The following is a 57,671-nucleotide window of genomic DNA, read 5'->3' on the forward strand; positions in this document are numbered from 1 at the left end:
TGTGGATTATGAACGGTCAGTAAAAGTATCGGAAGCGATGATTCAACTGGCCATGATTCGCATTATGATCCGACGATTTTAATTTTAGACAGTCTCTTAGATAGTGCATAAATAATCCCTGGCGCTATGTACGCTACGTACGGCACCCTCACGAATCGATTGATTAAGCTCCTAAAATGAGGTGAAAACATACCTGCCCGTTCTATCGCAACGTAACGTCAGGTCCTACTCCCACTACTAACTTTTGTTCGACTGGGACGGGTTACACTTGGCTGGGTAACGTAATCGTGACTGAGGTTCCCTGGTCTATGTTGGAGGTAATTTGCAGGCTCCCCTGGTGCAACTCAATAATCTTCTGCGTAACGGCCAGCCCGATGCCGTAGCCCGGCACCCCTTCTACGTTTTTTCCCCGGTACAGGGGTGTAAAAATGTGAGCGGTATCGTTCTCAGCGATACCGCGCCCCTGGTCGGTTACCGTAACGGTGATCTGTTCGTCTTTGGCTTGCAGTTGCACCGAAACGGCTCCGCTGGAGTATTTGCAAGCATTATCGAGCACATTCAGGAAGGCCGTTGTGAGCAGACTCGCGTTGCCCTTTACGGTGAACGATTCTTCCTCAGTCGTCATAAATTGAAGCGGTAAGCTCCGGCCGGGGTATTTGGTCTGCGCCTGACCAATGGCCGTGAGCAGGCAATCGTCTACCTGAACGGCCGTCAGGGCAACGGTTCCATCAGTAACCTTAGCTAAGCCAAGCAGGCCGTTGGTAAGGGCAATCACTTTTTTTAACTCGTCGACGGCCACTTCCATGCTCTCGCGCCAGTCGGCCGGATTTTGGTCGTACCGTAGCGAAGTTTCCAGCGTCCCCAGGGTGTTGGTGAGCGGGGTGCGTAGTTCGTGGGAGGCATGGGCGACGAAGCTACGTTGGGACACAAACGCATCTTCCAGCCGAAACAGCATCTGGTTGAACGTCATGGCGAGCTGCGCAATTTCGTCCCGTCGATTGCCTTCGTGTACCCGCTTGTGCAGGTGCGTAGCTGTGATCTGCTCAACTTCGTCGACAATCTGGGAAATGGGTTTCAGGACCCGCCCGGAGAAATACCAGCCCGCCAGCACAATCAAGGCAAACCCCAGCAGGTTAGCCAGCATCAGAATTTGCTGAAGCGCACTCATTTTGGAAAAGCCAATCCGGTCGTAACCCGAAGCGAAAATGTAAAACAATTGCCCCCGGTCCTGGTACGGCATCACGATGGACTCCAGGTGGCCACTTCTGAATTCCATTAGCGAGTTTGACGTAACCAGCGGTATCTTTTCTTTATAATACTCGGATTCTTTCAAGGTCCGGTTGGTAAAAACGAGATTACGCCGGTTGTCGTAAATACTGATTTGCTCTTCCACGATGGTGAGCAGATCGGTACGTACCATATTTTTAAAGAAATCATCGTGCAAATGCCGCCGGGAAATCAGCACCCGCCCGGCCACACGGGCTTTCGACTCCAGCCGACTGTAAAACTCCTCCTGTCGGTACAGCGAATAGAAATACCACACCAGCAGCGACAGCATAATCTGGATGGCAGTCGCCAGCAGGGTGAAAATGATCGTCAGGCGATTGCGAATGAGCATGAATCTAGTTGGTGTAAATAGTCATTGGGCGTCTAGACGTGGCCGTTCGTTGTTCAATAATGAAAAGCCACGAATGACGACTCATCTAATCTTCGCGGAGAACATAGCCCATGCCGACAATGGTATGCAGTAATTTAGGCGAAAAACCCTTGTCAATCTTTTTGCGCAGGTAACTGATGTATACATCAATAACGTTGGTCGCGCTATCAAAATTCAGACTCCAGACCCGTTCGCTGATGTCGACCCGCGAAATGATTTTTCCTTTATTGAGCATCAGGTATTCCATCAGCGCGTATTCTCGGGTGGTCAGGTCAATGCGTTTGCCGGCGCGGGTAACGGTCTTGGTATCGAGGTTCAGTTCCAGATCGGCCAGCCGAAGAATCTGCTTGGGTTTGGAGCCGTTCCGGCGTGTTAACGCGCGAATACGTAACAGCAACTCCTGAAACTCGAACGGTTTGGCCAGATAGTCGTCGGCCCCGGCGTTGAAACCATCCGACTTATCGGCCAGACTATCCAGCGCAGTTAGCATCAGCACGGGTACGGACTCATTCTCCGACCGGATCAGCCGGCACAACTCAAAGCCGTTCATCTGCGGCAGATTGACGTCCAGGATGATAATATCATATTCATCCTTACGAAAGAAGGACAGGCCGGTACGTCCATCGTACGCCACTTCAACCTCGTAGCCCTCGGCCGACATGCCTTTGCGGATAAAAGAAGCCAACCGCTCTTCGTCTTCAACTAACAGGATTTTCATGCTAACGCTATGAATTCATCACGGCTTTACGCGGGCACTGGCTTGCCGTAATATCGTTACCACCAGCGTTGACACCGCAGACTACTCAAACAAAGATACGCAAGATCAATTGTCCGGACGGTGTTCAGAACAGACGGCAATCGACCTTAATGCGCACCTACCGCCGATACTACGCCGGAGGGGAGTCGCTGGGGGCTGGTAGTAGGTCCCGAAACGCTTATCCGCCCGTTTTTAACCTGCATACGATCGATAAAAACAACCCGTTCGTCGCCGGTTTTAGCGGTTCGTCCGTGGTAGACACAAAACATTTCTTTGCCATCCGGCGAATACGTAATGCTGTTGTGCCCCGTGCCCGACACCAGACCGCCCCTCTCCGTATTCTTCTGCAATACCGGATTGTTATCTGCTTTCTTAAACGGCCCCAACGGAGAACTTGACGTAGCATACCCGATGGCATAGTAGCGACCGCCGAAGTGATTGGCCGAGTACATGATGTAATAGGTCTTGTCTTTTTTGAACGTAACGGAGCCTTCTGTCCAACGGCGGTTTACTTCGCGGGCCATCACCGATTGGCTTTCCCAGCCAGCTTGTTTGTCGTTGAGCCGAACGGGGGGCCGCAGCAATAAAACCGGCTGACCGATCACACCCGAAAAATCGGGTTTCAGTTCGATACCATACACCCAACTCTCTTCGATCTCCTTGAACCAACCTTTTTTACGTGCCAGATCGGCCACCTCGCTGTCGACGGGATGTTTATAGCAGCAGCGGGAATAGTATAAATAGGTTTTGCCGTTAGCGTCCACAAACACATTGGCGTCAATGATCGGGTAGCCGGGGTCGAAAATAGGCTTATTCGTGAGGTCAATAAATGGCCCGGTTGGTTTGTCGGCTATGGCCACCCCAATGCGAAAGTTTTCTTTCTCGCGGGTCGGGTTTACTTTCCACTGGGCACTGTAGAACAGGTAATATTTTCCTTTTACCTCATACACTTCCGGGGCCCAGTACGCACCATCCCAGGCAGAGTTTGGGTCACTCCAGCCGTTTTTGTTATTATGAAAATACACCTGCCCTTCCCGTTTCCAGTTGACCATATCTTTCGACGAGTAGGCGGCAAAGCCTTTGTCGGCACCTCCGCCCGTGCCGTACATGTAATACGTGCCTTTGGTAAACAAAACGTACGGATCACCGAACTGAACGGGTAGTGGGTTCGAGAACGTAACGGTGTCGGCGGTAACAGACTGAGCGGTGTTTACCGACGGAAAATTGAGACACAGTGTTGAGAGAACGAAAAGCAGGAGCGCTAAAAATTTCATTATGACAATCGACTCGTTTTAAAATAAAGGTAGGCAAATTGTCGGTAGTGAACCAACTTAACATGTGTCCTGACCGGATTCTCCGCTCAAAAGGTCACTCCAAAGTAAATACTGCGAACTACCTATGCACCCTCCTCAGACTGTACCCCTCCCGGCCTCCCCTCGAAGGGGAGGAGCAGAACTTGTCGGTTAAAACTCCTCCCCTTCGAGGGGAGGCCGGGAGGGGTACTACTAACGCGAAAAGCTCCCGCTGGGGAGCTTTTCGCGTTTATATAGAGTCGTGCGTATTACGCTTTCGAGTTATGTTCAGTCATCTGCTCTGTTTGCGCGTAGGCCGAAGGCATTGGAGGACCTAACTGCGGTTCACCAGCCATTGGATGCGCTTTTATCTCCTGGAACGTGCCTTTACCATCCATTGACGAGCCGTGCGACCACCGGCGATTCTGACCAATCGATGGCGAATCCGGGTCAATGTTCGTGTTGACGAACGTATAGTTTACCTCCTGATTCTCATTTGCCTGCGGAAAACTGTTTGGGATCGGATGCACCTTGCGCAGGTCACCATGACCCAGTTCTTCCAGTACGGCCAGCCATTGGTTCTGGTGCATAGTATCGCGCGCAATCAGGAAGGAAAGCATATCTTTCATGCCCGGATCATCCGTGATTTCGTAAAGACGCGTAGCGAGCACACGCCCCGTTGACTCCGCCATTACGTTCGCGTACATATCGGCGGCTATGTTTCCTGAGCTAACGACCCAGGAGCCGTTAAACGGAACCCCATTCGCATCAGCCGCCATGGCCCCTAACCCACCCGATAGGTAATGACGAGGGTCCATGCCGCCCATAATGGCCGCTACGATGGGATCTTTCCCAACAATTGTGTCTACTAAATCGCCCGACGCCCCTTCCAGATTAAGTGCCACCGCTGTAGCCAGCATTTCGATGTGCGCCATTTCCTCAGTTCCTGTATCTAACAGCATGTCCCGGTACCGAACTGGACCACGGGAGTTCCAGGCCTGGAAAAGATACTGAAGGCAAACACGAATTTCGCCTTCAATGCCACCAATAGCTTGCTGAAGAGCACGGGCAAACTGCGGATTGGGTTTCTCTACGCGTACTTTGTACTGGAGTTTTTTGTCGTGATAAAACATAGTTGTTGAGGATTTATTGGTGATAACTGCCTTCCCAACCGTCTTTTTTTCTGATTGTTGGCCCAGTCGCACCATTTCTCTACAAAATCTATGTATTAATGAGCGAACGTTCCCCTTCTGTCTATAGCCGGGTCCGAAAACTCTTTGAAGTCTCTACGGTTGTACTGCCGATAGCCTCAGGAATCAGAATGAGGATTTTTACAACTACCATTCGCATGAAGTTTTCTACCCAATTTATTCCCACTGCCGATCTGGTTGGCCTGCTTCCCATGCTAACCTATTTCTTTATAACCGCAACGACCTACGCCTTTTTGGCCTGTTTCATCTTCTCGCTGGCCACCCGGACGAGTGTGGCACCCGAACACCGCCTATCCCAAACCTTAACCGCCTGCATCGTTGCCGTTGCCGGGATTTCGTACGTCCTGATCACCTTCTTTTTCCACGATTACCTCGAAGAACTGGCCAACGTGAGCGATCCTGACGACCGGCTAACTCTAACTCGACAAGCCTATAATGCCATTGGTCAATACCGCTACATGGACTGGGCGATAACCACTCCGTTGCTGTTGATCAAGATGGTGTCCATGCTACGTATCCGCTACCGCGATGCCCCGAAGCAGTACGCGACGCTACTGGCTGCCGATTTTTTCATGATTGTTACCGGATACGTTGGAGAGCAGCAACTGACCGACGGAGCCCAGGTTTTAGTCACCTCAAAACTGATCTGGGGAGCCGTATCCACCCTTGGCTACGTCCTGATTCCGCTCACCCTGTACCGGATCTGGCAGCAATTCAATACTCAGGTCGAATCCGAAGAGCGCCTGGCTTTTCGCACCATTGCCTTAACAACCGTTACGTTCTGGGGTGTTTATCCAATTGGGTATATCCTCACCTGCATCCCCAGTTTTGATCCGAACTGGATTCACCTGGCCTTTTCAATTGCCGATGTAATCAATAAAGTAGGTGTTGGAATTATTACGTACCTGACCGCTAAAGAACTGATGGACAAGCGGGTTCCCGAAAGCGCTAGTGCTTCGGCATACGGAATCAGCTAGATCTGTGCAGGGTTTTACGTAATGCCGTGGCCATTGTGCCGACCACGGCATTTCTAAGCTATTTCTAAGACAAAATTAAGCCTCTTCTTATAAGCTGGCTGTAGCTTGCGAACAGTTTAGAAGATCGTCTTCTGACGAATTGGCTGCTGTTGTTGGGTTGCTCCAAGCAATACGAATTATTCATAGTTGAACAAACATTAAAACGCTATCGAAGCCTGATCTTCGATAGCGTTTTTGTTTTGGGTGTACTCGCTATAAAAGCCTTTCAACTATTTATCACCAAGCAACGGCATTTATTTACCCATCCACTTCTTAAACTCTGTGGCGCGTTCCCGGCTCACCAGCACTTCATCGTCGGGGGTGGGCTTAAGCGTTAGTTTTAGCTTGTTGTTGAAATACGGATGAATTTGCTGCACGGCGTTAACCTCAACAATAAACTGGCGGTTGGCGCGGAAAAACTGCGCCGGGTCGAGCATCGCTTCCAGATCGTCGAGGGTATAGTCAATAGAAAACTTTTGGTTCGTGTTCGTGCGGAACAAGCTCACGCCGTCTTCTGAATAAAAATAGGCAATATCACCAACCTCAATGGGCATCCACTGCGACAAGTGCTTAACCAGAAAGCGTTTGCGGTATTCGGCGGGCTGAATCTGCTGACGAAGCTGCTGTACGAGGGCATCAATGGCCACCCGCCCCTGGGTTCCGCCATTGGGTTGATCCATCAGCCGTTTGTACTTTGTCAGACTGGCCTCCAGTTCGTGGCGTTTGATGGGCTTCAGCAGGTAATCGATGCTGTTCACTTTAAACGCCTTTAACGCATATTCATCGTAGGAGGTAGTGAAAATGACCGGTGACGATACGGAGGTCTGCTCGAAAATCTCGAAGCTTTGCCCGTCGGCCAGTTCTATATCCATCAAAATAAGGTCGGGATAGTCAGGCTTGCCCGGCCCGTTTGTCTCCAGGTAATTCACCGATGCGCGTACGCTGGCCGTTGTGCCTACAACATGAAGAGTGGGATCTACCTCTCCTAACAATTTGGTCAGTTTACGGACAGCTAACTCCTCATCTTCGATAATCAATACGTTCATGGCACGGCTGTTTAGGAATTTTTATTCGTTACGACTCTAAACTAGTTGATTTAAGAGCCTATTGGCAATTTTCTTGTCGACAGAACCGACAAAGTAAGCGATGAAATGCGCCAAACGGACGGTGAAATGCCCCACTCTTTGGCGTCAAACTTGCTTCAACGTTCTGGCAAAGATAGCGGCTCGGCTGATTTTACGTACGTAGAGTCTGACCGGATGCTACGTCCCGTAACACCAGCCAGACTCTACGTATTGATGATTCAGATTGGTTATTTCGCTGCGACTTCTGGCTTAGCGGATACCCGCGCCGTAAACGTCTCTACTTTGTGACGGATCGGTTTCAGCGTCCGCAGGTAAGTGTAAATGGCGCGCAGATCGGTTTCGGTCATGCCGCCGTACATCATCCAGGGCATTAGCGTTTGTTTCTCACCCGGCTTAACCGCTGGAGGAACGTAGCCTCTGGCAGGGTCATGGGCTTTAAAGCGGGCGACAAACGCTTCTTTTGTCCAGTGGCCAATACCAGTCTCGTTATCCGGCGTAATGTTTGCCGACCGGATCATTGCGTCCGGCATCCCGAACTCCATCCCTCCCGCAAACTCCATACCTTCAATCGGTGCGCCTTTTTCTTTTTTCGTATGGCAATCGACGCAGGAAGCTGCGTTCGTCAGATATTTTCCGTAGGCCAGTACGTCCGTAGAGTCGGGGCGTTTCTGAAAGTCCGGTTTCTGCGGAATCGTGTTCAAAATAAAGTTCATCGGGAACTCGGCTTCCGAAGCCGGTACGGCATTGTCGATAGGTGCCAGGGTACGCAGATAGGCGATAATCGCCTGTACGTCTTCCGAGTCCATGCGGCCAAAAGCGGGGTGCGGCATCACGGGGAAGAGCGCTTTTCCGGTACGGTCAACTCCGGAGGTAATGGCCCGAAACAGTTCGCCATCGGTCCAACTGCTTACGCCCGCCGGTGTAATGTTACGTGCGTAGAACGTACCAGGAAAGCCCATTTCGGGTCCGAACCGATCGCCCCCTTTTCCCAGCGTACCCGCCACCGGAGGTCCGGTGTACAGACTCCAGTCACGTGTACTGTGGCAATCCATACAAACGTTTACGTTATTGGCCAGATAGCGGCCCCGCTCAATCTGAGCTGCGGTGGACTTCACGCGCAGCTCCGGTGCTGGCCCTACGTCAGGTAGACCCAGTTTTACGTAGGCTAACAGACCAACAAAGCCTACCGCGATGACGGCCAGGCCGACACCTACGTAACGAAAAGCTTTTTTCATACAAGGGTTTAGAAATGGTATTGGCGTATTGTAACTCAAGGCTATACCTTTCGGCATAGTTGCGTTAAAAGTACTATAAATATAGACGCGAGCTCTGTAGCAATCGGCTAAAAATCAACCGTTTAATAAATCCTGTTCATTCAACAGACGAATAACCGATGGGGAGCCTGTTGATTTCGTAACTGTGCAGCGTATGCACCTGACCCGTTGGTTCGTTCAGGAATACGACCCGGCAATAATTCAACTGGGCTTCGACCGACGAGAAAAGCCATTTCCGACCGATACGGGACAAGATAAACAAGCCGTCGTCGTTGCCGACCGCATTAAAATCCAGCTTTGGTGCCGACTTGCTGAACTGCTCAATGCCGAACTGTGCCGCCAGTTGACAGGTGGTCAGCGTTACGTCTTCGGTGGCAATACCGATTTCGCTCACTCCCTGAAACAGATCATTGATAGTCAGGTTGGGATCATCGAGCGGAAGATCGGCCCGGCCAATAAACTCGAGCAGGTTCCCGGCATTGTCGTAGAAATAAGCAGCCCGGGCGTTCCAGTTGGGGAACTCCGCCACAGTTTGTCCACGGGCCTGCGTATCGAGGTACTCGAAGTCAAAATAATACATGCATACTTCCAGGGCTCCGCGTGGTACGTTGATGGCCAGGTGATAAGGCGCTACGGGAACGCTGACCGCCCAGAACGTTAGTTGGGTCCAGCCGAGCTGAAGCGTCAGGTGCGTTGCTGACTCCGAAACAATCGGTAAGCCCAGCCGCTGGGTGTAAAACGCCCGCGTACCGATGGGGTCGTTTGTGTAAAGGTCGATGGCAAGGAATTTCATAACACTGGCTGTAACGTACAGCTCGCCGTTTCGGATGCTGGATAGATACGATACACTTACTACTCAGCTTAAAAGATCTCTAAATGAGCAACTTACTGTAGTAAATTGATTCTCGACGGAAGATTGATGGCAAATAGGTTAACTTAGTTTTTCAGGACAAGCGTCGCCTTCATGGTGACCCCATCCTCATTCACTTCAACACTAGCTTTCAATGTTTTGCCATCATTGATAAGTACGTGCCACTGGCTTACACGGGCCGGGTTGCCAACATCCTTGAGGGTTAGGACCTGAGTTGACACATCAAACGACCACGTATTGGTTTGCTCTACCGCTTGCTCATCGGCTTCGCAACGCTGCTGACCGTTGTTTCCCATCACTTTACCATTAGCCTCAAACACAACCGAATCGTCGGTATGGCATTCGTCCAGAAACGTAGTCAGGTCGTTGTCAAGTGTACCGTCGCCATCGAAGTCGATGGGTGTGTCGAGCGTGTAGGCCGTCATCGTCCAGCTTTTCCCAACAAAAGCGGGTGCGCTGGCTGGTGATGGCGATGCGTTATCCTGGTCTTTCTTGCAGGCCGAAGCGCCTGATAATATTAAGGCGGCAAGCGCCCCTATACGTAACGTAGTGAATGCGTTCATTGAATTTGCTGGTTGAAAAGAGAATGGTGTTGTTTACGTCAGCCTATGCTCCGGCGTTGACGGGTCAAAATTGGCCTGAATGGCGGGTGAGTCCTATGAACAGACGGGTGAAGTGCGATTTGCAGCCAGTGAAAGGCAGAAAAAAGGCGATCAAGCGAGAATCATTTCGGGCTGCTGAACCGACTGCTACGTAAATAATGGATAGAAGGCTGACGCGCGTCAGCAGAGCGCTACTCCGCTGTTAAGCTCGTAGTTCAGGCTGGCTTGTGAGCAAGGGGATTCGAACTCTGAACGTATCGTCAACGATGCCAACTTCCAGTTCGCCCTGGCCCAACAACTGATATTTTGTGTAGATGTTGATCAGGCCGACCCCGTTCGATAGCACCTTGGTTTGTCGGAGTTGCAGGTTGTTGATGACTTGTAGCTGGCCCCCATCATCAGTCCGGATTGTGATGTGCAGGGGCTGATCGGCGGCAACGATGTTATGCTTAATGGCATTTTCGACCAGCAGTTGGAGCGTAAGCGGGGGCAAAAGCGTACTTAGGTACGTATCGTCTACGTCAATCTGTAGGGAAAGTCCGTTCCCGTACCGAGTCCGTTGCAGGTGATAATACGACTGAATAAACCGTAATTCTGCGGCTAGTGTCGTTAACTCATTGGCGTTCGTCTGGAGCAAATACCGGTATACGCTCGACAGTTCTTCAATGAACAGTTCGGCCCGTTCCGGGTCGTCATCAATCAGCGAGGATAAAGAGTTAAGGCTATTGAAGAGGAAGTGCGGGTTAACCTGCTGCTTCAGGCCTTCCAACTGGCTTTGCAAATTGGCCCGCCGAAACTTTTCGGTTTCGCTCAGCGTCTGCGACCAGCGATCAAAGGTATAAACCGTTTCGTGTACTACGTTCGCAATGATGTTTCCCGCAATACCAAATAATAAAGTATTGTACAAACGAGAGTTACTAAAGGTAAACCCAGGAAAACCAATCCATTCGTACCCGTAGAAAAATCCGAGAATGGTCGTTGATGACATCAGGATGTGAATTAGTAACGCCAGAAACATCCGCAGCCAGGTCTGGTGAACTTCGGGAAATTTATTCCGAAGATATAGCGCTGGTACGCTATGCAGAAAGTAGATGGGTGTAAAGATCAGTACAACACTAAGCGTAGCCAATACAAACACATCGAGTCGCTTAAAATAAAGCGTCCCGAAAAGCATATAGTTGAAAAACAGAAAGTAGAACGGAAGAAGAGCGAGTGCAATAACATTATCCCTCCGAGTGTACTGCGTCGTTTTCAAAACGGGTGGTTGTTTGGCTGCCTACAGCTATCGGGTCAGCCGTTTTAGGGTAAAGCTATCATATTTCCGGCAGATTTTGGCAACTCCAGCTTTACCTGGAAAACCCGCCCGTCGTCGATGATACGTGGCAGAGGCAAACCCAGCGATGCGTACAGCGCGGTCAGGTTGTTGAGTCCGCCCGGCTGAGTCTGGATGTGTCGTGTTTTACGCTGAATCGAGTTCTTGACGGACAAATAGTTTTCGTCAGCTTCAATAATGATCTGTAGGGGCTCACTGGCGCTAATCACATTATGACGAATGGCATTCTCGACTAGTGTCTGGAGCGTCAAAGGCGGTAGCCAGCGCTCCGTTGCTTCGTCCGAAATGCAGATTTGCCAGTCTAGGGATACGCCGTAGCGCGTTTTGAGGAGAAAGAAAAACGATCGGATAAAGTCCAGTTCCGTTTTCAACGGCACCAGCCGGTGCTGGTTCGTTTGCAGCAAATAGCGGTATACCGTGGCTAACTCATCAAGAAATTCACCCGCCTTATCGCGGTCTTCCCAGATGAGCGCAGACAGCGAATTTAAGCTGTTAAATAGAAAATGCGGATTGACCTGATTTTTAAGGCTGTCGAACTGGCTTTGCAGACTGGCTTTTTGCACGGCCTCCGCTTCGGCAACCGCCAGCCGGTAAAGATGCAAGTAATACGTAATCTCGTAGTAGCCACCCACAATGATCACAAACGTGAGGGCCATACAACAGTGAATAATATAGACCCGCGGAAATTCGGGCGGGGTAATAAGTCCGCTCAAATCAATCTGACTTAATCCCCAGGTTTCGAGGGCCTGCAGCATAACGGTCAGCAGGGAGTAGCCGCCAAACGTAAGCAGAATGCGCTTGCTTGTCTGCGATTTCAGCGTATACTGCTTTCTGACCTGCATCACCCACCAATACAGCAGGAACCAGGCGCTGGTCGTTGACACCATCCCCCAGCTGAAGGTCATAGCCAGCAATCGCCAGTCGTAGCCGTATTCCTCCAGATAAAACAGCACAAAAGGCAGCACCGCAACGGGTGTTCCGATGATGCGTATCCACTTGTCGTTCGTGTATGCTTCCGGCGGATTGTCTACCGGTTGGCGGCCGAGCGCTTGCAGTGGTAGTGTATCTGCTTGATTTACGGTCACAACTCGATTTATCTACCAGCTAATTTAGCCTGCACAACATTACGAAGGTTCGTCGGAACCGACAACAATTGTGTTCATCGAGCCGCTCAAGACCAACTTAGAATGCGGGAAATGATGTCTGAATCGCAATAGTCTCGCAAACCACAGGTATCTACCTCAATAGTCTTTCGGGTCACTCTCTGTTTACGATTTACACCAGTCGAATCATCACCGCCATCGCTGATTGTGATTAGTTTTGAACAAGAAATTAAAGCCGCTGGAGTTCCTGCCAGAACGCCCGGATAAACGTCCGCTCTTCCCGCGATATACCTTCGTGAGCTTTGGCCACGCGAAGCAGAATGCGAATGAACCGCTTTTTGGTTTGCTTGGTCAGTTCGATACGTTGGTCAGCCATCCGGCGCAGCCCAAACGCATAGGCTTCTTCGGTCGTTTCGCCGACATTGTCCCGTAAAAAGCAGGCGCAAATGGCTAAATCGCTGTAAGGTTCCCCCGCTAGCAGCTCCTGAACGACATCACGTTCCGGCTTTTGCAGGTGACCGTCCAGCTTGGCCAGGGCATACACGACACTGCCCAATCCCATCGATACATCTGGAGAATACATAGACATAGGTAGTAAACAGTTTGTTGATTAGTAAATGGTGTTGCGAGGATTAAACCGATTCCGTGCCGACTCTCATTCAATAGTATGAGCAGCCAGTTGGTGAAACACCCGTTCGTCCAGGCGGTAGCGGTCGTTGAGCGTCAAACTGCTTCGACTGGTAAATAAGGCGTAATTGACCGCGTTGTACAGCAGCCAGTATGAACCTGGCGTATTCAGCAGCCGTTCCTCTAGTCGCAGACGTTCACCGGCTTGCTTTGCCAACTGGACCGGAATCGGCAGTTCACGTAGCAGACTCTCCTGAGCGCCCGATAACGGCGCTTGCTGTAGGTGATTATAGACGTTTGACGTTAGCGAAGCAGGGGCCATCAGATGCTCAAGCAAAAGCTTGTGTAAATGCTCCTGAAAGCGTTCGATGGTCAGATCACGGTGGTGAATCTTCCGGATGTCGGTACTGTTCCGCAGCGGCCGGTCTTTAGGCTGTACGCTTTTCGCGGAAGGCAGTTTTTCTTTTCCTTTCGACCATGCGCCCAGCCAGCTCCAGTACGTATTCAGATCGGTGAACGGGTCGGCCCAACCTAGCAATCCATTCTGACAGACTGACCGGTAAACACTACTGCCTAGCTGAGGGGTGGTATCCAGCAGAGAGGTGAGCGTTTGCCCCTGAATGCTGAACGGCGTCCGGCCATTATAACTATTGGTCAAGATCAGGCTTCGTTGCAATCGCTCACTACCAATCGACAGGGTTGTGGGGAGAATGATGCTGATGCTGAACTCGCCGGTGGTTGTGTATTTAATGAGTAAGCGATAATCGGGAATGAGCTGATCAACCACCGTACGTATCGCTTCATTTGGTATAATCGTATAATCGGCACTCTGGATACCAAACAACGTCTTTCTGCCGCCGGGCATCTGACCAACAACGAGTTGCTGACGGTCGGTCGCAATAATATCGTACCCAGGCAGTAGATCAGTTAACCATACAGGTTCCACCGGGTAGCATATCTCCTGCCATGATTCCGTAACCTGAGGTTGAGCACTTATATAGGTCATATTATTTGCATTTGTGTTTTTGCAGTTGTAAATTTACAGCTATAAGATGATAAATCAAATAAACCCGTTATGAAAATCAGACAAACACTCTTCATTTATCCTGTTGCTCTCCTGTCGGCGGCACTTTTGGTCGGTTTCACAGTAGCATATACCTCTACCCGTACTACGTTGGCGGAGGAAGACATAGCAAGTTCGTTGACCGGTCCGTCTGACTGGTTAGGCATTTGAACCGTACAGGCCAGGCGGCTGTCGACAAACTGAACGTAGCGAATAGCATCTCACTACGTAGTGAAGGGCTTCTTTTATCGATCAGTGTTTTAAACGATTCTGCTCATGAACGATTCAATCAACTATCAGTCTCCGACATGGATGTCCACCGACCGTTGGCTACCGGTTTGCTTTTTCCTGCTGTTAGCCGGTTCGTTGGTGGCCAGTTCCCTGACGGAATACAATCGTCGGCAGCAACTGGCTGCTGAACAAACCGCAAAACCTTGTTTCTGCGTGGAGCCACCGCCGAGTGGCATCCGGGCCTATCAACCCCTACTGCCACAAACCAAAGTGGACAGCCGTGGCTGGGGCCTTGTATATACGGGATTCCCGTATCCTTAATTATCTCCTAACTCTTAAAACGAACTGATTATGTCCTGGCTTGAATATAGTCAATGCGTTCTGGAAAAGGTTAGCTTCGACCGAACGCTATTCCGCAAAGAACTCCGCAAGTTTGTCCGGTACCTGTCGGCGTCTGAACGATTGCAGCTCATCCGCTGGTGTCGTCATCACCGGCCCTGGAAACGTCACGAACCGACACCTACGGTCCTCACCCAGCCCCTCGTGGCCAGGTAACCTACGGAGCGGCAGCAACTGGCAGATTGATTGTCCCGGACCAGTGCATACATGTAAACGTTACGCCCATGATAAAGTGGTTTCTAGGATTCAAACAGAAAATGAAAGCGGTTGGGCTGCTTTTTGGTGCCATGGTCCTCATCCTGTTCACGGCGCTAAGCATGCGACATGCCCTTAGGGACATAGACCAAACGCTAACCACCGTGTACGCCGACCGGTTGCAGCCGGCCGTTGATCTGGTATACCTGAGCGAGAACCTGCACGCCAAACGGCTTATGCTGGATGCGTACCTGACTGGTCAGTCGAAGATGGCGGCTTCGGCCCTGACTGCTGAACTGAACCGGTATAACGGAGCCAATCAGCAACTCATCGGGCAGTTCGAGCACACCAAGCTGACGCCCAGGGAAGCCCAGCGTTTAGAGTCATTTAAGGCAAGTGTAACTCATTACAACGATCTGGAACGTACGGTTCTGCACCTGAGCGAATCTAGCCGGGCGCAGGAGGCAGCCCAGTTATTTACACAACAGGGCGCTACGTTCTTTCAGCAAGGGGTGATGGCGCTGCATGACCTGGCTCAAATTCAGGTCAAAACCGGACAGCAGGCCATTGAGGCCGCTCATCAGGAAGCCTCGGGAGGAGCTGTTAACGCTACGTTGCTCATAGCGGTTTCTGTTTTGATTGGCGTGCTCATCCTCGCCATTATCCAGAGTATCAATCTGGTGCCCCGGCCAACGCACCCCTTCCATCTAAACTAGGGAACGGCCTAGGAATGAATGGAAATCATTAACTCACTATCAACAAAAAGAAGTACAGTATGATGAATTTATTGTTAAGCAAATTAGATCACCAGCGGCTAACCGAACGTATTGTCCGGTCGAAAACAGATCCTACGCTGTCGCGCAATCAGATGACTATGTTATTCAAAAAGGTGAATGAGGCTGCGCTGTTCGAGCCCACAGATATACCGGCGAACGTAGTGACGATGAACTCGCGGGTAACGATCGAATACGTAAATAGTCGAAAAACAGTGGATATTCAACTGGTCTATCCGGAGGAAACGAACATTCAGCAAAACCGCATTTCGATTTTTGCCCCCATGGCCACGGCGATCCTGGGTCGGCGGGAAAACGAGCAGGTTGGCCTGAACACGCCGAACGGAACAGTTAAAATTCGCATTGCCCGCATCCTATACCAACCCGAAGCAGCTGGTGATTTATCGCTTTAGTTCAAACGTGAAACTGGCTGACGCCAGGTACACCCTGACGGAACCTGGCGTCAGCCATTTGTTCAAACGAACTGGCTGTTCTGACACCAAACAAAACGCGCTAATGGCTCCTGGCTATCAGCGCGTTTTGCATTACAGACTAAAGAGATCTATGATACGTAGTGATGTTTACTCGACGCCTTTTACCTGCATAGGTAATGTATAAACGGATTCTGAGGCCGTGATAAACAACGTACTACGGTCTTTGCCACCGAAGCAGATATTGCCAACCCAGCGCGATGGCACGGGTATGTTCCCTAGTTTGGTACCGGCTGGATCGTACACCGTAACGCCCCGACCACTCAGGTACAGATTCCCCTGATTATCGAGCGTCATGCCGTCGGAGCCCTGCGAAACAAACAACTGGCGATTTGTCAGGCTTCCATCCGGATTGATCTGGTACTTGTACGTTTTGTTGGCCCGAATGTCGGCCACGTACAGAAACTTGCCGTCGGCAGACCCCACAATCCCGTTCGGCTGCATTAGATCGCTGTCGACAACGACGGGTTCCCGTTTGCCTTTGGCCAGGTAATAGACTTTCTGTCCTTCGATATCAGGCTTTTTACGTTCCCAGTAATCACGCTGGTAATAGGGGTCGGTGAAGTAAATACCGCCTTTGGCGTCGAGCCACAGATCGTTGGGCCCGTTCAGTTTCTTGCCCTGGTAATCGGTCATCAGCACCGTTACGTCGCCTTTGGGACTAATTGACCAGAGTTCATTTTTGGCGTCAGCGCAGGCGATCAGGTTGCCTTTCTTATCGAAATACAGCCCGTTGGAACGCCCGGTCTTGTCCATGAACAGGGTCAGTTTTCCGTCCGTATCATACTTCCAGATTTTGTCGTTCGGCTGATCCGTGAAAAAGATAACGCCTTTTTTATCGACGGCGGGCCCTTCGGTGAAGGTAAACTGATTCGAGACCTGCTTCAACGTAGCGCCCGGCATAACCACTTTCACGGAGTCGACCCGCTGGGCGAATGTTTGCAACGAGATGGCCAGCGCGGCTAGCGACAAACCGACTTTTTTAACATGATTCATAAATGACAAAACAGTGAAGTGCGTTGAATAACGCGGTACAATGAATAAGGTATTTACGCTCTTCGGCCCACTAACGTGAAAACGAATTTTCAGGCTAGTGGGCCGGATACGATGTGATTTCGCTACGTGCTTAAACACGATTCGGATCAGGGTGTTTCCAGGGCTGACGATAGGGACGCTGCAACAGGTTGTTCGCTTCTTTATCGCCCACAATCTCCCGCTTTTTCGGGTCGTACACGATTGGCCGCCCGATTTGCATAGACACGTTAGCCAGGATGCAGCTCGCCGTCGAGATATGGCCTTCTTCAATATCAGCTACGGGTCGGCCGCCATTTTCGATGGCTTCGAGGAAGTTGATCATGTGCAGACGAGTCGCCGGGGCTGCGTTCAGTTCGATCTTCGGGTTGGTCGGTTCGGTCAGATCTTCCGGATATTTTTCTTTTTCGTAGACAACATCCTTATGAATTTTCTTCGCGTCCTTGTCGAGCGGAACAAAGTCGTACTGCATGGTACTGGCCCACAACGTTCCTTTATCGCCGTAAAGCGTTAAGGACCAGGGGTAGTCGGGATTGTTCGGCGTTCCCCACGACCGGTGCTGCCACACGCAGTTCAGCCCGTCGTATTCGAAAATCGCCGACTGTGTATCGGATATATTCGATTTGCCGTCTTTCTGTACGTAGATCCCTCCCGTTGAGGAAATGCGTTTGGGCCAGCCTAGTTTCAGCATCCAGCGGGCGGTATCGAACATGTGTACGCACATATCCCCCACAATGCCATTTCCGTATTCCTTAAACGTGCGCCACCAGCGAACGTGCGGCAGGCCGTCGTAGGGACGTAACGGAGCGGGGCCGGTCCACATTTCATAATCCAGGAAACTCGGTACCGGCTGCTCGGCCGGATTGCCATTGGCCCGCATCGGGAAGTAGCAGCACATCTCGACGTGCGATATTTTACCAAGCAAACCGGCATCGACAATGTTCTTTTTGGCGTCGATCAGGTGCGGGGTACTTTTCCGCTGCGTGCCGACCTGCACCACTTTATTGTATTTGCGGGCGGCTGCAACCATAGCTTCACCTTCCAATACATCCACGCTGATTGGCTTCTGTACATATACATGGGCTCCGGCTTTAACCGCATCGATCGTTTGCAGCGCATGCCAGTGATCAGGTGTTCCGATTACCACAATATCCAGCTTATTCTCGGCCAGCATCTTGCGGTAATCGCCGTAGAGCTTCGGCACTTTACCCGATTTCTGACGCTGACTCACCAGCTTGGCCGCGTCGTCGAGCATATTTTTATCCACATCACATAACGCAACCACGTCAACGGGCGACACCTGGATCAGGCGTAATAAGTCACTTTTTCCGTACCAGCCGGTACCGATCAGGGCAACACGATAGGTCTTTTCCGGCTTGCTCAGATCCATGCCGTTAGCGCCAAGCGCAGTAAGAGCAAGTGACGCCGAAGCCCCCTGAAGGAACTGACGCCGGTCGATGGTGAAATAAGGCATTGAAATAAAGGGTTCAAAAAGTTTCGCTACGTGCTGTCAGTACGGCTCGGACCGACAGGTGCTTGATTCGTATGGAAAAGACGGCCAGGGGTATCAAATACTCTTTTCAAGCACTACGATTTTTGAAGACAATGCGCGACAAAGGCGATTAAACGCCGATTTTGATACGGTCGTTACGTTGCTCCTGGGTTTACGAAGTCTACTACAATCCGTTACGTTCTCGCTCCGGCCGACGGGTTGATTCGTCGTCTGGTAAGTAGAAAACAAGCCCGTGTCGTCTTCATGGAAGGATGACGATGAATGCCTTTACCAACCAATGATATGACAACCCGACGAGTGTTTCTAAAAAAAGCCGGTGGCTCCGTAGCCCTGGCCTCTGTCAGTCCGGCCTTTGCGTTAGCCGATGCCCCACGCGTTGGCCCTCCGGCGGGTGAAGACTTGTTTAAGCTGGGTATCGCCGGCTATAGCTTCGTGCATTTCAAGCTGGACCAGGCGCTGGAGATGATGAAGAAAGTGGATGTTCATTACCTATGCATCAAAGACTTTCACCTACCGTACAATAGTACCGCCGAACAGATCAGCGCTTTTCACGACACGCTGAAAAAATCCGGGGTTACCGGCTACGCCGTTGGGCCGATCTACCAGAAAACGACGCAGGAAGTGGACAACGCCTTCGATTATGCTAAACGCGTAGGCGTGAAACTGATTGTCGGCGTCCCCAATGCGGAGTTACTGTCGTACGTCGACAAAAAGGTAAAGGAATACGACATGCGCTACGCGATTCACATCCACGGACCGGACATTAAATTATGGCCGAATGCCTCGTCCGTTATTGACGCCGTTAAAAACCTGGATGCACGAATAGGGCTTTGCTTCGATATGGGCCACGATACCCGTTTTGGCAACGACGCGATCGCCGACCTGGAGAAGTACGCCAAACGCATCTTCGACATTCACCTCAAAAACGTTACGGCAGCGTCGAAAGAAGGCACGACCTGCGAGTTGGGCCGGGGCGTTATCGACATACCAGCTTTTGTGGCGATGCTGCGTAAAATCAAGTACGACGGCTGCTGCAGTCTCGAATACGAGAAAGATATGAAAGATCCGCTGGCGGGCATTGCCGAATCAATCGGGTACTTCAAAGGCGTTTGTGATACGTCCCGATCGGGCAAGCGCAAAGTTTAATACGGAGAATACACCACAGCTTCAGGCTTACTTATTAACCCATTACCTCCTCAAATCGAGTGGATACGTCAAGACGAGAATTTATCAAAAAAGCCGCGTTAGGTACCGCCGGGATCACCGTGGGCGGGTTAGCCAACGGAATGTCGGCCAAGAGTTACGCTAAAATCATCGGCGCAAACGAACGAATCAACGTAGCAATTATCGGGCTGGGCCGCCGGCTAGGGGCCTATTACGACCCCATCAAGCGCAAGGACAGCAACGTTGAGCTGGTGTACCTGTGCGACGTAATGAAAAAGCAACGGGAATCGGCAGTTCAGAAGTTTTCTAAGCACATCACCTACACGCCCAAGCTGGAAAACGACGTGCGGAAGGTAATCGCAGACAAACAGGTGGATGCCTTGTTTATTGCTACGCCCGACCACTGGCACGCACCGGGTACCTGGATGGCCGTGCAGGGTGGTAAACACGTGTACGTTGAAAAACCGTGCAGCCACAATCCGCGTGAAGGCGAAATTCTGGCCGAATGTCAAAAGAAATACGGGAAGGTGATCCAGATGGGCAATCAGCAGCGGTCAGCGCTTGAATCCATCGATGTCATCAACCAGATTCATAACGGAGCTATTGGCACGCCCTATAAAGCCGTTGCTTTTTACGCAGCTACGCGGGGCGAAGTCCCCGTTCCGAAGAAAGCGGCCGTTCCGGACGGGCTGGATTGGGACCTTTTCCAGGGACCTGCCCCCCGCATGGAATACACGCATGACACCTGGGATTATAACTGGCACTGGTACGGCTGGCATTACGGCACCGCCGAAAGTGGAAACAACGCGACCCACGAACTGGATGTAGCGCGGTGGGCGCTACAGGTCGACTTTCCGGAGCACGTAACGGTGGAGGCTGCTAAACGTACCTTCCCCAACGACGGCTGGGCGGTATACGACACCATGGACGCTACGTTCCGGTTCCCTGGTAACAAAATTATCAAGTGGGATGGTAAAAGTCGCAACGGACATAAAACCTACGGCAGCGATCGCGGCACCATTATTTACGGCAGCAACGGTAGCGTCTACGTAGACCGCGATGGCTATACGCTGTTCAACCGCGATGGCAAAGCCATCAAAGACAGCAAGTCGGCCGGTACAGAAGCCGGTACCGCGCTGGGCGGTGGTGGCGACATGACCACCCGGCACGTCGTTAACTTCTTCGAGGCCATTCGGGGTAAAGCGAAGCAGGCCTCCCCTATCGACGAAGGCGCTAAGAGCACCCTGTTGTGCCATTTGGCGAACATCGCGTACCGCACTAACAAATCGTTCAATGTCGACCCTAAAAACGGCCACATCCAGGATAAGGAAGCGATGAAACTCTGGGGACGCGACTACGAAAAAGGCTGGGAGCCTAAAATTTGAAGCCGATAAACCAAGCCGATTTTAATAACATGCCAGCAAGGCCCGAAGACCAACTCTTCGGGCCTTGCTGGTTTATTTGTGTGGTCTGAACCGGGGGCACTCGTGTCTGGCGGTGCTCGTAGTTCCGAACAAACTAGCACTTCATCTGTCCTACATATTTCACCGACCCGATCAAGGGTTTAGTCCTTAATTTAGCCGCCGGTCATTACGCGCTTTTCAGTGCGTTTTTGATATATATAACAAAGGTTGTAGTTTTTTGTCTTATTCCCGGCTACTCCTCCATTAACGAGCTTATTCTAAGCAAATTCTAAGATTTTTCTAAGCTGATCTTTATTAAAAATTTGGTACTTGCAACGTAACGAAAGTCCTGAACACACCAAGTATCAACCGTCAGGGCTTCGTAGAAGTAACCCGTTTTCAAACGACCCCTATGGCTTCTTACGCAAGTATAAAAATAGTGTTTGTGGGCGCTTTTCTGGCCGGCTGTACTGCCCAGAGCGAGACAAAACAAACCGAATCAAACCCAGCAATCCCGGTCATCCAGTTAACCCGGCACGATGCTACCCTCGACCATGATTACGCCAGTAATCTCGAAGCGGTGCAGAACGTAGAGGTCCGGGCCCGGGTTTCGGGCTATCTCGATAAAATTCTGGTAGACGAAGGTCGGCCCGTTCGGAAAGGGCAACTTCTGTTTCAACTGAACCCGGCCGAGTATCAGGTTAAAGTAGCCGAAGCGCAGGCCAGTCTGGAAAGCGCAACCGCTCAGGCCCAATCGTCGGAGGTGGAGATGAGCCGGGTGAAGCTGCTGGTGGACAAAAATGTAATCTCAGCTTCCGAACTCAAGCTCGCCCGGTCTAAGATGGAAACCGCCCGGGCCATGATCGACCAGGCGAAGGCTGCATTGGCGAACGCCCGACTTATGGTTTCGCTCACCAGCATCCGCGCTCCCTTCGATGGTGTGATTAACCGCCTGCCCTTTAAGCAGGGTAGTTTGATTGAAAATGGTGCGCTGCTGACAACGATCTCCGATCTGCGCGAGATGTACGCCTATTTCAACGTATCGGAAAAAGAATACCTGGCCTTTGTGAAAAAACGCCAGGACCCCGAAAAAACAACGGTCCGGGAAGTGGATTTGCTGCTGGCCGACGATACCCATTACAAACACAAAGGCATCATTGAAACCACCGAAACGGTTTTCGAAGGTAACTCCGGCACCATTGCATTCCGGGCACGCTTCCCGAATCCCGACCGGCTACTTCGTCACGGCGCTACCGGCAAAATTCGGGTAACAACCGACGTCGATGATGCCGTGCTGGTTCCGCAGAAGGCGGTGTTTGAGGTGCAGGACAAGAATTTCGTGTACGTAGTCGATGCCAATAACAAGGTTCGTACCCGCAGTTTCGCTCCCCAGAGCCGCATGGACCAGTTTTACATTGTTAAGTCCGGTCTGAAACCCGGCGATCGCGTCGTGTACGAAGGCATTCAAAACCTGAAAGACGGCATGACGATCGTTCCCCGTCCTTTACCCACCGACACCTTGAGAGCATTGTTCGCATCTGCTCGCTAAGTCATCAGGTCATTTTAGCGTCATGTGCCCGATAGGGCTGGTTCGTTCACCCAGTAACTGACCAGTCGGTTCGGGCTATGGCTCATGCACAAACTCCTAAGTTATGTTTAATACATTCATTAAGCGGCCACTTCTCTCAACGGTCATCTCGGTATTGATCGTTCTGCTGGGCGTACTGGCGCTGACCAGCCTGCCCGTCACGCAGTTCCCGGATATTGTGCCGCCTTCGGTAACGGTGACCACGAAATACACCGGTGCCAGTGCCGATGTGAGCGTAAAAGCCGTAGCCACCCCACTCGAACGGGCAATCAATGGTGTACCCGACATGACCTACATGACGTCGATTTCGGGGAACGACGGCACAACACTCATTCAGGTGTTTTTTAAAGTTGGCACCGATCCTGATCTGGCGGCTGTGAACGTGCAGAACCGTGTAACGACCGTACTCGATGAGTTGCCCGAAGAGGTAATCAAAGCGGGGGTAGTTACGGAAAAAGAGGTGAACAGTATGCTGCTGTACCTCAATATCATCAGCGACGACCCAACCGTCGACGAAAAATTCATTTACAACTTCGCCGACATTAACGTACTGGCCGAGCTGAAACGGATCGACGGCGTTGGGTTTGCCGCGATCATGGGTAACCGCGATTACTCGATGCGGGTGTGGCTCAAACCCGACCGCATGACGGTATACGAAATATCGGCCGAAGAAGTGATTGCCGGTATCCGGAAACAGAACGTAGAAGCCGCCCCCGGTAAAGCCGGTGAAAGCTCGGGCAGCGACCCGAACGTGCTGCAATACGTGCTGCGCTACACGGGTAAATTCTTCGAGCCCGCTCAATACGAAAACATTGTGCTGCGCATCAACCCCGATGGGTCGCTGCTGCGGCTGAAAGACGTAGCCGACGTTGAATTCGGCTCGGTAAGCTACGAGGTTCTCTCGAAAACGGACGGACGGCCCTCGGCGGCTATCATGCTTAAGCAGCGGCCAGGCTCCAACGCCAGCGACGTAATTGCCAACGTGAAAAAGCGGATGGTGGAGTTGAAAGCCACGTCGTTTCCGCCGGGCATGACGTACAACTACGCCTACGACGTATCGCGCTTCCTCGACGCGTCGATTCACGAAGTAATCCGGACCCTGATCGAAGCCTTCGTGCTGGTGTTCATTATCGTGTTCCTGTTTTTGCAGGATTGGCGGTCTACGCTGATCTGTGCCCTGGCGGTACCCGTGGCGCTGGTCGGTACGTTCGCGTTCATGAATATGATCGGGTTCTCGATCAACCTGCTCACTCTATTTGCACTCGTACTGGCCATTGGTATTGTGGTCGATAACGCGATCGTGGTCGTCGAAGCCGTGCACGCCAAAATGGAAGAATCGGCGGGGCCAGATGGTCCGCTTTCGCCCCGCGCGGCCACGTTCGCAGCCATGGGCGATATTGCCGGCGCTATCGTCGCCATTACGCTTGTGATGTCGGCGGTGTTCGTACCAGTCGCGTTCATGGACGGTCCGGTGGGTATTTTCTACCGGCAGTTCTCACTGACGCTGGCCATTTCGATTGTCATTTCGGGGGTCAACGCCCTGACGCTTACGCCTGCGTTGTGTGCGCTGCTGCTACGTCCTATTCACCACGATGGCGAGACGAAAGGCGTTCTGGGGCGTTTCTTCGCCAGTTTTAACCGGGGCTACGAATCGCTGGCTTCCAAATACCAGGGACTGCTGCGTCGGATTGTTAACCGCGGTGTGGTTACCTGGGGGCTGTTGCTGCTGTTCGTACTCGGCACCTGGGGCGTTAGTACCATCCTGCCGGGCGGCTTCATTCCAACCGAAGACCAGGGCATGATTTACGTGAACGTAACGACACCTGTAGGCGCAACCGTCGACCGGACCGAGAAAGTACTGGATGCCATCGAAGCGGTAGCGTCGAAGCAGGAATCCGTCGAGAACGTATCGACGCTGGCCGGTTTTAGTCTGCTTACCGATGGGGCCGGTGCTACGTATGGTATGGGCATGATCAACCTCAAGCACTGGGATGAGCGCAAAACCACCATGCGGGAACTGATCGAAACGCTGGAAAAAGAAACCAAACACATCACCGACGCCAGTATCCAATTTTTCCCACCCCCGACTGTACCGGGTTTTGGTAACTCCAGCGGTTTCGAGCTTCGGATGCTGGACCGGAGCCGCAGTGGTGATCTCACCAAAACGGCCAAGGTCGCGCAGGACTTTATTGCAGCTCTGAAAAAACGCCCTGAAATCGGCGATGCCTTCACCAGTTTTGACCCGAGTTTCCCGCAGTACCTGCTACACGTCGATCAGGAAAAAGCGGCCCAGAAAGGCGTATCCATCGATAACGCCATGAGTACGCTGCAAACCCTGATGGGTAGCTACTACGCGTCGAACTTTATCCGGTTCGGGCAGATGTATAAAGTCATGGTGCAGGCCGCGCCCAGCTACCGGGCCAAACCCGAAGATGTCCTGAATATGCGCGTGAAGAACGAGCAGGGCGAAATGGTGCCTTACTCCAATTTCGTGCGGCTCGAACGCGTGTACGGTCCCGAGCAGATAACCCGCTACAACATGTACACCTCAGCCATGATCAACGGCGATGCGAAACCGGGTTACAGTAGTGGCGATGCCATTCGGGCTATCCAGGAGGTTGCCGAGAAGCAGCTACCGAAAGGCTATGGCTACGAGTGGTCGGGTATGACGCGCGAAGAAGTGTTGTCAGGTGATCAGGCCATCTACATTTTCGCCATCTGTCTGGTATTCGTATACCTGCTGCTTGTTGCGCAGTACGAGAGTCTGTTCCTGCCCCTACCGGTGCTGCTGTCGCTGCCCACCGGGGTGTTTGGCTCGTTTTTGTTCCTGCAAATGCTGGGGCTGCAAAACAACATCTACGCGCAGGTATCGCTGGTCATGCTCATTGGTCTGCTGGGTAAAAACGCCATTTTGATTGTGGAGTTTGCCAACCAGCGGCAGAAAGAAGGTTTACCGATTATCGAAGCTGCGCTGGAAGGGGCCGTGTCCCGTCTTCGCCCGATCCTGATGACCTCGTTCGCCTTTATTGCCGGTCTTATCCCGCTCTGTATTGCGTCGGGAGCCGGAGCCATGGGGAACCGCTCGATCGGGACAGCCGCGGCCGGAGGGATGCTCACGGGTACGCTGTTCGGACTGATTCTGATTCCAGGCTTGTACGTCTTCTTCGCTAAACTGGCCCAGCGGTTCCAGGCGAAACAGACTCAAGACGACGAACCAAAGCCACACGGCTCACCCAAGAACCCGGTTGACCAGGTTCAACTATCCAACCAACCTCACGTAAATGGCACGATCGTTCATTCATAAATCAATAAGGTTTTCGTTCTATAGTATTGCGGCTCTGCTGCTGCTAAACAGTTGTCAGGTGCCCAGCACCCTGCTTTCGCCCACGACGCGGCCCATGCCGGTTTCATTTGCCGGTCAGACCGACTCAGCGAGCATTGCCAATCAAAACTGGCGCACATTTTTTGCCGACCCCAACCTGGTGCAGTTAATCGACACGGCGCTGGCGGGTAATCTGGATTTACGCATTGCGACCCAACGGATTGAGCAGGCACGTGCCACGTTCGAGTACAGCCGGGGCTTCCTAGCTCCGCAAATCAACGCGGTAGCCTCGGCGGGCGTCGATCGGTACGGACGTAACACGTTGAACGGGGTGGGTAATTTCGACACGAACCTGTCGCCGAATATCCGGGATGATCTGAGGATTCCGAACCCAACGCCCGAGTTTTTCCTTGGTGCCCGCAGTACCTGGGAGATTGACATCTGGGGCAAGCTCCGAAACCGACGCAAGGCGGCTTATCTCCGCTTCCTGGCCTCCGAAAAAGGGCGTCATGCGGTCATTACGTCGCTGGTGTCTGAAGTGGCGCGGTATTATTACGTCCTGCTGGCTTTGGATGGCGAGCTGGAGATCATTCAGGAAAACATTGACTATCAGCAAAATGCTCTAAATCTGGTTCGTATCCAGAAACAGGCCGGTCGGGTTACTGAATTGGCCGTTCAGCAGTTTTCGGCTCAGTTATTAAACACCCAAAGTCGGCGGGGTCAGATCCAGCAGCAGATTGTTGAAGCCGAGAATCAACTGAACCGGCTGATCGGCCGTTTTCCCCAGCCGATTCAACGGGGTCAGTCGTTAGAGCAGCGTGAATTACCCGGTCAGGTTATAGCAGGTCTTCCAACGCAGATGCTCGTTCGCAGGCCCGACATCCGGCAGGCTGAGCTTGAGTTGCAGGCGGCTAACGTAGACGTAGACGTAGTGCGAGCCGAATTTTTACCAAGCCTGAACCTGTCGGCGTATGCGGGTCTGAACTCGTTCCGGATTTCTACGCTGGCCAATCCCGCATCTATTGCAGCTGGTCTGTTGGGCGGTCTGTCGGCACCGGTCTTCAACCGGCGCTTTCTGAAGGCAAACTACCGGGGAACGGTTGCTCAGAGCCGCGAAGCATTCTTTCGCTACAGCCAGACGATTCAGACCAGTTTCAGTGAAGTAGCGACCAGTTTGCGCGGTGTTGAAAACTACCGCCAGGTGGCGGAGCTACAGGCGCAGGAAGTAAACGTGCTCCGACAGGCCGTAACCACGTCGAATGATTTGTTTGCCAGTGGATACGCGTCTTATCTCGAAGTGATTACCGCACAACGTAGCGTATTGGAAGCCGAACTGGCATTGATAAATACCAAACGGGCTCAGTTCCTGTCCCTGACCGATCTGTACCGGTCGTTGGGCGGGGGCTGGAATTAGCGTACTTTTTTTGATGGGCTATGAATATCGAAACGGCTGTAGCCACTTGGCTCAGTCGTTTTTTAATGCCCTGCTCCGGCGGTGGAGTGTGTTATAAGCGTGGGGTTAGTCGTGGTTGCCGGACCTGGTTTAAACCTATTGTAGATCTGAGCGTTTGGTTAAAGACGCTGATTGAGATTTCGCGCGACGTGCGTGGCCACAACTACTGCCCTTCGTTACGCTCAGCAGGTGTCGAGCACTACCAACCCGGCCACTCGACGCAGCCTTATCCTGAACGAGCGGCCGGTACGTATCAACAGTCCATACAACAGGCTTATGCAACAATTTGATGTAATTGTGATTGGTACAGGTTCAGCGGGAAGCAACGCTGCCGACGAACTCAGAAAAGCGGGGAAAACCGTTGCCATTATTGATAAACTACCCTTCGGTGGTACGTGCTCACAACGGGGCTGCGACCCAAAAAAGATTCTGGCGGGCGCGGCTGAAGTGGTGGCCCGATCCACGCATATGCGCGAGAAGGGAATTGTTGCCGAAGCGAAGATCGACTGGCCAGCGCTGATCAGGTACAAGCAAACGTTTACCGATCCGATACCTGCCCGAACGGAAGAGAAGTTTAGCGAAGAAGGGATTACAGCTTTTCACGGAGCTGCCCGGTTTTTGTCGCCAGACACGGTGCAGGTCGGCGACACCCGCTTGCAGGCCAGCCATATTGTTATCGCCACGGGCGCGTACCCGGCTCCGCTGGATATACCTGGCGAAGAACTCCTGATCGACAGCACCGGCTTCATGGACTTGATGCAGTTGCCGGATGAGATTGTTATGGTGGGGGGTGGCTACATTGCGTTCGAGTTTGCGCACATTGCCGCCCGCGCTGGCGCTAAGGTCACCATTGTTCATCAGGGCGAACGGCCGCTGAACGGGTTCGACCCCGACCTGGTGGGGCTTTTGGTACAAGCCACCGAAGCGATGGGCATTCGGATTCTGTTACAGGCTAAAGTTACCGGAGTTTCTGGCGAGCCAGGGGCGCTATCTGTCGAGTTGGCGCAGCAGGAGAAAACGCGCACGATTCCGGCCAAGCTGGTTGTCCATGCTGCTGGGCGTCCCGCCGACCTCCGGGATTTAGCGCTCGATCAGGCCGGTGTGGCATGTAGTGACAAGGGGATTACCGTTAATTCATTTTTACAGAGTGTGTCGAATCCGGCCGTTTACGCCTGTGGGGATGTAGCCGACCGGGGTTTACCGTTGACTCCCGTAGCCTCCCGGGAAGGCGAACTTGTAGCCAGCAATATTCTGCACAAAAACAACCAGGAGTTCACGGATGCCGTTGTGCCATCTGCGGTATTTACCTGGCCGGTCTTAGCTGCTGTTGGCTTATCCGAAGCAGCCGCCAACGAGTCAGGCCGTAACATACGGATTGCCTATAAAGAAACAACGGACTGGTACGAGTCGCGCCGGATCAACGAGCCCGCATCCGGTTTCAAATTGTTGTTGGATGACGATACCGGCATACTGGTCGGCGCTCACCTGTTGGGGACTGGCAGCGACGAACTGATCAACGTACTGACCTTGGCCATCCGGCATTCCATACCCATAAAGGCACTCAGCGATACGTTCTTTGCGTACCCCAGTCACGCGTCGGGCTTGTCGTCAATGATGGCCGAATTTTAGCGGGCGTTACCTGACCACGTTACGTGCCCGGAGTCACCAGATTCTTGCTCTACTGGTGTCCGGGACCAAGTGCCGTTACAGGTTAATGCAGACCGTTTAGCTGAGCGATACAAGCCCGCTCATTCAGGCTGATACTTTTATTTATCTCCTGTATAGGGAAACCATATAAAACCGTTCCGTCAGTTTTATTAGCTAAAGCCGCTTATTCGTGGTTAAGCAGTTTGTTCACTATCACGTTCTATACGATTATGGGAAACTTACTGTACACCATCGCGGTGATTCTGATTATCATCTGGTTATTGGGCTTTTTAGGCTTTAACAGCTTCGGCCTGGGTGGGTTAATCCACGTTTTATTGGTCATCGCCGTTATCGCTGTCATTTTACGGCTCATTCAGGGGCGGGGCGTTTAACGCTTGCCTGTTCTTTTGAAACGCCTGATAAGCTGCACACCTTATCAGGCGTTTTGTCGTATAATCCATCAGCATAACGTTACGTAATAACCAGTCATCTCCAGCTAATGGCGGCTTGAAAAGAGTAATTGATGGGATTTGGCTGCTTCTAGTGGAGAGTTGCTGCTAAGTCTGCGGATGCTATCGGATCAGCGCTCGTTTACTAGATTTACTAACCTTTTCTTCTGCCTAACGCCCATGAAGGCTGCTTCCCTGTTACTGTTCGTTTGTCTGTTGATTTTCGCTCCGTCCTTCTCGTATCCCGACCCAAACACCCGGAAACCCGGCATCGAAAAAGAAGTATTCGGTTTGTTTCCCGACGGTCGTGAGGCCCATTTGTTTACCCTTCGGAACGTGGCTGGCATGGAGGTAAAGATTACCAATTATGGCGGCTATATTGTGGAGTGGCTCGCTCCCGACAAAACCGGCAAGGTCGAAAATATTGTGCTGGGCGTACCCACCTTTGCCGACTATCTGAAAGGCACCCCTAGCTTTGGTCCGATCATCGGCCGCTTCGGCAACCGCATTGGCGGCAGCAAATTTACCCTCGACGGCAAAGAGTACACGCTGGCCAGCAACAATGGCAAAAATCACATCCACGGTGGTCGCGTTGGCTTCGACAAAAAGCTGTGGACAGCGACTCCGGTTAGCGGCAACGAACCCGCCCTGAAGCTACAATATACCTCGCCCGATGGCGAAGAAGGCTATCCCGGCACGCTCAACGTAGTAGTAACGTATACGTTACAAAAAGACAATGCGTTACGTATCGATTACAGCGCTACGACGGACAAAGCCACCGTCTTAAACCTCACGAATCACGCTTATTTTAACCTGGGTGGCATGAAGCGCGACATTCTGGATCATGTCGTGATGATCAACGCCGACAAATTTCTGCCGACTGATCCGACGCAGATTCCGACGGGTGAGTTAAAGCCTGTGGCCGGTACGGTGTTTGATTTCAGAAAGCCAATGCCGGTCGGTATGCGTATCAACGATACCACCGATACGCAGATTCGCTATGGACATGGCTACGACCATTGCTGGGTATTTGCTGACAACTCCAATAAACTGAAGTTAGGGGCTACCGTACTGGACCCGGCGAGCGGCCGGTTTATGGAAATGTTCACCACCGAACCGTCCGTACAGATGTACACGGCCAACCACCTGAACGGCCGCGTCAAGGGCAAAGAAGGGGTTGCCTTTACCCGTCGATACGGTCTCTGCCTGGAAACACAACACTTCCCCGACTCGCCGAATCACCCCGAATTTCCGACGACAACCCTCCGCCCCGGCGATACGTACCGCAGCACGACGGTTTATAAGCTGTCGGTTAAAAAGTAAGTAGCATGTTACTGATAAATAGTGCTGACGCACAGAATTAAGCTTGTCTTAAAGTAGGTTCTCTAACTAACGAGACATTTATAGTATCGATACTTTAATCAAATTCATGAAAAAAGTAACCGGAATAGGCGGCATCTTCTTTAAATGCGATGATCCACAAAAGACGAAAGACTGGTACGCTCAACATCTGGGATTACCTATAGATGAGTATGGCACCACCTTCAAATGGCGCGATGCGAATGATCCAAGCAAAGAAGGATCGACCGCTTGGGGCGCTTTTGATAAAAACACCAATTACTTTGAGCCATCCAAAAAGGACTTCATGATCAATTACCGTGTCGAAAATCTCGAAGAACTGGTGGAGCAACTCAAAAGCAACGGTGTAACTGTGATAGACGAAATAGCCGTCTACGATTACGGAAAATTTGTCCATATACTCGATCCTGAAGGCAACAGTATTGAGCTTTGGGAGGATGTTAGTTAGCTCTACACCTCGTTTTAAGCCAAAATTGGCTTCACAACTTGACTAGCTATATCTGTTAAGCGATATCGTCGGCCTTCAAAGTTAACAGCTCATAATCCACGCCTAGTAAGTGCAAAATAATGGCCTATAAGCCACACATCCGTACTGGATCATGGGTGATGTTATAGTCAAACTTACCTGTTTCACCCAGCGTAAAACCTTTCTTGATGATATTATGGGGAAGGATCATTCCGCCGACTGATTAACGTCATATTTGCCCCGGCTGCCATGCTGTTACTTTGTATCAACAATTACAAACAACGACAATCATGGCAACGCTCACACATTCGTCTTCTGCTTATACCACCGACTCAAACTGGCTAAGTATCTACAAAAATTTCGCTGAGAAAGCCGAGTTTAACCGTTTTGGCTGGGCATGTACGGCCGTTGCCATTCAGGGTTGTGTGCTATCTCCCGTTCTGCTCCTTACGCTGTCGTATCTGGGTGGTGGCGACTGGCAGTTCTTAACCAGTATGCTTTGCTTCCTGCTGGTGCTGGTTCCGGTGCTGTCAGCGATGCCGGCGAAAGTCATCTTCCCGACCTTTGCGATTAGCTTCGTTATTCACTTAGCGATGATCCTTCTGAACGTATTATAGCGTTTTGGCGACTGATAGCTAATGAGTTAGAGTACACTTAAGACAATCACTTCATTCGCAACGTAATGCTGACGCGCGTCCTCGTAACGACGGATCGCGCGTCAGCATTTTATTCACAACTCCCGTTAATTTACAATAGTCCGCCCCGGTGGACTATTTTTCGTACGCACTAAGTCATTGAGATCGCCAGATTTTAACCGTTATTTTCAGTAGCGCATGACAGAGCTTTAGCTTTGCTTAACTTTTGCTTTTGTTGATATACTGCTGATTATGCACCGTACCGTATACTATTTGTTCTTGTTGATTATTAGCTCTTCTTGTACAAGAGAGAAGCCTGCCTACCAAAGCCAGCCCGATGCAGTACGAGACTTACTGATTGATCGAATCGTATGGACACCCAAAGCGGTTCCCAACAAACCAGGTATTCGGCTTAATGAGCACCAGTTTTCCATTACCAATACGTCCAACGAGCATAGCTATCATCGAATACAGATCCGTTTCGACTACTATGACGCACAATACCATCGAATCAGTACTAAACGACATGTGCTTGCTCAATCGGTCAAAGCCGGGTCGGCGGTTGCCATTCCACCCATTCAGACAGGTACCACTGATCCATTAACCAAGTCGGCTACGGTTCGCATTGAGCAAGCTGTATCGGATTAGCCACCTCGCTAAAACTACGGTAAGTAGTTACATCAACTTCTCTTAGGTGGTATCACACCGTCTGCGAGAAGAGTTGCGTTTTGGGCTGCGCGTAGTTTAACCGCTCGTCGAAGGCCATACAGATATTGCGCAAGAACGGTCGGCCTTCTGGATACACGCGTAACCCTTCGGCGTCGTACTCCAGTAGCCCATCCAGTCGGAACTCTTCCAGTCGTTCGCTCAGTGCCGCCCATTCCGATCTCGACCAGTTGCTTAAATGCCAATGGGTTTCGCCCTGGCACATGATGTTCAGGATTTGCCGACGCAGAAACGCATCCTGATCATCGAGTACGTGGCCGCGAAATACGGGAAGCTCACCCGCCAGAGCCTGACTGATGTAGGCGTCTACGTTTTTTTCATTCTGTGCGAAAGCCGACCATACATCGCTAATCGATGACGCGCCTAAGCCAAGCAGTACACGCGTCTGAGTCGTGGTATAGCCCATAAAATTGCGGTGCAACGTACCGTTTTGAAGGGCTTTATAAAGTGAGTCGTGCGGCAGCGCAAAATGATCCATCCCGATTTCAACGTAACCCGCTCCCTCCAACAACTCCCTGCCAGTTTCGTACAGCACCCGCTTCTGCTCGCCCGATGGCAAGTCCTGATCCTGGAAGCCGCGCTGGCCGTTTCCTTTGATCCAGGGCACATGGGCATACGAGTAGAACGCGATGCGGTCGGGACGTAACAGCAGTGTCCGGATCACCGTATCTTCGATCGAGTCTGGCGTCTGAAACGGTAATCCAAACACCAGGTCATGACTAATGGAAGTGTACCCAATCTCGCGGGCCCAGTCTGTCACCTGCTGTACGTGTTCAAACGGTTGAACTCGGTGAATGGCTTTCTGGACAACCGGATCGTAGTCCTGCACACCGAAGCTAACGCGCCGGAAGCCAAAATCATACAGCGTTTGCAGGTGTTCGCGCGTGGTATTGTTCGGATGGCCCTCCCAACCAAAATCGGGTTCACTCGTCGCAACGGGGTCAGCCCGGTGAAAGATTCCGGCCAGTAGTCGGTGAAGCTGTTCGGGCGCAAAAAAACTTGGTGTTCCGCCACCCAAATGAAGTTCGGCAATCCGTGGCCGTTCGGGCAACAGATCACAGTACGTGTTCCATTCGGCTAGCACCGCCTGTATATACGGCGCTTCTACGTCGTGGTTACGCGTAATACGTTTGTTACAGCCGCAAAACGTACACAGGCTCTCGCAATATGGTAGGTGAATGTACAGGCTGATGCCATCTGTGGTGTTCGTGGCCGTGAAGACCCGCTTAAGATTGCTGATCCAGGCGTTCTGGCTAAACGTGCTGTCGTCCCAGAAAGGAACCGTGGGGTAACTGGTATACCGGGGGCCCGGAACATTGTATTTCTGAATGAGCGAATTCATAGCTGATACGTCGCCAGGTTCTCAATCTCGTACGTGTTTTGCCCTGGATATCTGACGGACAAAGATGCGCCAACTTACCGGAGCGTTCCCTGACGAGTCTCATCCGACGAACTGACGATTGTCAAGGTTTACGAAGACGCGTAGCGCCAATTTGCCGCAAATTTCAACGCCATGTCTACGGCTACAATCACCTCAACCAGTTGCTACCACTGCGGTAACGACTGCACTGAACACGACATTACGTTCGACACCCGGCATTTCTGCTGCGACGGGTGTAAAACCGTGTATCAGATTCTCAACGAAAATCAACTCTGCCAATACTACAACCTCAACGCGCAGCCTGGTCGCCGGAATACTGATACGTCGGAATCGACAAAAAAATCGTCGTCGCGGCTGGCGTTCCTGGATTTGCCGGAAGTTCAGCAGCAGCTGGTCGAGTTTTCCAACGACACTACCACATCCGTCACGTTCTACATTCCCACCATTCACTGTAGTTCGTGTCTGTGGTTGCTGGAACACCTGTACAAGCTTAACCCGGCCATCAACCAATCGCGGGTCGATTTCCTGAAAAAGCAGATGCATCTAACCTTCGCACATACGCAAGTATCGCTACGGGAGGTGGTCGAACTGCTGACCTCGCTGGGCTATGAGCCGCTCATCAGCCTCAACGACGTGGTTAAAGAGCAGCAAAAACCCACGTATCGACCGTTGCTTTACCGGCTGGCGGTTGCAGGCTTCTGTGCGGGCAACATCATGCTCTTCAGCTTTCCGGAATACCTGGGCCTCGACGATCCGGCCTTCAAGCACTGGTTCGGCGTGATCAATCTGGTGCTGGCAACGCCCGTGGTGTTCTACTCAGGATCGGGCTATTTTGAATCCGTCTGGCGCAGCCTCCGCCGGGGAATTATCAATATTGACTTTCCCATTCTGCTGGGTATTCTGGTCGCTTACATCCGAGGAACGTATGAAGTATTTGCCCTCGATGGGGCCGGGTATTACGATTCCGTGTCGGGCCTGATTTTCTTTTTGCTTTGCGGCAAATGGTTTCAGCAGCGGACCTATGATTTCCTGTCGTTCGAACGCGATTATAAATCTTATTTCCCCTTAGCCGTCATGCGCCTGGGGCGTGGGGCTGAGGGTGTAGGGCAAACGATTAAAAGCACTGAAACAAAATTTGTAGCAGATTACCCCAATCTCCAACCCCCAAGCCCCAAGCCCGACGCTGAAACGCCCGTACCCGTAACGAGTTTGCGTAAAGGCGATCACATTCGGATTCGCCACGGAGAATTGATTCCGGCCGACGGGCTGCTTTTCCGGGGTGATGCGCTCATCGACTATTCGTTCGTAACGGGCGAGTCGGAGCCCGAACGTAAAGAGCCCGGCGCGTTGCTGTACGCTGGTGGACGTCAGATGGGCGAAGCGATTGACATAGAAGTCGTTCGGGAGACGTCACAGAGTTATTTAACCCAACTCTGGAACAACGACACCTTTCGAAAGACCGTTACGAGCCATTTTACAACCTTTGCCGATTACGTCGGTAAGTATTTCACAATCACGGTCTTAACGGTGGCAACTCTGACGGGGCTGTTCTGGTACGGCTATCGCCATGACCCCGCTACGGCCGTTAATGCCTTTACCGCCGTCTTGATCGTGGCTTGTCCGTGCGTACTTTCGCTGTCGTACCCGGTGGCGCTGGGGCATGGCTTACGGCTGCTTGGCAAACGCAAGTTTTACCTCCGAAACGCGGATGTGATCGAGCAGATGGCCGCCTGTGATACGTTGGTGCTTGATAAGACGGGTACGCTTACGACGACATCCAGCAGCACCGTAACCGAACGGTTTGCTCAGCCCTTAACCGACTACGAACGGCTCCTCATTGCCTCGCTGGCCAAACAATCGGCCCACCCACTCAGCCGCAAACTAGCGAATCATTTGTCCAGTGCCCTAACGCTACCCATCGACGATTTTTCGGAAGTTACCGGTAACGGTATCCGTGGCCTAGTTGATGACTGGCCTATTACGTTAGGCGCCAAATCCTTTGTTGTCCCGGAGCACACGTCGACCGTACCAGAAAATGAACCGTGGAGCGGTGGAGGTGAAGTTCACGTCAGGATTGGTCGATCGTACCGGGGGAGTTTTTGCTTTCCAAATCAGTACCGGGCGGGCATCGAAGCCATGCTGACTGACCTAACCACTACGTATACACTGCATTTGCTATCGGGCGATAACGACGCAGCCAAACCCAAGCTCACTCGCTGGTTTGGTGATCGTATGGTCTTTGAATGCAGTCCGCAGCAAAAATTAGACGTCGTTCGCCAGCTCCAGGCCGAAGGTCACCGTGTACTCATGGTCGGCGATGGGCTGAACGATGCCGGAGCCTTGAAACAAGCCGATGTTGGCATTGCCATCACCGACGATACAGTTCAGTTTACGCCCACCAGCGACGGGATTCTGGAAGCGCAATCGTTACGTGAGCTGCCGAACTTTTTACGCTTCAGCCGTTTTGGCATGCGGCTGATCCGGTTCAGCTTCTGCATATCGCTGCTGTACAATTTCGTCGGCTTATCCTACGCCTTAACCGGAGCGCTTTCGCCCATTGTTGCGGCTATTCTGATGTCCCTCAGTTCAACCACCATGGTACTCATCGCCACGCTGGGCATGCGACTCCGCAGTCGCCATTTCCTGTCAAATACTTAGTCGCCCCCCCTGCGCAGGGGGGTAGGCTTTATTTTCACTGTTCACTTATATTCATGCTTATCATCCTCTGTTTTTTTGCTGCCCACTGGTACTTATCCATCTTCACACAAACGTTTTTTCTGCATCGCTATGCCGCTCATGGCATGTTTACGATGAGTCCGCGCTGGGAGAAGTTCTTCTACGTTCTTACGTTTATTGGTCAGGGTTCTTCTTTCCTCAGCCCACGGGCGTATGGCATTATGCACCGGCTACACCACGCGCATGCCGATACGGAGCATGACCCCCACTCACCCTCCTACTCGAATGGTCTCTTCGACATGATGTGGAAAACACGCCAGTTCTACAACGACATTGTGAACAACCGCGACCACATTGCGGCTAAATTCAAGAAAGGTGTACCGAACTGGACGTTCATGGAATGGCTGGGTGACCGCTGGCCAGTACGTATTGCCTGGGGTGTAGCATATACTCTTGTGTACATCTATTTTGCGCCGTCCGCCTGGTTCTTTGCCTTGCTGCCGATCCACTTTTTAATGGGTCCCATTCACGGGGCTATCATTAACTGGTACGCCCACCGCTACGGGTACGTCAACTTCCCCGTCGATGATACGGCCAAAAACTTGCTCCCGTTCGATTTTCTGATGATGGGCGAATCGTACCATAACAACCACCACAAGTTTGGCGGCCGGGCTAACTTCGGCGGTTTTCGCTGGCACGAGTTTGATCCAACCTATCCGATTATCCGCTTGCTGAACCGCCTGAACGTAATCCGGCTAAAGGCCAATAATGACTTGAAATACATGTAAGCGGCTACAACCATTACGTCGCTACTCGACACAAGAAGTAGTTCTCCACCTCCGTGGCCTGTGTCCTCACAGGCCACTCATACATCAGCAAAACCCAGGCGGTTAAGGGGTCTGTGGGGACACAGACCCTGGAGGTTTACTATGCCAGCCATTCCCTTACTTCACCGACTAAACATAAGCTGGCTGCGGGCGTGATTTTAATCACCTGAGCACCTGACTCACCTCATGCATCGCCGATTGCAATCGTTGCAATTTTGAATTGTCAAACTACAAGCGGCTATGTATATCATCTTCTTCATGATTGGGATCAGCTTACTGATGGCGCTGGGCTTTTTAGGGGCCTTCGTCTGGTCGATGCGGACTGGTCAGCAGGATGATCTGTATACGCCTTCTATGCGCATGCTGCTCGACGATGATCGGCAATCCTCAACGGAAACTGACGTAAATACCCATTAATTTTTTTGTACTCGTTCGCCATGAATGTTTCGCTTAGTCAATCTGCTACGCTCATTTCGCCAGACAGGGCTGCCATTGGGCAACAACCGCCGGGAGGCCAAAATCCGGTAGAGCGCTTCGCTTATGATAACAAGATCGTCCGCGACTTCGGTATCGCCACCATCATCTGGGGAGTTATCGGTATGCTCGTCGGGGTGCTTGTCGCCAGTCAGCTGTTCGCCCCAGCCGCCAACCTCGGCAACCAATACACGACATTTGGCCGGATTCGACCGCTGCACACCAACGCCGTCATTTTCGCCTTTGTCGGCAACGCCATCTTTATGGGTGTGTATTACTCGTTGCAACGCCTTTGTAAGGCCCGAATGTTCAGTGACCTGCTCAGCAAAATTCACTTCTGGGGCTGGCAGCTAGTCATTTTATCCGCCGTGCTGACCCTGCCGCTGGGCATCACAACCTCACACGAATACGCGGAACTGGAGTGGCCGATCGACATTGCCATTACGTTGATCTGGGTTGTATTCGGTATAAATATGTTCGGTACCATCATTAAACGTCGGGAACGTCACCTTTACGTAGCCATCTGGTTCTTCATTGCTACGTTCGTTACGGTTGCCGTGCTGCACATCATCAACTCGGTTCAGATGCCGGTAACTTTCTTTAAAAGCTATTACCTCTACGCCGGGGTGCAGGATGCGCTCGTGCAGTGGTGGTATGGTCACAACGCGGTCGCCTTCTTCCTGACGACACCTTACCTGGGCATGATGTATTACTTCCTGCCGAAGATGGCCAACCGCCCGGTGTACTCCTACAAGCTGTCAATTCTGCACTTCTGGGCTCTGATTTTCATCTATATCTGGGCCGGTCCGCACCACCTGTTGTATAGTTCGCTACCCGACTGGGCCCAATCGCTGGGTGTTGTGTTCTCGATTATGCTCATTGCTCCATCGTGGGGGGGTATGATCAACGGGCTGCTGACGCTACGGGGTGCATGGGATAAAGTTCGCGAAGACACCATTCTAAAGTTTATGGTCGTCGGCCTGACGTCCTACGGTATGGCTACCTTCGAAGGGCCTCTGCTGTCGCTCAAGAACGTAAACGCCATTGCGCACTTTACGGACTGGATCGTAGCCCACGTACACGTAGGGGCGCTCGGCTGGAACGGCTTCCTGACCTTCGCCATTCTGTACTGGCTGATCCCACGCATGTACCACACGCCGTTGTTCTCGAAGAAGATGATGAACATTCACTTCTGGATTGGCACGATGGGCATCCTGTTCTATGCCGTTCCGATGTATATCTCAGGCTTTACGCAGGGCATGATGTGGAAAGAGTTTACGGCCGAAGGCGTCTTGAAATACCCAAGCTTCCTCGAAACCACGCTGCAAATTTTGCCGATGCACATGATGCGGGCGCTGGGCGGTGCGCTGTACCTGAGCGGTGCCATTCTGATGGCGTACAACCTCTTCAAAACGATGGCAGCCGGTTCGCTGGTGGCCAATGAACCCGCCGAAGCACCGGCCTTAACCAAAGCCTATACCCCAGCCGGTTCCGATACGTACTGGCACCGCTGGTTTGAGCGCAAGCCGATGCCACTGCTGGTTGGCTCACTGGTTGTGATTCTGATCGGTTCGCTGGTGGAGTTAGTGCCCACGTTCATGGTTAAATCGAACGTACAGACCATTGCCTCGGTGCAGCCCTATACTGCGCTGGAACTGGAAGGACGGGATTTGTACATCCGCGAAGGTTGCGTAAACTGCCACAGCCAGATGGTTCGTCCGTTCCGCTCTGAAACCGAACGGTATGGCGAGTATTCGAAAGCCGGCGAGTTCGTCTACGATCACCCGTTCCTGTGGGGCTCGAAACGAACCGGTCCCGATCTGCACCGCGAAGGGGGTAAGTACCCTGACTCCTGGCACTACCACCACATGCGCGACCCAGCGTCGATGTCGCCCGGTTCGATCATGCCCGCTTACCCCTGGCTGCTAGAGCAGAAACTGGACGTAGCAAACACGGAAGCCAAAATGAAGACGCTCAAAAAAGTGGGCGTTCCGTACGATGACTCCGCCATTTCGTACGCCAACGAAGACCTGAAGAAGCAAGCCGACGAAGTTAGTGGACGCCTGGCGAAAGAAGGCCTCAAGGTTGACTCGGACCGTGAGATCGTGGCGCTCATCGCTTACCTGCAACGGCTAGGCACGGATATTAAGAAAATGGAAACAGCACAAAAATAAGATGTGAGGAGAGAGAAGCGAGGAGTGAGCATACACATACCTATCGTTCTGCTCACTTCCCGCTCCTCTCTTCTAACTACTCCAAAAGCCATGTTCAAGCAATTCATCTCAAAATTACCCGGAGCGGACGTCTATATGGTCGGTTCGTTCCTGACCTTTCTGGTCTTCTTTCTTCTGGTCGGGCTGTATCTGGTGCTGGCCGACAAACGTCACCTTCAGCAAATCAGCCGTCTGCCCCTCGACGAAGCCACCGACGCCTAATCAAGACCAACCATGAACCTGCTTTTAACGAACCTGTCTGACCCCGCCAATCAATCATCCGTATGGAACCTTACCTCGGGCGACGACCTGCTGTGGTACGTAGTCATCCTGCTGGTAGCCGCTGGTATTGGCCTGATTCTGGCGACAACGCTTTACCTGGCCTACATCCTGCGCCGTACGCTGACTCCGCAGCAGGAAGCTAAGCCTGTCGACACCCGCTCGCTCTGGCAGCGTATTTCGGGCTTACATTCCCTGAGTCAGGAGAAAGACCTGGTGATGGAACACGCCTACGACGGTATTGCCGAGCTGGACAACCCGACGCCCCCCTGGTTTATGGGCCTGTTCTACGGAACCATTGGTTTCGGCGTCATTTATCTGCTGATCTTCCACGTCATCGGTACCGGAAACATCATGGAGCAGGAATATACCCAGGAAGTAGCCATTGCCGAGAAAGAACGGGAAGCGTATCTGAAGCTGGTTGCCGGTAAGATCAACGAAAACACCGTAACGCAGCTGACCGACAGCAAAGGCATCGAAGCGGGTAAGGTTCTATTTAACCAGTATTGCACCGCCTGCCACGGTCAGAACGGCGAAGGAAAAGTTGGCCCTAACCTAACCGACGAGTACTGGCTGCACGGTGGCACTGTCAAGGCTATTTATCATACTGTCACAGAGGGAGTTCCCGAAAAAGGTATGCTCGCATGGAAAAAGCAGCTGAATCCCTTACAGATCCAACAGGTAGCCAGCTATATCCTATCCTTACAAGGCACAAAGCCGGCCGATGCTAAAGAACCACAGGGCGAAAAAGTGATCCCGGAATTACCAGCACAGACCGAAAAAGTAGCCGGGCGCTAATTCATAGTCATTAGTGGTCATTCGTTACGCTGTCATTGACTGCGGCATAATCAGGAACTTGTTTCTACGAAATATCAATACTGACCATTAATGACTAATGACGCGCAGCGAATGACCACCAATGACTTAATGACCAAAAAATGGTAACCGAGCTCAACGACCCGAAAAAGCCACTTGATGACTATTTCCGTAGTCATATGCCCAATACGGATCCGTCCGGAAAGCGGCAGTGGTTATATCCCCGCGAAGTAACTGGGCGATATTACCGTTGGCGTACCGTAGTGGCCTGGGCATTACTGGCTATGCTCTTTGCCGGCCCGTTCTTATGTCGCGATGGTCAGCCGCTGTTTCTGTTCAACGTACTAGAGCGTAAGTTCAACTTCTTTGGCGTTACGTTCTGGCCGCAGGATTTTCACCTGGTTGCGATGGGGCTGCTGGTTTTCATCGTCTTCATTACCCTCTTTACGGTCGTTTACGGACGTGTCTGGTGCGGCTGGGCTTGTCCGCAAACCATCTTTATGGAGATGGTTTTCCGCAAAATTGAATTCTGGATTGAAGGCGACTACAAAGCCCGCCAACGGCTCGACGCTAGTTCCTGGACTGCTGAAAAAATTCTAAAGAAAGGCGCCAAACACAGTGTCTTTTTTCTGATCTCGTTTATCATCAGCAATACGTTCCTGGCCTATATCATCGGCAAAGATGCGCTGCTGGAGATCGTTACCGACCATCCGGCAAATCACCTCATCGGTTTGGTAACCATTCTTGTGTTTACGGGCGTATTCTACGCGGTGTTTGCCTGGCTGCGTGAAATTGTCTGCACCACCATTTGCCCTTATGGCCGCCTACAGGGGGTTCTCCTGGATAAGAAGTCAGTTGTTGTGGCGTATGATGATGTCCGCGGAGAACCCAGAGGAAAAAAGCAAAGGGCTAAAGGCCTGGAGCACAGTCAAGAAGTATCCCCATGCTCTACGCCCTTAACCCCCAGCCATAAGGGCGACTGCATTGACTGTAAGCTTTGCGTGCAGGTCTGCCCGACCGGCATCGACATCCGGAACGGGGTGCAGATGGAGTGCATTAACTGCACGGCCTGCATCGACGCCTGCGATGATGTGATGGACAAAATTGGTCGTCCGCGTGGCTTGATCCGCTACGATTCGCTCGACGGTATTCAGAGCCGCAAACCCTGGCGGATCACCACCCGTATGGCAGCGTATAGCCTGGTCCTGGTGCTGCTTATGGGCGTATGGGCCTTCTTACTGACGAACCGGGCCGATTTGGAAACGACCATATTGCGCGCGCCCGGCCAACTGTTTCAGCGCGAACCGGGCGGCAAAATCTCAAACCTGTACCTGGTTGAGCTTGTCAACAAAACGCATAGTGCCCGTTCCGTTACGTTCCGGGTCAACTACCCCGGCGCTTCCCTCCGGATGGTTCAGCCACTCACCCACGTAGCAGCCGATGAGCTAACTAAAGGCATGTTTTTCATATTGCTCCCGGAAAAGGCCATCCACGAAAGCAGCACCAAGCTGGAAATTGAGGTCGTATCCGAAGGCGTCGTCCTCGACAACGTCAAAACCACCTTCCTTGGACCAGTATCTCAATGAGTGAAAGAGCGAATGAGTGACTTGGAGAGACTTACTCATAGTAGCTCTGCTGGGCTACCGTAAAGCGAAAGCTTGTAATAACAATTCACTCAATCACTCATTCGCTCTTTCACTCATTAGAAGACCTGACAAATGCTTGGTAGACGACTGAGCCTGGTCATGTAGTAAGGTGCCGGATCGCGCGACCTTTACGTAGATCATTACTCCATAAAACTATGAGCTGGGGAAAAGCGATTCCGCTTGTATTTGTCTTTTTTGCGGGCTTTATCTGCACCTTGGTGTTCAGAATGAGCCGTCAACACATCGACCTCGTACGCGACGATTATTACCAGGACGAAATTGCCTATCAACAACATATTGACCGGGTCAACAACGCCCGGCAAAATACGGCCGTCGCCATTACGTATCAGGCTAACGAGCAACGTATTGTTTTTGCCCTACCCGACTCTCTGCAAAAAGGTGAGATTACCTTTTACCGCCCCGCCGACCGCGAGCAGGATTTTAGCCTACCGGTTCCGGCGCAACACGCGGCCGAGCAAATTATTCCTACAGGTAGCTTAGCGAAAGGCTACTGGCGGGTGCAGTTTAGCTGGTCCGACGGCCAGCGCGAGTATTATACCGAAAAGCAAATCCACCTGTAAAATGTCACCCTGGTTTATTACCGCTCTACTGACTGGTCTCATCAGTAGTGTACACTGTGTGGGTATGTGCGGCCCTCTGGTGGCGGCACTACCCATCGGTCGATTGCCCCATACCCAGCGTTGGCTGGCGGTGGGGCTGTATCATGCTGGGCGTATCACGACCTACAGCAGCCTGGGCGCGTTGGCGGGCACAATGGGCCTGGGGCTTCACTTATTAGGCTGGCAGCGCCCGCTGGCGGTAATCTGCGGAGTCGTTCTGTTGATTGGTACGGTATGGCGCAGTAACTGGGCGACTCAGTTACGTCTCCCCCGTTTCAATCAGTGGGTGACCAGAACGTTCAGCCAGCACCTCCGCAAGACGGGCTGGGCGGGTTTCGCCGGGCTCGGCATTTTAAACGGATTACTTCCCTGCGGCTTTACCTACGTAGCGCTGGCAGGTACGCTCGCGACCGATACGCCTGTAGCCGGGGCGTCGTACATGCTATTCTTTGGACTGGGTACGCTCCCGGCGTTACTGGGCGTCAATGCGGTCATGAACTGGTTAAGCGACATCGGACGGCAGCGCATCAATCGGTTTCTCTCTGTAGCGACGGTTATTGTGGCGTTACTGCTCATCAGCCGGGGGCTTACCCACTACAAATTACCCGCCCGCCCCACCGATCCCATTCCGGTTTGCCACGGCACGCTCGCCACGCGCTAAGGGCATGGGGCAAAGGGCGTAGGGCATGGAAATGTTTTCCCCTGTACCCCCTACGCCCCTTACCCCACGCCCCCTGCCCTACCTTACAGCAAGTTCAGCGTCATCATGCCCGACAGAAACTGAACGCAGCCGTCTTTGATACGAACAAACTCGTCAATAAGTATCGTGGCGTGACGTTCAATCGTCGTCGATAAACCAAAACGCTGGTCGCGGCAGGGAACCTGCTCGTTTGCCTTCTGGCAGTACGTACTCTCGCAAATCATATCGCGACGTAAGCGCTTTAAGCGGGCTCGCAACTGATTCAGATTCCCGTAATAGTCAATCGCGCTGTGCCGGAGACTACGGTAATTGTAGCGGTTCAGTACGTCGAGCAATAGCGTTTGCAGTTGCTCAATTTCTTCTTCCTGCCGACGGATCGTCTGTTGCAGTTGCTGGTACTCGTGATGACAGCTTACCATAGTTAAAGGAGTGATAGTGGGCGTATACGGACGTAATGAATCCATACGATTTATGGGCTATAATGCCTGACGAAGTTTATCGCTTACTTGGGAAGAAATTTCAGCGCTACCAGTCACGCCTGTATGTCGCCAGATTTCCGACCCTCGTTTAAGCAAGACAAACGAGGGCTGAGCGGCAAAGCCGAAACTAGTAACGACTTCAGGGTGAGTTGTTTCACTTACACGCATGATACGCACCGCCGGATCGAGCATCGACCGAGTCTGTTCCAGCAAATGCTCCATCTCTACGCGGTAGCCCGAAGCCGCTGGTATATAGACCAGTAAGACGGGCGGTTGGGGAGCTATCTGAAGCGAAGAAGATGTCATGACAACAAACCAGTTTTCAACTGCTCAAAATTGGCAGTATTCCCGCTGAGGTCTCGTGAGGGAGATCAACCCCAGAACTGACTTTTATCAGGCGAGTTAGTTTGGTTAATCTTTACTTTGCAAGACGAAACCCCAGTTAGTATGTTCGACGACTCATTTGAGGCCGTTTTTACGCATGCCACCATCGCCATTCTGGTCTCTGACGAGACTGGACGTATCATATCGGCGAACCGCTCCGCCCTGACCCTGTTTGGCTACGACGACATGAGTAGCCTGCGCATCGAAGCGCTCGTGCCGGATACCGTTGTTAACCGCCACCAACGGCTGCGCGAATCGTTCAATGCCAACCCGCAGGTTCGGGCTATGGGGCACGAACGCGACCTCTACGCCAAACGTAGTGATGATACGGTATTCCCGGCGGAGATCAGCTTAAGTTATTTCCGGCGCGAGGGGCAGTTGTTTGTCGTATCGTACATCATCGACATTACGTATAAAAAGGAATCGGAGCGGAAGTTGTTGGAGCAAAAAGACAGCATTGAACAGCTGAACGCCCAGCTCGAACAAAAGGTAGCCGACCGTACGCATGCGCTCATGGCGACGCTGCACCAACTCGAAGAATCGAAAGATGAACTGGCTAAGGCTCTGGCCGCCGAGCGGGAGTTAGGCGAGTTGAAATCCCGCTTTGTGTCGATGGCCTCGCATGAGTTCCGGACCCCCTTAAGCGCCGTACTCACCTCCGCTTCGCTGATTGAAAAATATCCGGGAGCCGACCAGCAGGATAAGCGGCTCAAGCATATTCACCGGATTAAGTCGTCGGTGAATCACCTTAACGATATTCTGGAAGAGTTTTTATCCGTAGGTCGACTGGAAGAAGGCCGGGTTGAAGCGACCTGGTCACTGGTTGATATCCCTAAATTAGCTGCGGAGGTCATTGTCGACCTACAGGATATGTTGAAAGCGGGGCAGAGCGTACAAACCGACTTTAACTGCTCGAAGCCGATTTTGTCGGACCCATCGCTGCTCCGCAAAATTCTGCTGAATCTGCTTTCGAACGCCATTAAGTACTCGGGCGAAAACCACCCGGTGCATCTGTCGGCGCATTGTCAGGAAACGGCACTCGTAGTGGTGGTTCGTGACCAGGGAATTGGCATTTCAGCCGACGATCAAAAGCACTTATTTGAGCGGTTCTTCCGGGCTAAAAACGCGACTAATTTTGCGGGTACCGGACTCGGGCTGCATATTGTTGGCAAATACCTCGAACTCCTGGGTGGTTCGGTTGAACTATCCAGCCACCTGGAAGAAGGCACCACCATCACCCTCACGCTCCCTTATGAAAACCATTCTGTTGATTGAAGATAACGCAGACATTCGCGAAAACACAGCCGAAATTCTGGAACTGGCTGGCTACCGCGTCCTGACCGCCGAAAACGGTAAACTCGGCGTCGAGCAGGCGCTGGCCGACCGACCCGACCTAATTATTTGCGACATTATGATGCCCGTGCTGGACGGGTATGGCGTGTTGCACATTGTCAATAAAAACCCCGAGCTGAGCGGTATTCCCTTTATTTTCCTAACGGCAAAATCCGAGCGGGTCGACTTCCGCCGGGGTATGGAACTAGGTGCCGACGACTATCTGACCAAGCCCTTCGACGATACCGAACTCTTGAGCGCGATTGAAGGTCGACTGAATCGCTTTGAAAAAGTGGCTCCTGCGTTACGTTCCGATTATAACCTGGAACGCGAAGGCCTTACCCAATTCCTCGACGATGTGCGTACCACGGGGGGGCTGGAAAGCCTTTCGGCCGACCGTAAAGTGCATCGGGTAGCCAAAAAGCAGTTTATCTACACGGAAGGCGACGAGCCAACACGCCTGTATTTTCTGAAAAGCGGCCGGGTGAAGGCCATGCGCACTAATACCGACGGCAAAGAACTGGTTACGGGCATCTACGGAGCAGGCGAGTTTTTTGGTTATTTGCCCTTACTCGAAGAAACGAACTACACCGATTCAGCCGTTACGCTCGACGACTCCGAGCTTATTTACATTCCGCAGGCCGACTTCCAGCAACTGCTGACGGCCCGGCCCGAGGTGAGTCGCCAGTTTATCCAGTTGCTGGCCGGGCGGGTCAGCGAGCGTGAGCAGCAGTTGTTAGGTATGGCATACGGCTCGTTACGTCGCCGGGTTGCCGACGCGCTGCTGCGCCTGCATACGACGCAGTCTAATGGTGAAGCCGCCCCAATCCAGCTCTCGCGCGACGACCTGGCCGCCGTGGTTGGCACGGCGACCGAGTCACTCATCCGAACCTTAAGCGAGTTCAAGCAGGACGGTTTGATCGAGGTAAGCCCCGCCGGTATACGCGTACTGCAACCCGACAAGCTTCGCCGGGCCAACTGGTAACACCCGCCTGACAAATATCAGACTCCCCCATGAGCCTGCTCAGCCAATAGGATAACTGAGCAGGCTATTTTTGTCTTATAATTTATGTCATTGATTGTCAAACGAGTCTTTACTACTAATGACTATTCAATGACAAGCTAATGACCTTTCCAAATCATGAAAACGGCTTTTTATTCGACTGATTGCTCGATCGACTCTGCGCTTGTTTTACGCCGATGGATGGCTGAACACGCTCACGAACCCGTCTGCCTGACAATCGTCTATCCCTATGATGTGGAGGCTGGTACGTCGCTGAACAAAGAAACCTGCCGGACCATCAAGCAGGAAGCAAAGAGCCGACTGGACCAGTGGCTGGACCTGATTCCACAGACCGCTACCGATCAGTTAAAGCCCGAAACGCTGTTAGCCAGTCCTAATTTAGCCGTTAAACTGCACGCGCTGCTTCGTCGCTACGATTACCTTCTCGTCGACGCACAGGTACAAGAGTTGTCCGACGAAACCCTGGCCATGCTCAGCCAAACGAATGCACAACTGATCTCTGTTTCGGGCGCGATGGCAGTGGCGTAACTCGCTTTGAGTTGCTCGTTTATAAGCAGTTACTAATACGTAATATTGCTGCCGTATAGTCACGCCACGGCAGCAACTTCTCGAAGTCAGCTTTTACAGCAAAGCAAAGAGGTCTTTAACGCCCAGCATTCGTTTGCTGATAAAGCCTTCGCCAAATTCCGCGCCGATCATGTGTCCGTGCTCTCGGGTGCGGGCCTCCAGAAACTTCATAAACGGCTCGCCGGAAATATAGCTCTGCGGCTCGTTAATGTTCGGGTTAAAGAACTGGCTTTGATACGCTTTTATAGCGGCAATTTTACCTTCCCAATACGGCGTTACGTCGACCACAAAGTCGGGTTTCAGCGACCGGTCCTGAATGAAGTGGTAAACCAGCACAGGTCGGTGTGCTTCCTGCGGTTGCCCATCTTTACCGACGGTTTTAATCTGGCGCAACCCCGAATAAAAACAAGCGTCCACGACTAATTGAGCCGCCCGGCCATGATCAGGGTGTCGATCGTCGGGGGTATTCGTCAGGACGATCTGAGGCTTGAACTGACGAATAACCGGAATCAGCGCCAACTGGTGTTCTTCGTCGTTCCGGAAAAATCCATCGCGAAAGCCCATGTTCTCGCGGGCTACTAATCCCATTATCCTGGCCCCTTCCGCCGACTCCCGCAACCGGATTTCGGGGGTACCGCGTGTACCGAGTTCCCCACGGGTCAGGTCGACCCCGGCAACTGTTTTACCCTGCGCAACAAGAGAGAGTATTGTACCGGCACAGGTCATTTCAATATCATCCGGATGAGCAGCAATGGCTAAAACGTCGGCGGTCATGGTGGTAGATTTGTGGTTTGGTGGCTTTATCTCGCTGGTTAATCAGCCCTACGAGTTATTCAGTCAATCAATCCGGCCTACTTTTTGTTCGCTCATCCGAACGACAGACTATTATTTTTTTCACTGAAACACGTTACTTTGGCGAAGTAAGGCCCAACCGGTTGTATGAAATCGTCGGCCTTGTTCCACTACACGCTATACTCCCATATTCACTATTTGTAACCTAACCCCATGTCCTACAAAGCGCTCGCCCTTCAGCTAACCTGCCAAACCGTTAACTCGTACCAGACCCGTGAAGATGCCGAAGCTGTGATGCTTCAAACCATTGAGCGTATCGAAAAACAAATTGCCGCTTCCATTGGCCTCATCGGCCGAGATACCCTACTAGTGGTAGTTCCCGAGTTTTTTCTGACGGGATTTCCACTGGGCGAAACCATTGAGGAATGGCGGGAAAAAGCTGCGCTGGAGATCGACGGACGTATTTACGAAGCCCTGGGTGCAATGGTGCAACGGCAGCAGATTTACTTTTCCGGCAATGCGTTCGAGCAGGATCCCTTCTTCCCGGAGCTGTATTTCCAAACGAGTTTTATCATTGGCCCGAACGGCGACATTCTGTTACGTTACCGCCGTCTGAACGCCATGTACATACCTACCCCACACGATGTATGGGAACTCTACCTGGACGCTTACGGCTATGACTCCTTGTTTCCGGTCATAAAAACAAACATTGGTAACCTGGCCTGCGTAGCTTCCGAAGACATTTTATACCCCGAAGTAGCCCGCTGCCTGACCATGCGCGGAGCCGAGGTGCTGCTACACTCCACTTCCGAAATTGGCAGCCCCCTGCAAACACAAAAGAACGTAGCGAAACAAGCGCGGGCTATCGAGAACATGGCTTACGTAGTATCGGCCAACTCCGCAGGCATTATGAACAACGCTATCCCCTTCGGCTCAAACGATGCCGGCTCTAAACTGGTTGATCCGAGGGGCGTAGTGCTGGCCGAGGCTGGGTACGGCGAAAGTATGGTGGCCAATGCCGACATCGATCTGGCTGCGTTGCGCGAGTTTCGGCAGCGCCCGGCCGTGGGCAATCTCCTGGCCCGGCAACGGTTCGAACTGTATGGCGAAAGCTATACTAAAACCAGTATTTATCCGCCCGGCACGCTCTTGAGCCAACCTGCCGAACGTCAGCAATTCGTAAAAACCCAGCAGGAAGTCATAAAAAAGCTGTATAGCTAGGCAAAAAATCGTACGTCAGGCTACCCTACAGTGGCCTGACGTACGAACAACGATTGTTCAGACAGTAAGATCATTACCTTCTGCCCAGACTTTTGCGGGCTTCTGATATGCGGGCTGTAGTAACACGTATCTATCCAGACTAACCTGTCCTCTACCCAACGTAGAGCCGCTCTTCTTCCAAAGCTTTCTGATAGTTTTCCTTATCAAACTCGTAGAGGTAAGGGGCTTTGTGCGCTCCTCCGGTTTTCCGTTCGTCCAGGCGCTTCAGCACACCGTAGCCCAGCATCCGCTTCTGAAAATTTCGTCGGTCCAGCGACTGCCCCAGAATGGTTTCGTACAGCTGTTGCAAATCGGGCATAGTAAACCTACTGCCTAGCAAGTTGTAGCCAATGGGCTGGTAACTAAGCTGCCGACGAAGCGTTTTCAGCGCCAGGCTGATCATATCGTTGTGATCGAACAGCAGCGGAGGAATCTGATCAACATCCCACCAGCGGCATTCATCCGTAAAGACATCGGGCGTCGGGGTCACTTCCGCAAACTCAACCAAGGCGTAATACCCTACTGAAACGTCCCGCCCAACGATGTCCTGACTCACTTCGGCGGGCAATCCCAGCTTTAGCATGGTTTCTTCGCGGCTGTAATTTTTATATCGTATTACGTCGCCAAACGTATGAAACTGTTGTAGAAACACTTCGCTCAGCCCGGTTCGCTCCCGCAAACTCCGATAGGCCGCATCGTCCACGTTTTCGTGGTGACCAACGCGTCCGCCCGGCAAACACCAATCTTCGGTTTCTTTCCAGCGCAACAGCAGCACTTTAAGCTGACCACTGTGAAATCCGAAAATGACGCAGTCGATCGATACCGATGGTACGCACTCTTCTTTTATTTTTCGAACTAGCTGTAATACTTCTTTTTTGTACTCCATCCTGAAAAACTAAAAAATATTATATTGCGTACCAAATACACATTGAAAAATTAGTTTTATCATTGTGTTCATAATACGCATTAATAATGAGCATTAACTTTCCTTCCGTAAAACCTTATCAGTCAATAGCGGCTTTGTGCGTTGGTGCTATTGGGTTATGGGCCTACGCTGGCAGATCCATCAACGCCCCCGGCGATAAACCCGAAGAGAACCGGTTCACCAAGGTGGTGCTGGCCGAAAAGCTCAACGAGCCGCTGGAAATGACAATTTTACCCGACGAGCGGGTGCTATTAATTGAGCGGCATGGCGATGTACGTCTCTATTCGCCAACGACAAAACAACTCAAAACCATCGCCACGATTCCCGTCAGCACAAAGTATAAAGATAAAGAAGGGAACGAAACTGAGGCTGAAGATGGTCTGCTGGGCGTTAACATCGACCCAAATTTTTCTCAGAATCACTGGATCTATCTCTATTACTCCCCAGCAGGCTCAGAAGCCAAGAACATTCTGACCCGCTACGAGCTAAAAGGCGATGAGTTAGTGCTTTCATCCAAAAAAGTATTGCTGGAAGTGCCTGTGCAACGCGAGCAATGCTGCCATACGGGTGGCTCAATTGACTGGGATCGTGATGGTAACCTGTACCTCTCCACCGGCGACAATACCTCACCCAGAGCTACTCTATACGCTCCGATCGACGAACGGGAAGGTCGCGGCCCGTGGGATGCGCAAAAATCGTCGGGCAACACCAACGACCTACGCGGAAAGATCATCCGAATTCACCCCGAAGCCGACGGTACGTATACTATTCCAGACGGAAACCTGTTTCCAAAAGGTACGGCGAAGACTCGTCCTGAAATCTACACCATGGGGCACCGCAATCCCTACCGTATCTCGGTTGACAAGCACACCGGTTATTTGTACTGGGGCGATGTCGGTCCCGACGCGGGCGTCGATTCGGCAGGAGTTGGCCCTATGGCTGAAGACGAATACAACCAGGCTCGCCAGGCGGGTAATTTCGGCTGGCCTTATTTTGTGGGCGATAACAAAGCCTACTACGACGTCGATTTCGCGACGAACAAGAAGGGAGCGCAGTTCGATCCGGCTCATCCGATCAATGATTCGCCTAATAACACCGGCTTGCGCGATCTTCCGCCTGCCCAGCCAGCCCTGATCTCTTACCCTGCCTCTGAAACCAAGAAGTTTCCGTTCATGGGTACGGGTGGACGTAGTGCTATGGCGGGACCAGCCTACCACAAAGATGACTTTAAGGGGGCCAAACGCTCGTTTCCTGATTATTACAACGGCAAGGTGTTCTTCTACGAGTGGATGCGCGATCTGATTCTGTCGGTCAGCTTCAACGACAAGGGCGACATGACGAACGTCGAGCGATTCCTGCCAAACATGGCGTTCAGCCACCCAATCGATATGGCATTTGGACCGAATGGTGATCTGTACGTACTGGAGTATGGCACCGGCTGGTTTACCAAGAATGATGACTCGCGCCTGGTACGTATCGAATACAACGGCGGTAACCGCAAACCAGCCGTGCAGGCAGCCGCCAGCCAGACCGCCGGAGCCGTGCCGCTGAACGTGACCCTTTCATCTGAGGGAACAAAAGACTTCGACGGTGACGCCATGACGTATCAATGGAAGGTTTATTCAAAAGCGGGTGGGCAGCCTACGGTGCTGAACGAAGCCAATCCGACATTCACATTTCAAAAACCAGGCCAATACAAAGCGATTCTGACCGTAACGGATGCCAAAGGGGCAGCCGACACCCGTGAGCTGAACATTGTAGCGGGTAACCAGCCGCCGGTTGTAGCTCTCCAACTAACGAAAGGCAATAAGAGCTTTTATTTCCCCGGCGAGCCGATTGCTTACCAGGTTAATGTAACGGACAAAGAAGATGGTAGCCTGACGACGGGCAAGATTCAGCCCAAACAGGTGGTGGTCCGTGCGACGTACCAAGACGAAGCTACTGTACAGAATACCAGCCCAAGCGATGGCAACCCGGCCGGTCATAAATTTTCGGAAGCTGCATATCTGGGTAACGGCAAAGTGCTGATGGAAAAAAGCGATTGTAAAGCTTGTCACTTTACGGACAAAAAATCCATCGGACCGGCGTTCGTCGACGTAGCAAAACGCTATAAAAGCGATGCCAATGCGGTAGCTAGCTTATCAACTAAAATTATTAAAGGCGGTGGGGGCGTCTGGGGCGATGCCATAATGACCGCGCACCCGCAACTTGGCTCAGCCGATGCAGGTGAAATTGTCAAGTACATTCTAACCTTGTCGGACAAGCCTGTCGAAGCCCCGTTGCTGCCAACAAAAGGTACCGTCACACCGGCCAAAGACCAAAAGGGCAATCTGGTACTACAAGCGTCTTATAAGGATAAAGGAGCTAACGGCCTGCCCGCCCAATCATCCCAGCAGGCACTGGTGCTGCGGAACCCGCTGCTTCAGTTGGGAACGAGCGACAGCCAATCGAAAGGAACGATGATTTTCAAGTCGGGCCAACTTCCAGTCGTAGTCGTGATGGCGTCAGATACATATGTGCAGTTTAATAAACTGGACCTGACCGGTATCAAAGCGATGGAGTTTTCAGTAGCGATTCCTAAACAGGGGCTAAATGCCGCTGGTGGTCGCATTGAAGTGCGGGTCGATTCGCCGACCGGGCCCTTACTCGGACAAACCGAAGACTTACGTCCTTCCGAAGTGGAGGTAAAAAGCGCAGCCGACGCCTTCAAACCAAGTCTGGCCAAAGCTACCCTTTCGCCCGTGACCGGTGTACACGATTTGTACTTTGTCTTTAAGAACGAAAAAGCCGGTAAGGCTCCTCTGTTTGCCCCAATCACCGTTCAACTTTTTAACTAGTCTCCCAAAATCAAACGATCATGCCCCAATCCCGTCGTCAATTTCTGAACCAGCTTGGCTTATCAGCCGCCGGTCTGGGCTTTGCCTCTGCTTTACCAACTCAAACCTTCGCCGATATGACGGCTAAAGAATTTTCCGCTTCGGCGTTCCGATTTGATATGTCGCTCGCCGAATTCTCATTTGCGGGAGAACTGTTCTCTGGTAAAATGACCAACATGGAATTTCCAGCTAGGGCCAAAAACGAGTTCGGCATTAATGTGCTGGAGTACGTATCCATGTTTTTCAACAACAAGCACACCGACCAGACCTACCTGAAGGAGTTAAAGCAGCGAACCAACGATCTGGGTATGAAGAACAACCTCATCATGGTCGACGGGGCTAACATTGCCGATCTGGATGCAACCAAGCGGAAGCAGGCCGTCGAAGCGCACAAGGCCTGGGTGGATGCCGCCAAATATTTAGGCTGCACGGCCATCCGGGTCAATCTGGGTGATACGTCTATAGCCCTGTCCGGTGCCCCTGACGATCCGGCCGAAGAAGCCGCCAAAGCCGCTGCCGACGGCTATCATCAGCTGCTCGAATATGCTGCGAAGCAGAAGATTAATGTCATCGTTGAAAATCACTTTGGCAACTCAACCGACATCGACTGGCTGGTTGGCATTCTTAAACAAGTGAACATGCCCAACGCCGGTCTGCTGCCCGATTTCGGCAATTTCTGTCGGCAACGTAGCAAACCCGAAACCAACGACATTAAAGGCATAATGGCGACGAAGTGCCTGAAAGAATACGACCGCTACGAAGGTGTAAAGAAGATGATGCCCTACGCCAAAGGTATCAGTGCCAAAACGCATAAGTTCGATGCCAACGGCAACGAAACCGAAACGGATTTCCGCCGGATGTTCAAGATTATCAAAGATGCCGGGTTCACAGGTTACGTGGGCATCGAGTACGAGGGGGGTCTGATGAACATGTACAATCCGACGGGTGGTTATCTGCCTACCGCCGAAGGCATTAAAGCCACGAAAACCCTACTCGAACGGGTACGTACCGAACTGTCCTAGTGATTTGCGCAATCAAGTTCTACGGGCTATCTATCGGTAACCCGTAGAACATACCTCCACCCGGCGTACCTACCTGTAACCTCATATCACGTGAAAAGAATCGGTAAACTCATCCTCTGGAGTGTTCTTGGGCTTGTCTTGCTGTTGGCAGTGGCCATGGGCGTGTTCTTTTACAAGATTCAAAACGGTTTTCCCATAACGTATGAAACAGAGAAACCGACGATCAATTTTCCGCCGAACCAACCCGCTATCTTAGTATTTTCGAAAACAACGGCCTTCCGGCACGGTGAATCCATTGATGCTTCGAAACCGGTTTTTCAGACAATGGCCCGACGAAACAACTGGTTTGTTTACGAAACGGAGGAAGGGGGCGTTTTCAACCCAGAGCAGCTTCGGCAATTCGAAGCGGTTATCTTCAACAACTCCACAGGTCGGGTGCTCAATGATGAGCAACAGCAGGCACTAAGCCAGTACGTAGAAGCGGGTGGATCTTTGGTAGGTATTCACGGAGCCGGTGATAACTCACATCATTGGCCCTGGTACGAGACGAACCTGCTTGGTACCCAATTTTCTCACCATCCTATTAACCCCCACCTGCAGAAAACGGATGTACAAGTGGAAAAGGACGCCGATTCGACGCTGACTCATGATTTGCCTCCTTCGTGGATGCATGAAGATGAATGGTACGTCTTTCTGGGCCAGCCCAAAGGCGTTAACATCGTTTCTTACATTAACGGAGACAAGATCATCCCCAACGGCAATATGCTGTGGATTAAAAATAAAAACTTTGGGATGGGTAAGTACCACCCAGTCGCCTGGTATCGGTCCGTTGGCGAGGGAAAGACTTTTTACACATCTATGGGCCACTCTAAAGAAGTATGGCAGGACGCCCATTTCGTTCGTTTGGTAGAGAATGCCCTCCACTGGTCCATACGATAGACGCACTGTGAGCGTATAATCCGTAGATTTAAGAAATTTATTTAACCACAGTTTTAGCAAATCGATTAACATGAAAAAATTCGCCTTAACCCTTGCCTGTGCTTTTTCTCTGTCAGCCGTTTATGCTGCCGTTCCTGCGATTAGCACTCCTCCTGTAACGAACCAGCAACGTACCGATGACCCGGTCGATCTGAACCAGTACGTGGGTAAGTATAAATTTGAAGGACTACCTTTTGATTACCTCACTATCGCCGTAAAAGACGGCAAACTGACCGTTAATACGGGTACCGAAGAAGGCCCGCTGACCCCAATTAAAGATACTACCGACAAGTTTGATGCAGATGGCCGGGCCACGCTGAAGTTCAATCGGGATGAAAGCAAAAAAGTGACCAGCATCACCCTCGATGCGCAGGGCATGAGTTTTGAAGGCAAAAAAGAAGCGTAACCCCAACGTTCATTTTACCACTGATCTTGTCCTGACTGGAGGTAGAATGAATGCTTCACTCTAAAGTATCACGAAAGCTCCCACTAGCCCTACAGTGGGAGCTTTTGTATGACCGCTGGTTGTTCGGTGATATCTATTTCCTGCTCTGTAGGCTAGTAGTAGCATCTAGTTCCCCATTTAATCGTATATTAGGCTTATAGAGTTGTCGACGAGTTCACTTTGCGTATGCGTCTGGCGCACGTCGATGAAGCTAATTCTCTATTCTGCCATTGGATTAACGAGGTGATTCTCAGATTTTGGAAACCCAGCCTTAGCCTGCTTTTTGGGTGGTTACTACTAAGCCTGACGGCGCAGGCCCAGGGCGATTCGCTGTTTAAACTCCATCCTGACCAGCGTGTACTTCGACTCTGGCAGAGCGTTCCGTTCATCACGATTCGCCAGCGACCCTATCCACAGGAACGAGACTCAACCGCTTTTTTTGCTAAACTTGACCGGCTGGCGACCCTTGCCCAACAGAAGGATGATGAGCGTTTGTACTGGTCCATCCAGTTGCAGAAAATCCTGTTTCGCCATACGCAACTCGATCTACGTAGTAAGCCCTCGACTCAGTTCGAAGCCGCTCAGGAGTTGATGGATCAGTGTCCGGTGCGGGCGGTGCAGGCTGCGTACTGGTACTATCGGGGGCGGTTCGAATTTGGTCGGCAGCGGTTTGATGCCGGCTTTCGCTGGCTGCTGCGGGCTCAGCAGACGTTTGAGCAGATTGGCTACGGAAACATCCCCGAGATTAGTGAATACTTGTCAGGACTGGGAGGGCGGTATTATTTCTTTGGGGAGTATGCCACCTGTATCCGCTACATGGAAGCCTCCCTGCGATACCCATATCTAACGGTCCGGGCTCGGTTAGCCGCTCTGAATACCCTTGGCCTCTGCCAGCAGCACCTGGGCAATTACCCAAAAGCGCAGCGCCTATACGCGCAAACCCGTCAACTCGCCATTACGCACCGTGACTCGGCTTACACCGCCATTGCTACCACCAACCTGGGGCACATCCTCTTCCTGCGTCAGTGCGCCCCACAAGCACTGCCCTACCTCTATCAGGCCTATGACCTGAGCCTGCCGACTATACCCGAAAACGCAGCCCTGACCGACCTTTATCTGGCAAAAGCGTTGCTTGCGCTCGACAGTGCCGCTAAAGCAAAGACCTATATTGACCGCTCGACCCGCTTTTACAACAATCAGGTCTGGTCTGAATATAAT

At 51.9% G+C, this 57,671-nt stretch carries 55 protein-coding genes (1 of these 55 running past the window's edge); 36 read left to right on the forward strand and 19 right to left on the reverse strand.

Going from position 1 to position 57,671, the window contains the following annotated elements; genetic code table 11:
• Positions 1-262: 262 nt before the first annotated feature.
• The 4 genes from ACYVIY_RS25570 to ACYVIY_RS25585 all read right to left on the reverse strand — a co-directional run bounded on the left by ACYVIY_RS25570 (position 263) and on the right by ACYVIY_RS25585 (position 4,839).
• Positions 263-1,618, reverse strand: coding sequence for a sensor histidine kinase (locus ACYVIY_RS25570; protein ID WP_460979377.1), 1,356 nt, complete (start codon positions 1,616-1,618; stop codon positions 263-265).
• A gap of 85 nt (positions 1,619-1,703) precedes the next feature.
• Positions 1,704-2,375, reverse strand: coding sequence for a response regulator (locus ACYVIY_RS25575; protein ID WP_460979378.1), 672 nt, complete (start codon positions 2,373-2,375; stop codon positions 1,704-1,706).
• Positions 2,376-2,521: 146 nt separating this feature from the next.
• Positions 2,522-3,688, reverse strand: coding sequence for a glycoside hydrolase family 43 protein (locus ACYVIY_RS25580; protein ID WP_460979379.1), 1,167 nt, complete (start codon positions 3,686-3,688; stop codon positions 2,522-2,524).
• Positions 3,689-3,975: 287 nt separating this feature from the next.
• A complete protein-coding gene (locus tag ACYVIY_RS25585) occupies positions 3,976-4,839 on the reverse strand; it encodes a manganese catalase family protein (protein ID WP_460979380.1) in 864 nt (287 codons plus the stop codon).
• A 215-nt stretch (positions 4,840-5,054) separates the two neighbouring features.
• Here ACYVIY_RS25585 and ACYVIY_RS25590 point away from each other — a divergent pair, with 215 nt between their 5' ends.
• Positions 5,055-5,894, forward strand: a complete 840-nt coding sequence (locus tag ACYVIY_RS25590) for a bacteriorhodopsin (RefSeq protein WP_460979382.1) — start codon at positions 5,055-5,057, stop codon at positions 5,892-5,894.
• Positions 5,895-6,187: 293 nt separating this feature from the next.
• Here ACYVIY_RS25590 and ACYVIY_RS25595 read toward each other — a convergent pair whose 3' ends face one another.
• The 8 genes from ACYVIY_RS25595 to ACYVIY_RS25630 all read right to left on the reverse strand — a co-directional run bounded on the left by ACYVIY_RS25595 (position 6,188) and on the right by ACYVIY_RS25630 (position 13,834).
• A complete protein-coding gene (locus ACYVIY_RS25595) occupies positions 6,188-6,979 on the reverse strand; it encodes a LytR/AlgR family response regulator transcription factor (RefSeq protein WP_460979383.1) in 792 nt (263 codons plus the stop codon).
• Between the two features lie 266 nt (positions 6,980-7,245).
• A complete protein-coding gene (locus ACYVIY_RS25600) occupies positions 7,246-8,253 on the reverse strand; it encodes a c-type cytochrome (protein WP_460979384.1) in 1,008 nt (335 codons plus the stop codon).
• 136 nt (positions 8,254-8,389) lie between these two features.
• Positions 8,390-9,085: a VOC family protein gene (locus ACYVIY_RS25605; RefSeq protein ID WP_460979386.1), complete on the reverse strand. Its 696-nt coding sequence runs from the start codon at positions 9,083-9,085 to the stop codon at positions 8,390-8,392.
• 143 nt (positions 9,086-9,228) lie between these two features.
• Positions 9,229-9,726 (reverse strand): hypothetical protein, encoded by a 498-nt coding sequence (locus ACYVIY_RS25610; protein WP_460979387.1) that lies wholly within the window; start codon positions 9,724-9,726, stop codon positions 9,229-9,231.
• Positions 9,727-9,967: 241 nt separating this feature from the next.
• Positions 9,968-10,939: a sensor histidine kinase gene (locus tag ACYVIY_RS25615; RefSeq protein WP_460979388.1), complete on the reverse strand. Its 972-nt coding sequence runs from the start codon at positions 10,937-10,939 to the stop codon at positions 9,968-9,970.
• Positions 10,940-11,064: 125 nt separating this feature from the next.
• Complete coding sequence (locus tag ACYVIY_RS25620; protein ID WP_460979389.1) at positions 11,065-12,183, reverse strand: sensor histidine kinase; 1,119 nt, start codon at positions 12,181-12,183, stop codon at positions 11,065-11,067.
• A 247-nt stretch (positions 12,184-12,430) separates the two neighbouring features.
• Positions 12,431-12,790: a tellurite resistance TerB family protein gene (locus ACYVIY_RS25625; protein ID WP_460979390.1), complete on the reverse strand. Its 360-nt coding sequence runs from the start codon at positions 12,788-12,790 to the stop codon at positions 12,431-12,433.
• Positions 12,791-12,856: 66 nt separating this feature from the next.
• On the reverse strand, positions 12,857-13,834 hold the full coding sequence (locus ACYVIY_RS25630; RefSeq protein WP_460979391.1) for a hypothetical protein: 978 nt from the start codon (positions 13,832-13,834) through the stop codon (positions 12,857-12,859).
• A gap of 69 nt (positions 13,835-13,903) precedes the next feature.
• Here ACYVIY_RS25630 and ACYVIY_RS25635 point away from each other — a divergent pair, with 69 nt between their 5' ends.
• From ACYVIY_RS25635 to ACYVIY_RS25655, 5 genes are all read left to right on the forward strand, one after another.
• Positions 13,904-14,062 carry a hypothetical protein gene (locus tag ACYVIY_RS25635; protein WP_460979392.1) on the forward strand — a complete coding sequence of 53 codons (159 nt, stop codon included), beginning with the start codon at positions 13,904-13,906 and terminating at the stop codon, positions 14,060-14,062.
• 105 nt (positions 14,063-14,167) lie between these two features.
• Positions 14,168-14,443 (forward strand): hypothetical protein, encoded by a 276-nt coding sequence (locus ACYVIY_RS25640; RefSeq protein ID WP_460979393.1) that lies wholly within the window; start codon positions 14,168-14,170, stop codon positions 14,441-14,443.
• A 30-nt stretch (positions 14,444-14,473) separates the two neighbouring features.
• Positions 14,474-14,677: a hypothetical protein gene (locus ACYVIY_RS25645; protein ID WP_460979394.1), complete on the forward strand. Its 204-nt coding sequence runs from the start codon at positions 14,474-14,476 to the stop codon at positions 14,675-14,677.
• A gap of 68 nt (positions 14,678-14,745) precedes the next feature.
• Complete coding sequence (locus ACYVIY_RS25650) at positions 14,746-15,432, forward strand: MCP four helix bundle domain-containing protein (protein ID WP_460979395.1); 687 nt, start codon at positions 14,746-14,748, stop codon at positions 15,430-15,432.
• A 59-nt stretch (positions 15,433-15,491) separates the two neighbouring features.
• The gene (locus tag ACYVIY_RS25655; RefSeq protein WP_460979396.1) at positions 15,492-15,902 is read left to right on the forward strand and encodes a GreA/GreB family elongation factor; all 411 of its coding nucleotides are present in this window, start codon (positions 15,492-15,494) and stop codon (positions 15,900-15,902) included.
• Positions 15,903-16,070: 168 nt separating this feature from the next.
• Here ACYVIY_RS25655 and ACYVIY_RS25660 read toward each other — a convergent pair whose 3' ends face one another.
• On the reverse strand, positions 16,071-16,976 hold the full coding sequence (locus tag ACYVIY_RS25660) for an SMP-30/gluconolactonase/LRE family protein (RefSeq protein WP_460979398.1): 906 nt from the start codon (positions 16,974-16,976) through the stop codon (positions 16,071-16,073).
• A gap of 130 nt (positions 16,977-17,106) precedes the next feature.
• On the reverse strand, positions 17,107-18,486 hold the full coding sequence (locus ACYVIY_RS25665; RefSeq protein WP_460979400.1) for a Gfo/Idh/MocA family protein: 1,380 nt from the start codon (positions 18,484-18,486) through the stop codon (positions 17,107-17,109).
• A 321-nt stretch (positions 18,487-18,807) separates the two neighbouring features.
• Between ACYVIY_RS25665 and ACYVIY_RS25670 the strand changes: the two genes are divergently transcribed.
• The 12 genes from ACYVIY_RS25670 to ACYVIY_RS25725 all read left to right on the forward strand — a co-directional run bounded on the left by ACYVIY_RS25670 (position 18,808) and on the right by ACYVIY_RS25725 (position 32,659).
• The gene (locus ACYVIY_RS25670; RefSeq protein WP_460979401.1) at positions 18,808-19,671 is read left to right on the forward strand and encodes a sugar phosphate isomerase/epimerase family protein; all 864 of its coding nucleotides are present in this window, start codon (positions 18,808-18,810) and stop codon (positions 19,669-19,671) included.
• Positions 19,672-19,730: 59 nt separating this feature from the next.
• Entirely contained in the window at positions 19,731-21,074 is a 1,344-nt protein-coding gene (locus ACYVIY_RS25675) for a Gfo/Idh/MocA family protein (RefSeq protein ID WP_460979402.1), read from the forward strand.
• A 430-nt stretch (positions 21,075-21,504) separates the two neighbouring features.
• Positions 21,505-22,641: an efflux RND transporter periplasmic adaptor subunit gene (locus ACYVIY_RS25680; protein ID WP_460979403.1), complete on the forward strand. Its 1,137-nt coding sequence runs from the start codon at positions 21,505-21,507 to the stop codon at positions 22,639-22,641.
• A gap of 103 nt (positions 22,642-22,744) precedes the next feature.
• On the forward strand, positions 22,745-25,984 hold the full coding sequence (locus ACYVIY_RS25685; protein WP_460979404.1) for an efflux RND transporter permease subunit: 3,240 nt from the start codon (positions 22,745-22,747) through the stop codon (positions 25,982-25,984).
• A complete protein-coding gene (locus tag ACYVIY_RS25690) occupies positions 25,962-27,416 on the forward strand; it encodes a TolC family protein (RefSeq protein ID WP_460979405.1) in 1,455 nt (484 codons plus the stop codon). The genes ACYVIY_RS25685 and ACYVIY_RS25690 overlap by 23 nt, the downstream gene beginning before the upstream one ends.
• Before the next feature lie 20 nt (positions 27,417-27,436).
• The gene (locus tag ACYVIY_RS25695) at positions 27,437-27,745 is read left to right on the forward strand and encodes a hypothetical protein (RefSeq protein WP_460979406.1); all 309 of its coding nucleotides are present in this window, start codon (positions 27,437-27,439) and stop codon (positions 27,743-27,745) included.
• Complete coding sequence (locus ACYVIY_RS25700; protein ID WP_460979407.1) at positions 27,732-29,084, forward strand: dihydrolipoyl dehydrogenase family protein; 1,353 nt, start codon at positions 27,732-27,734, stop codon at positions 29,082-29,084. The genes ACYVIY_RS25695 and ACYVIY_RS25700 overlap by 14 nt, the downstream gene beginning before the upstream one ends.
• A 248-nt stretch (positions 29,085-29,332) precedes the next feature.
• Positions 29,333-29,494, forward strand: coding sequence for a lmo0937 family membrane protein (locus tag ACYVIY_RS25705; RefSeq protein ID WP_460979408.1), 162 nt, complete (start codon positions 29,333-29,335; stop codon positions 29,492-29,494).
• A 237-nt stretch (positions 29,495-29,731) separates the two neighbouring features.
• On the forward strand, positions 29,732-30,874 hold the full coding sequence (locus tag ACYVIY_RS25710; protein ID WP_460979409.1) for an aldose epimerase family protein: 1,143 nt from the start codon (positions 29,732-29,734) through the stop codon (positions 30,872-30,874).
• Positions 30,875-30,980: 106 nt separating this feature from the next.
• Positions 30,981-31,358, forward strand: a complete 378-nt coding sequence (locus tag ACYVIY_RS25715) for a VOC family protein (protein ID WP_460979410.1) — start codon at positions 30,981-30,983, stop codon at positions 31,356-31,358.
• A 308-nt stretch (positions 31,359-31,666) separates the two neighbouring features.
• On the forward strand, positions 31,667-31,993 hold the full coding sequence (locus ACYVIY_RS25720) for a hypothetical protein (RefSeq protein WP_460979411.1): 327 nt from the start codon (positions 31,667-31,669) through the stop codon (positions 31,991-31,993).
• Between the two features lie 270 nt (positions 31,994-32,263).
• Positions 32,264-32,659, forward strand: coding sequence for a hypothetical protein (locus ACYVIY_RS25725; RefSeq protein ID WP_460979412.1), 396 nt, complete (start codon positions 32,264-32,266; stop codon positions 32,657-32,659).
• A 52-nt stretch (positions 32,660-32,711) separates the two neighbouring features.
• Here ACYVIY_RS25725 and hemN read toward each other — a convergent pair whose 3' ends face one another.
• Positions 32,712-34,079 (reverse strand): oxygen-independent coproporphyrinogen III oxidase, encoded by a 1,368-nt coding sequence (gene hemN, locus ACYVIY_RS25730; protein ID WP_460979414.1) that lies wholly within the window; start codon positions 34,077-34,079, stop codon positions 32,712-32,714.
• Between the two features lie 171 nt (positions 34,080-34,250).
• Here hemN and ACYVIY_RS25735 point away from each other — a divergent pair, with 171 nt between their 5' ends.
• From ACYVIY_RS25735 to ACYVIY_RS25775, 9 genes are all read left to right on the forward strand, one after another.
• Complete coding sequence (locus ACYVIY_RS25735) at positions 34,251-36,776, forward strand: heavy metal translocating P-type ATPase (protein ID WP_460979416.1); 2,526 nt, start codon at positions 34,251-34,253, stop codon at positions 36,774-36,776.
• Positions 36,777-36,829: 53 nt separating this feature from the next.
• Positions 36,830-37,582, forward strand: coding sequence for an acyl-CoA desaturase (locus tag ACYVIY_RS25740; RefSeq protein WP_460979417.1), 753 nt, complete (start codon positions 36,830-36,832; stop codon positions 37,580-37,582).
• A gap of 279 nt (positions 37,583-37,861) precedes the next feature.
• A complete protein-coding gene (gene ccoS / locus ACYVIY_RS25745; RefSeq protein ID WP_460979419.1) occupies positions 37,862-38,038 on the forward strand; it encodes a cbb3-type cytochrome oxidase assembly protein CcoS in 177 nt (58 codons plus the stop codon).
• A gap of 20 nt (positions 38,039-38,058) precedes the next feature.
• Complete coding sequence (ccoN, locus tag ACYVIY_RS25750; protein ID WP_460979421.1) at positions 38,059-40,269, forward strand: cytochrome-c oxidase, cbb3-type subunit I; 2,211 nt, start codon at positions 38,059-38,061, stop codon at positions 40,267-40,269.
• A 90-nt stretch (positions 40,270-40,359) separates the two neighbouring features.
• Positions 40,360-40,530 (forward strand): hypothetical protein, encoded by a 171-nt coding sequence (locus ACYVIY_RS25755; protein WP_460979423.1) that lies wholly within the window; start codon positions 40,360-40,362, stop codon positions 40,528-40,530.
• Positions 40,531-40,542: 12 nt separating this feature from the next.
• Positions 40,543-41,385 carry a cbb3-type cytochrome c oxidase N-terminal domain-containing protein gene (locus tag ACYVIY_RS25760; RefSeq protein ID WP_460979425.1) on the forward strand — a complete coding sequence of 281 codons (843 nt, stop codon included), beginning with the start codon at positions 40,543-40,545 and terminating at the stop codon, positions 41,383-41,385.
• A 140-nt stretch (positions 41,386-41,525) separates the two neighbouring features.
• Positions 41,526-42,989, forward strand: a complete 1,464-nt coding sequence (gene ccoG / locus ACYVIY_RS25765; RefSeq protein WP_460979426.1) for a cytochrome c oxidase accessory protein CcoG — start codon at positions 41,526-41,528, stop codon at positions 42,987-42,989.
• Between the two features lie 215 nt (positions 42,990-43,204).
• On the forward strand, positions 43,205-43,630 hold the full coding sequence (locus tag ACYVIY_RS25770) for a FixH family protein (RefSeq protein WP_460979427.1): 426 nt from the start codon (positions 43,205-43,207) through the stop codon (positions 43,628-43,630).
• A 1-nt stretch (position 43,631) separates the two neighbouring features.
• On the forward strand, positions 43,632-44,330 hold the full coding sequence (locus ACYVIY_RS25775; RefSeq protein WP_460979428.1) for a sulfite exporter TauE/SafE family protein: 699 nt from the start codon (positions 43,632-43,634) through the stop codon (positions 44,328-44,330).
• 83 nt (positions 44,331-44,413) lie between these two features.
• On the opposite strand, the gene ACYVIY_RS25780 is transcribed toward ACYVIY_RS25775, so the two are convergent.
• Together ACYVIY_RS25780 and ACYVIY_RS25785 are read right to left on the reverse strand one after the other, a co-directional pair.
• Positions 44,414-44,788, reverse strand: a complete 375-nt coding sequence (locus tag ACYVIY_RS25780; protein WP_460979429.1) for a hypothetical protein — start codon at positions 44,786-44,788, stop codon at positions 44,414-44,416.
• Between the two features lie 57 nt (positions 44,789-44,845).
• Positions 44,846-45,154 carry a thioredoxin domain-containing protein gene (locus tag ACYVIY_RS25785; RefSeq protein ID WP_460979430.1) on the reverse strand — a complete coding sequence of 103 codons (309 nt, stop codon included), beginning with the start codon at positions 45,152-45,154 and terminating at the stop codon, positions 44,846-44,848.
• Between the two features lie 141 nt (positions 45,155-45,295).
• On the opposite strand from ACYVIY_RS25785, the gene ACYVIY_RS25790 reads away from it, so the two are divergent.
• The 3 genes from ACYVIY_RS25790 (at position 45,296) to ACYVIY_RS25800 (ending at position 48,116) form a co-directional block, all read left to right on the forward strand.
• Positions 45,296-46,507: a PAS domain-containing sensor histidine kinase gene (locus ACYVIY_RS25790; RefSeq protein WP_460979431.1), complete on the forward strand. Its 1,212-nt coding sequence runs from the start codon at positions 45,296-45,298 to the stop codon at positions 46,505-46,507.
• Entirely contained in the window at positions 46,485-47,549 is a 1,065-nt protein-coding gene (locus tag ACYVIY_RS25795) for a response regulator (protein ID WP_460979432.1), read from the forward strand. Before ACYVIY_RS25790 ends, ACYVIY_RS25795 begins: the two co-directional genes overlap by 23 nt.
• Before the next feature lie 156 nt (positions 47,550-47,705).
• Positions 47,706-48,116: a GAT domain-containing protein gene (locus tag ACYVIY_RS25800; RefSeq protein ID WP_460979433.1), complete on the forward strand. Its 411-nt coding sequence runs from the start codon at positions 47,706-47,708 to the stop codon at positions 48,114-48,116.
• A 93-nt stretch (positions 48,117-48,209) separates the two neighbouring features.
• Here the strand turns inward: ACYVIY_RS25800 and bshB1 are convergent, their stop codons facing one another.
• A complete protein-coding gene (gene bshB1, locus ACYVIY_RS25805; protein WP_460979434.1) occupies positions 48,210-48,929 on the reverse strand; it encodes a bacillithiol biosynthesis deacetylase BshB1 in 720 nt (239 codons plus the stop codon).
• A 231-nt stretch (positions 48,930-49,160) separates the two neighbouring features.
• On the opposite strand from bshB1, the gene ACYVIY_RS25810 reads away from it, so the two are divergent.
• On the forward strand, positions 49,161-50,168 hold the full coding sequence (locus ACYVIY_RS25810; RefSeq protein WP_460979435.1) for a nitrilase-related carbon-nitrogen hydrolase: 1,008 nt from the start codon (positions 49,161-49,163) through the stop codon (positions 50,166-50,168).
• Positions 50,169-50,319: 151 nt separating this feature from the next.
• Here the strand turns inward: ACYVIY_RS25810 and ACYVIY_RS25815 are convergent, their stop codons facing one another.
• Positions 50,320-51,093: an NUDIX hydrolase gene (locus tag ACYVIY_RS25815; protein WP_460979437.1), complete on the reverse strand. Its 774-nt coding sequence runs from the start codon at positions 51,091-51,093 to the stop codon at positions 50,320-50,322.
• 86 nt (positions 51,094-51,179) lie between these two features.
• On the opposite strand from ACYVIY_RS25815, the gene ACYVIY_RS25820 reads away from it, so the two are divergent.
• The 5 genes from ACYVIY_RS25820 to ACYVIY_RS25840 all read left to right on the forward strand — a co-directional run.
• Positions 51,180-53,969, forward strand: coding sequence for a PQQ-dependent sugar dehydrogenase (locus tag ACYVIY_RS25820; protein WP_460979438.1), 2,790 nt, complete (start codon positions 51,180-51,182; stop codon positions 53,967-53,969).
• A gap of 20 nt (positions 53,970-53,989) precedes the next feature.
• Positions 53,990-55,030, forward strand: a complete 1,041-nt coding sequence (locus tag ACYVIY_RS25825; protein ID WP_460979439.1) for a sugar phosphate isomerase/epimerase family protein — start codon at positions 53,990-53,992, stop codon at positions 55,028-55,030.
• Positions 55,031-55,120: 90 nt separating this feature from the next.
• Positions 55,121-55,969 (forward strand): ThuA domain-containing protein, encoded by an 849-nt coding sequence (locus tag ACYVIY_RS25830; RefSeq protein WP_460979441.1) that lies wholly within the window; start codon positions 55,121-55,123, stop codon positions 55,967-55,969.
• Between the two features lie 70 nt (positions 55,970-56,039).
• Positions 56,040-56,414, forward strand: a complete 375-nt coding sequence (locus ACYVIY_RS25835; RefSeq protein WP_460979442.1) for a DUF3471 domain-containing protein — start codon at positions 56,040-56,042, stop codon at positions 56,412-56,414.
• Between the two features lie 282 nt (positions 56,415-56,696).
• Positions 56,697-57,671 carry the 5' portion of a tetratricopeptide repeat protein gene (locus tag ACYVIY_RS25840; RefSeq protein ID WP_460979443.1) on the forward strand. It continues 765 nt past the right edge of the window, so only the first 975 of its 1,740 coding nucleotides appear in the window; it begins with the start codon at positions 56,697-56,699; the stop codon falls past the right edge of the window.

The organism is Spirosoma knui (assembly GCF_054780635.1).

Excerpts from the sequence above, each read along its gene's own strand:
- ACYVIY_RS25605 (WP_460979386.1), bottom strand. The coding sequence starts at position 9,085 with ATGAAATTCCTTGCCATCGACCTTTACACAAACGACCCCATCGGTACG.
- ACYVIY_RS25680 (WP_460979403.1), top strand. The coding sequence starts at position 21,505 with ATGGCTTCTTACGCAAGTATAAAAATAGTGTTTGTGGGCGCTTTTCTG.
- ACYVIY_RS25810 (WP_460979435.1), top strand. The coding sequence starts at position 49,161 with ATGTCCTACAAAGCGCTCGCCCTTCAGCTAACCTGCCAAACCGTTAAC.
- ACYVIY_RS25790 (WP_460979431.1), top strand. The coding sequence starts at position 45,296 with ATGTTCGACGACTCATTTGAGGCCGTTTTTACGCATGCCACCATCGCC.
- ACYVIY_RS25580 (WP_460979379.1), bottom strand. The coding sequence starts at position 3,688 with ATGAAATTTTTAGCGCTCCTGCTTTTCGTTCTCTCAACACTGTGTCTC.
- ACYVIY_RS25825 (WP_460979439.1), top strand. The coding sequence starts at position 53,990 with ATGCCCCAATCCCGTCGTCAATTTCTGAACCAGCTTGGCTTATCAGCC.
- ACYVIY_RS25640 (WP_460979393.1), top strand. The coding sequence starts at position 14,168 with ATGAACGATTCAATCAACTATCAGTCTCCGACATGGATGTCCACCGAC.
- ACYVIY_RS25600 (WP_460979384.1), bottom strand. The coding sequence starts at position 8,253 with ATGAAAAAAGCTTTTCGTTACGTAGGTGTCGGCCTGGCCGTCATCGCG.
- ACYVIY_RS25570 (WP_460979377.1), bottom strand. The coding sequence starts at position 1,618 with ATGCTCATTCGCAATCGCCTGACGATCATTTTCACCCTGCTGGCGACT.
- bshB1 (WP_460979434.1), bottom strand. The coding sequence starts at position 48,929 with ATGACCGCCGACGTTTTAGCCATTGCTGCTCATCCGGATGATATTGAA.
- ccoN (WP_460979421.1), top strand. The coding sequence starts at position 38,059 with ATGAATGTTTCGCTTAGTCAATCTGCTACGCTCATTTCGCCAGACAGG.
- ACYVIY_RS25670 (WP_460979401.1), top strand. The coding sequence starts at position 18,808 with ATGACAACCCGACGAGTGTTTCTAAAAAAAGCCGGTGGCTCCGTAGCC.
- ACYVIY_RS25705 (WP_460979408.1), top strand. The coding sequence starts at position 29,333 with ATGGGAAACTTACTGTACACCATCGCGGTGATTCTGATTATCATCTGG.
- ACYVIY_RS25665 (WP_460979400.1), bottom strand. The coding sequence starts at position 18,486 with ATGCCTTATTTCACCATCGACCGGCGTCAGTTCCTTCAGGGGGCTTCG.
- ACYVIY_RS25590 (WP_460979382.1), top strand. The coding sequence starts at position 5,055 with ATGAAGTTTTCTACCCAATTTATTCCCACTGCCGATCTGGTTGGCCTG.
- ACYVIY_RS25610 (WP_460979387.1), bottom strand. The coding sequence starts at position 9,726 with ATGAACGCATTCACTACGTTACGTATAGGGGCGCTTGCCGCCTTAATA.
- ACYVIY_RS25755 (WP_460979423.1), top strand. The coding sequence starts at position 40,360 with ATGTTCAAGCAATTCATCTCAAAATTACCCGGAGCGGACGTCTATATG.
- ACYVIY_RS25735 (WP_460979416.1), top strand. The coding sequence starts at position 34,251 with ATGTCTACGGCTACAATCACCTCAACCAGTTGCTACCACTGCGGTAAC.
- ACYVIY_RS25635 (WP_460979392.1), top strand. The coding sequence starts at position 13,904 with ATGAAAATCAGACAAACACTCTTCATTTATCCTGTTGCTCTCCTGTCG.
- ACYVIY_RS25660 (WP_460979398.1), bottom strand. The coding sequence starts at position 16,976 with ATGAATCATGTTAAAAAAGTCGGTTTGTCGCTAGCCGCGCTGGCCATC.
- ACYVIY_RS25780 (WP_460979429.1), bottom strand. The coding sequence starts at position 44,788 with ATGGTAAGCTGTCATCACGAGTACCAGCAACTGCAACAGACGATCCGT.
- ACYVIY_RS25625 (WP_460979390.1), bottom strand. The coding sequence starts at position 12,790 with ATGTCTATGTATTCTCCAGATGTATCGATGGGATTGGGCAGTGTCGTG.
- ACYVIY_RS25775 (WP_460979428.1), top strand. The coding sequence starts at position 43,632 with ATGTCACCCTGGTTTATTACCGCTCTACTGACTGGTCTCATCAGTAGT.
- ACYVIY_RS25720 (WP_460979411.1), top strand. The coding sequence starts at position 31,667 with ATGGCAACGCTCACACATTCGTCTTCTGCTTATACCACCGACTCAAAC.
- ACYVIY_RS25685 (WP_460979404.1), top strand. The coding sequence starts at position 22,745 with ATGTTTAATACATTCATTAAGCGGCCACTTCTCTCAACGGTCATCTCG.
- ACYVIY_RS25715 (WP_460979410.1), top strand. The coding sequence starts at position 30,981 with ATGAAAAAAGTAACCGGAATAGGCGGCATCTTCTTTAAATGCGATGAT.
- hemN (WP_460979414.1), bottom strand. The coding sequence starts at position 34,079 with ATGAATTCGCTCATTCAGAAATACAATGTTCCGGGCCCCCGGTATACC.
- ACYVIY_RS25725 (WP_460979412.1), top strand. The coding sequence starts at position 32,264 with ATGCACCGTACCGTATACTATTTGTTCTTGTTGATTATTAGCTCTTCT.
- ACYVIY_RS25630 (WP_460979391.1), bottom strand. The coding sequence starts at position 13,834 with ATGACCTATATAAGTGCTCAACCTCAGGTTACGGAATCATGGCAGGAG.
- ACYVIY_RS25585 (WP_460979380.1), bottom strand. The coding sequence starts at position 4,839 with ATGTTTTATCACGACAAAAAACTCCAGTACAAAGTACGCGTAGAGAAA.
- ACYVIY_RS25655 (WP_460979396.1), top strand. The coding sequence starts at position 15,492 with ATGATGAATTTATTGTTAAGCAAATTAGATCACCAGCGGCTAACCGAA.
- ACYVIY_RS25760 (WP_460979425.1), top strand. The coding sequence starts at position 40,543 with ATGAACCTGCTTTTAACGAACCTGTCTGACCCCGCCAATCAATCATCC.
- ACYVIY_RS25795 (WP_460979432.1), top strand. The coding sequence starts at position 46,485 with ATGAAAACCATTCTGTTGATTGAAGATAACGCAGACATTCGCGAAAAC.
- ACYVIY_RS25615 (WP_460979388.1), bottom strand. The coding sequence starts at position 10,939 with ATGCTTTTCGGGACGCTTTATTTTAAGCGACTCGATGTGTTTGTATTG.
- ACYVIY_RS25710 (WP_460979409.1), top strand. The coding sequence starts at position 29,732 with ATGAAGGCTGCTTCCCTGTTACTGTTCGTTTGTCTGTTGATTTTCGCT.
- ACYVIY_RS25595 (WP_460979383.1), bottom strand. The coding sequence starts at position 6,979 with ATGAACGTATTGATTATCGAAGATGAGGAGTTAGCTGTCCGTAAACTG.
- ccoG (WP_460979426.1), top strand. The coding sequence starts at position 41,526 with ATGGTAACCGAGCTCAACGACCCGAAAAAGCCACTTGATGACTATTTC.
- ACYVIY_RS25740 (WP_460979417.1), top strand. The coding sequence starts at position 36,830 with ATGCTTATCATCCTCTGTTTTTTTGCTGCCCACTGGTACTTATCCATC.
- ccoS (WP_460979419.1), top strand. The coding sequence starts at position 37,862 with ATGTATATCATCTTCTTCATGATTGGGATCAGCTTACTGATGGCGCTG.
- ACYVIY_RS25700 (WP_460979407.1), top strand. The coding sequence starts at position 27,732 with ATGCAACAATTTGATGTAATTGTGATTGGTACAGGTTCAGCGGGAAGC.
- ACYVIY_RS25695 (WP_460979406.1), top strand. The coding sequence starts at position 27,437 with ATGAATATCGAAACGGCTGTAGCCACTTGGCTCAGTCGTTTTTTAATG.
- ACYVIY_RS25770 (WP_460979427.1), top strand. The coding sequence starts at position 43,205 with ATGAGCTGGGGAAAAGCGATTCCGCTTGTATTTGTCTTTTTTGCGGGC.
- ACYVIY_RS25820 (WP_460979438.1), top strand. The coding sequence starts at position 51,180 with ATGAGCATTAACTTTCCTTCCGTAAAACCTTATCAGTCAATAGCGGCT.
- ACYVIY_RS25650 (WP_460979395.1), top strand. The coding sequence starts at position 14,746 with ATGATAAAGTGGTTTCTAGGATTCAAACAGAAAATGAAAGCGGTTGGG.
- ACYVIY_RS25835 (WP_460979442.1), top strand. The coding sequence starts at position 56,040 with ATGAAAAAATTCGCCTTAACCCTTGCCTGTGCTTTTTCTCTGTCAGCC.
- ACYVIY_RS25690 (WP_460979405.1), top strand. The coding sequence starts at position 25,962 with ATGGCACGATCGTTCATTCATAAATCAATAAGGTTTTCGTTCTATAGT.
- ACYVIY_RS25575 (WP_460979378.1), bottom strand. The coding sequence starts at position 2,375 with ATGAAAATCCTGTTAGTTGAAGACGAAGAGCGGTTGGCTTCTTTTATC.
- ACYVIY_RS25645 (WP_460979394.1), top strand. The coding sequence starts at position 14,474 with ATGTCCTGGCTTGAATATAGTCAATGCGTTCTGGAAAAGGTTAGCTTC.
- ACYVIY_RS25815 (WP_460979437.1), bottom strand. The coding sequence starts at position 51,093 with ATGGAGTACAAAAAAGAAGTATTACAGCTAGTTCGAAAAATAAAAGAA.
- ACYVIY_RS25785 (WP_460979430.1), bottom strand. The coding sequence starts at position 45,154 with ATGACATCTTCTTCGCTTCAGATAGCTCCCCAACCGCCCGTCTTACTG.
- ACYVIY_RS25800 (WP_460979433.1), top strand. The coding sequence starts at position 47,706 with ATGAAAACGGCTTTTTATTCGACTGATTGCTCGATCGACTCTGCGCTT.